54 protein-coding genes and 2 pseudogenes (2 of these 56 running past the window's edge) are annotated in these 56385 nt (G+C 62.4%); 28 read left to right on the top strand and 28 right to left on the bottom strand.

Going from position 1 to position 56385, the window contains the following annotated elements; all coding sequences use genetic code 11:
• The 4 genes from ACSQ20_RS08805 to ACSQ20_RS08790 all read left to right on the top strand — a co-directional run.
• Positions 1 to 194, top strand: partial view of a type VI secretion system Vgr family protein gene (locus ACSQ20_RS08805; RefSeq protein ID WP_436019025.1) — the end only. The gene continues 2134 nt to the left of window position 1, outside the view; only the last 194 of its 2328 coding nucleotides appear in the window; its start codon lies beyond the left edge, outside the window; its stop codon occupies positions 192 to 194.
• Between the two features lie 25 nt (positions 195 to 219).
• Positions 220 to 1605, top strand: a complete 1386-nt coding sequence (locus tag ACSQ20_RS08800) for a DUF4123 domain-containing protein (protein WP_436019023.1) — start codon at positions 220 to 222, stop codon at positions 1603 to 1605.
• A gap of 19 nt (positions 1606 to 1624) precedes the next feature.
• Positions 1625 to 2107, top strand: a complete 483-nt coding sequence (locus tag ACSQ20_RS08795; RefSeq protein ID WP_436019021.1) for a DUF3304 domain-containing protein — start codon at positions 1625 to 1627, stop codon at positions 2105 to 2107.
• Positions 2108 to 2172: 65 nt separating this feature from the next.
• Positions 2173 to 3627, top strand: coding sequence for a T6SS phospholipase effector Tle1-like catalytic domain-containing protein (locus tag ACSQ20_RS08790; protein WP_436019019.1), 1455 nt, complete (start codon positions 2173 to 2175; stop codon positions 3625 to 3627).
• An 80-nt stretch (positions 3628 to 3707) separates the two neighbouring features.
• Here the strand turns inward: ACSQ20_RS08790 and ACSQ20_RS08785 are convergent, their stop codons facing one another.
• Both ACSQ20_RS08785 and ACSQ20_RS08780 read right to left on the bottom strand, forming a co-directional pair.
• The gene (locus ACSQ20_RS08785) at positions 3708 to 4358 is read right to left on the bottom strand and encodes an RBBP9/YdeN family alpha/beta hydrolase (protein WP_436019017.1); all 651 of its coding nucleotides are present in this window, start codon (positions 4356 to 4358) and stop codon (positions 3708 to 3710) included.
• A 133-nt stretch (positions 4359 to 4491) separates the two neighbouring features.
• On the bottom strand, positions 4492 to 5718 hold the full coding sequence (locus ACSQ20_RS08780) for a pyridoxal phosphate-dependent aminotransferase (protein ID WP_436019015.1): 1227 nt from the start codon (positions 5716 to 5718) through the stop codon (positions 4492 to 4494).
• A 269-nt stretch (positions 5719 to 5987) separates the two neighbouring features.
• Here ACSQ20_RS08780 and ACSQ20_RS08775 point away from each other — a divergent pair, with 269 nt between their 5' ends.
• Entirely contained in the window at positions 5988 to 6668 is a 681-nt protein-coding gene (locus ACSQ20_RS08775; protein WP_436019013.1) for a hypothetical protein, read from the top strand.
• Here the strand turns inward: ACSQ20_RS08775 and ACSQ20_RS08770 are convergent.
• The 12 genes and pseudogenes from ACSQ20_RS08770 to ACSQ20_RS08715 all read right to left on the bottom strand — a co-directional run bounded on the left by ACSQ20_RS08770 (position 6661) and on the right by ACSQ20_RS08715 (position 15912).
• Positions 6661 to 7080 (bottom strand): DUF3291 domain-containing protein, encoded by a 420-nt coding sequence (locus ACSQ20_RS08770; protein WP_436019011.1) that lies wholly within the window; start codon positions 7078 to 7080, stop codon positions 6661 to 6663. The genes ACSQ20_RS08775 and ACSQ20_RS08770 overlap by 8 nt on opposite strands.
• Positions 7071 to 8483 (bottom strand): carotenoid oxygenase family protein, encoded by a 1413-nt coding sequence (locus tag ACSQ20_RS08765; RefSeq protein WP_436019009.1) that lies wholly within the window; start codon positions 8481 to 8483, stop codon positions 7071 to 7073. Before ACSQ20_RS08765 ends, ACSQ20_RS08770 begins: the two co-directional genes overlap by 10 nt.
• On the bottom strand, positions 8473 to 9297 hold the full coding sequence (locus ACSQ20_RS08760) for a ferritin-like domain-containing protein (protein WP_436019007.1): 825 nt from the start codon (positions 9295 to 9297) through the stop codon (positions 8473 to 8475). The genes ACSQ20_RS08765 and ACSQ20_RS08760 overlap by 11 nt, the downstream gene beginning before the upstream one ends.
• A gap of 56 nt (positions 9298 to 9353) precedes the next feature.
• Positions 9354 to 9788: a hydroxymyristoyl-ACP dehydratase gene (locus tag ACSQ20_RS08755; RefSeq protein ID WP_436019005.1), complete on the bottom strand. Its 435-nt coding sequence runs from the start codon at positions 9786 to 9788 to the stop codon at positions 9354 to 9356.
• A gap of 142 nt (positions 9789 to 9930) precedes the next feature.
• Positions 9931 to 10449 (bottom strand): annotated as a pseudogene (locus tag ACSQ20_RS08750) (beta-ketoacyl synthase chain length factor); the annotation flags it as partial.
• A 143-nt stretch (positions 10450 to 10592) separates the two neighbouring features.
• Positions 10593 to 11804: a beta-ketoacyl-ACP synthase gene (locus ACSQ20_RS08745; RefSeq protein ID WP_436019003.1), complete on the bottom strand. Its 1212-nt coding sequence runs from the start codon at positions 11802 to 11804 to the stop codon at positions 10593 to 10595.
• A complete protein-coding gene (locus ACSQ20_RS08740; RefSeq protein ID WP_436019001.1) occupies positions 11801 to 12151 on the bottom strand; it encodes a 3-hydroxyacyl-ACP dehydratase FabZ family protein in 351 nt (116 codons plus the stop codon). Before ACSQ20_RS08740 ends, ACSQ20_RS08745 begins: the two co-directional genes overlap by 4 nt.
• The gene (locus tag ACSQ20_RS08735; RefSeq protein WP_436018999.1) at positions 12117 to 12383 is read right to left on the bottom strand and encodes a phosphopantetheine-binding protein; all 267 of its coding nucleotides are present in this window, start codon (positions 12381 to 12383) and stop codon (positions 12117 to 12119) included. The genes ACSQ20_RS08740 and ACSQ20_RS08735 overlap by 35 nt, the downstream gene beginning before the upstream one ends.
• Positions 12384 to 12653: 270 nt before the next feature.
• Entirely contained in the window at positions 12654 to 14111 is a 1458-nt protein-coding gene (locus ACSQ20_RS08730; protein WP_436018997.1) for a phenylacetate--CoA ligase family protein, read from the bottom strand.
• Between the two features lie 198 nt (positions 14112 to 14309).
• Entirely contained in the window at positions 14310 to 14921 is a 612-nt protein-coding gene (locus tag ACSQ20_RS08725) for a LysE family translocator (protein WP_436018995.1), read from the bottom strand.
• Positions 14922 to 14941: 20 nt separating this feature from the next.
• Entirely contained in the window at positions 14942 to 15424 is a 483-nt protein-coding gene (locus ACSQ20_RS08720; RefSeq protein ID WP_436018993.1) for an OsmC family protein, read from the bottom strand.
• A 74-nt stretch (positions 15425 to 15498) separates the two neighbouring features.
• Positions 15499 to 15912 carry a hypothetical protein gene (locus ACSQ20_RS08715; RefSeq protein ID WP_436018991.1) on the bottom strand — a complete coding sequence of 138 codons (414 nt, stop codon included), beginning with the start codon at positions 15910 to 15912 and terminating at the stop codon, positions 15499 to 15501.
• A gap of 201 nt (positions 15913 to 16113) precedes the next feature.
• Between ACSQ20_RS08715 and ACSQ20_RS08710 the strand changes: the two are divergent.
• From ACSQ20_RS08710 to hpnD, 5 genes and pseudogenes are all read left to right on the top strand, one after another.
• Positions 16114 to 16779, top strand: a pseudogene (locus ACSQ20_RS08710) (alpha/beta fold hydrolase); the annotation flags it as partial.
• A gap of 1 nt (position 16780) precedes the next feature.
• Entirely contained in the window at positions 16781 to 17044 is a 264-nt protein-coding gene (locus ACSQ20_RS08705) for an alpha/beta fold hydrolase (RefSeq protein WP_436022997.1), read from the top strand.
• Positions 17041 to 18453 carry a hypothetical protein gene (locus tag ACSQ20_RS08700; RefSeq protein WP_436022995.1) on the top strand — a complete coding sequence of 471 codons (1413 nt, stop codon included), beginning with the start codon at positions 17041 to 17043 and terminating at the stop codon, positions 18451 to 18453. Before ACSQ20_RS08705 ends, ACSQ20_RS08700 begins: the two co-directional genes overlap by 4 nt.
• A complete protein-coding gene (locus tag ACSQ20_RS08695; RefSeq protein WP_436018989.1) occupies positions 18450 to 19280 on the top strand; it encodes an alpha/beta hydrolase in 831 nt (276 codons plus the stop codon). The genes ACSQ20_RS08700 and ACSQ20_RS08695 overlap by 4 nt, the downstream gene beginning before the upstream one ends.
• A gap of 98 nt (positions 19281 to 19378) precedes the next feature.
• On the top strand, positions 19379 to 20239 hold the full coding sequence (gene hpnD / locus ACSQ20_RS08690) for a presqualene diphosphate synthase HpnD (RefSeq protein WP_436018987.1): 861 nt from the start codon (positions 19379 to 19381) through the stop codon (positions 20237 to 20239).
• A 28-nt stretch (positions 20240 to 20267) separates the two neighbouring features.
• Here hpnD and ACSQ20_RS08685 read toward each other — a convergent pair whose 3' ends face one another.
• Positions 20268 to 20612: a hypothetical protein gene (locus tag ACSQ20_RS08685; RefSeq protein ID WP_436018985.1), complete on the bottom strand. Its 345-nt coding sequence runs from the start codon at positions 20610 to 20612 to the stop codon at positions 20268 to 20270.
• A gap of 210 nt (positions 20613 to 20822) precedes the next feature.
• On the opposite strand from ACSQ20_RS08685, the gene ompR reads away from it, so the two are divergent.
• From ompR to ACSQ20_RS08665, 4 genes are all read left to right on the top strand, one after another.
• A complete protein-coding gene (gene ompR, locus ACSQ20_RS08680; RefSeq protein ID WP_436018983.1) occupies positions 20823 to 21557 on the top strand; it encodes an osmolarity response regulator transcription factor OmpR in 735 nt (244 codons plus the stop codon).
• A gap of 41 nt (positions 21558 to 21598) precedes the next feature.
• A complete protein-coding gene (locus tag ACSQ20_RS08675; RefSeq protein WP_436018981.1) occupies positions 21599 to 22945 on the top strand; it encodes an ATP-binding protein in 1347 nt (448 codons plus the stop codon).
• Positions 22946 to 23139: 194 nt separating this feature from the next.
• Positions 23140 to 23688 carry a peroxiredoxin gene (locus tag ACSQ20_RS08670; RefSeq protein WP_436018979.1) on the top strand — a complete coding sequence of 183 codons (549 nt, stop codon included), beginning with the start codon at positions 23140 to 23142 and terminating at the stop codon, positions 23686 to 23688.
• A gap of 76 nt (positions 23689 to 23764) precedes the next feature.
• A complete protein-coding gene (locus tag ACSQ20_RS08665; RefSeq protein WP_436018977.1) occupies positions 23765 to 24292 on the top strand; it encodes a carboxymuconolactone decarboxylase family protein in 528 nt (175 codons plus the stop codon).
• 7 nt (positions 24293 to 24299) lie between these two features.
• On the opposite strand, the gene ispF is transcribed toward ACSQ20_RS08665, so the two are convergent.
• Entirely contained in the window at positions 24300 to 24803 is a 504-nt protein-coding gene (gene ispF, locus ACSQ20_RS08660) for a 2-C-methyl-D-erythritol 2,4-cyclodiphosphate synthase (RefSeq protein WP_436018975.1), read from the bottom strand.
• A gap of 43 nt (positions 24804 to 24846) precedes the next feature.
• Positions 24847 to 25557, bottom strand: a complete 711-nt coding sequence (ispD, locus tag ACSQ20_RS08655; RefSeq protein ID WP_436018973.1) for a 2-C-methyl-D-erythritol 4-phosphate cytidylyltransferase — start codon at positions 25555 to 25557, stop codon at positions 24847 to 24849.
• Positions 25558 to 25719: 162 nt separating this feature from the next.
• Between ispD and mfd the strand changes: the two genes are divergently transcribed.
• The 3 genes from mfd to ACSQ20_RS08640 all read left to right on the top strand — a co-directional run bounded on the left by mfd (position 25720) and on the right by ACSQ20_RS08640 (position 31638).
• The gene (mfd, locus tag ACSQ20_RS08650; protein WP_436018971.1) at positions 25720 to 29199 is read left to right on the top strand and encodes a transcription-repair coupling factor; all 3480 of its coding nucleotides are present in this window, start codon (positions 25720 to 25722) and stop codon (positions 29197 to 29199) included.
• Positions 29200 to 29318: 119 nt separating this feature from the next.
• Positions 29319 to 30584: an acetylornithine deacetylase gene (gene argE, locus ACSQ20_RS08645; RefSeq protein WP_436018969.1), complete on the top strand. Its 1266-nt coding sequence runs from the start codon at positions 29319 to 29321 to the stop codon at positions 30582 to 30584.
• A gap of 40 nt (positions 30585 to 30624) precedes the next feature.
• A complete protein-coding gene (locus tag ACSQ20_RS08640; RefSeq protein ID WP_436018967.1) occupies positions 30625 to 31638 on the top strand; it encodes a threonine/serine dehydratase in 1014 nt (337 codons plus the stop codon).
• A gap of 387 nt (positions 31639 to 32025) precedes the next feature.
• Here ACSQ20_RS08640 and ACSQ20_RS08635 read toward each other — a convergent pair whose 3' ends face one another.
• Positions 32026 to 32337 carry a HigA family addiction module antitoxin gene (locus ACSQ20_RS08635; RefSeq protein ID WP_436018965.1) on the bottom strand — a complete coding sequence of 104 codons (312 nt, stop codon included), beginning with the start codon at positions 32335 to 32337 and terminating at the stop codon, positions 32026 to 32028.
• A gap of 11 nt (positions 32338 to 32348) precedes the next feature.
• Complete coding sequence (locus ACSQ20_RS08630) at positions 32349 to 32627, bottom strand: type II toxin-antitoxin system RelE/ParE family toxin (protein WP_436018963.1); 279 nt, start codon at positions 32625 to 32627, stop codon at positions 32349 to 32351.
• A 586-nt stretch (positions 32628 to 33213) separates the two neighbouring features.
• Here ACSQ20_RS08630 and ACSQ20_RS08625 point away from each other — a divergent pair.
• The 3 genes from ACSQ20_RS08625 to ACSQ20_RS08615 all read left to right on the top strand — a co-directional run bounded on the left by ACSQ20_RS08625 (position 33214) and on the right by ACSQ20_RS08615 (position 35341).
• Positions 33214 to 33795 (top strand): hypothetical protein, encoded by a 582-nt coding sequence (locus ACSQ20_RS08625; RefSeq protein WP_436018961.1) that lies wholly within the window; start codon positions 33214 to 33216, stop codon positions 33793 to 33795.
• 211 nt (positions 33796 to 34006) lie between these two features.
• Positions 34007 to 34339, top strand: a complete 333-nt coding sequence (locus tag ACSQ20_RS08620; RefSeq protein ID WP_436018959.1) for a hypothetical protein — start codon at positions 34007 to 34009, stop codon at positions 34337 to 34339.
• Between the two features lie 60 nt (positions 34340 to 34399).
• The gene (locus tag ACSQ20_RS08615; protein ID WP_436018957.1) at positions 34400 to 35341 is read left to right on the top strand and encodes a hypothetical protein; all 942 of its coding nucleotides are present in this window, start codon (positions 34400 to 34402) and stop codon (positions 35339 to 35341) included.
• A gap of 31 nt (positions 35342 to 35372) precedes the next feature.
• Here ACSQ20_RS08615 and ACSQ20_RS08610 read toward each other — a convergent pair whose 3' ends face one another.
• Entirely contained in the window at positions 35373 to 37859 is a 2487-nt protein-coding gene (locus ACSQ20_RS08610) for a penicillin-binding protein 1A (RefSeq protein WP_436018955.1), read from the bottom strand.
• Positions 37860 to 38282: 423 nt separating this feature from the next.
• Between ACSQ20_RS08610 and ACSQ20_RS08605 the strand changes: the two genes are divergently transcribed.
• From ACSQ20_RS08605 to ACSQ20_RS08590, 4 genes are all read left to right on the top strand, one after another.
• Positions 38283 to 38822, top strand: a complete 540-nt coding sequence (locus tag ACSQ20_RS08605; protein WP_436018953.1) for a hypothetical protein — start codon at positions 38283 to 38285, stop codon at positions 38820 to 38822.
• A 210-nt stretch (positions 38823 to 39032) separates the two neighbouring features.
• Positions 39033 to 39713, top strand: a complete 681-nt coding sequence (locus ACSQ20_RS08600) for a PspA/IM30 family protein (protein ID WP_436018951.1) — start codon at positions 39033 to 39035, stop codon at positions 39711 to 39713.
• A gap of 62 nt (positions 39714 to 39775) precedes the next feature.
• On the top strand, positions 39776 to 40936 hold the full coding sequence (locus ACSQ20_RS08595) for a tetratricopeptide repeat protein (RefSeq protein ID WP_436018949.1): 1161 nt from the start codon (positions 39776 to 39778) through the stop codon (positions 40934 to 40936).
• Positions 40937 to 40941: 5 nt separating this feature from the next.
• On the top strand, positions 40942 to 42465 hold the full coding sequence (locus ACSQ20_RS08590; RefSeq protein WP_436018947.1) for a flavin-containing monooxygenase: 1524 nt from the start codon (positions 40942 to 40944) through the stop codon (positions 42463 to 42465).
• On the opposite strand, the gene ACSQ20_RS08585 is transcribed toward ACSQ20_RS08590, so the two are convergent.
• A complete protein-coding gene (locus ACSQ20_RS08585; protein WP_436018945.1) occupies positions 42407 to 44047 on the bottom strand; it encodes a methyl-accepting chemotaxis protein in 1641 nt (546 codons plus the stop codon). The two genes, ACSQ20_RS08590 and ACSQ20_RS08585, sit on opposite strands and share 59 nt — an antisense overlap.
• Before the next feature lie 428 nt (positions 44048 to 44475).
• Here ACSQ20_RS08585 and ACSQ20_RS08580 point away from each other — a divergent pair, with 428 nt between their 5' ends.
• Both ACSQ20_RS08580 and mscL read left to right on the top strand, forming a co-directional pair.
• The gene (locus ACSQ20_RS08580) at positions 44476 to 45882 is read left to right on the top strand and encodes a methyl-accepting chemotaxis protein (protein ID WP_436018943.1); all 1407 of its coding nucleotides are present in this window, start codon (positions 44476 to 44478) and stop codon (positions 45880 to 45882) included.
• 140 nt (positions 45883 to 46022) lie between these two features.
• Complete coding sequence (gene mscL / locus ACSQ20_RS08575; RefSeq protein WP_436018941.1) at positions 46023 to 46481, top strand: large conductance mechanosensitive channel protein MscL; 459 nt, start codon at positions 46023 to 46025, stop codon at positions 46479 to 46481.
• A 6-nt stretch (positions 46482 to 46487) separates the two neighbouring features.
• Here mscL and ACSQ20_RS08570 read toward each other — a convergent pair whose 3' ends face one another.
• Positions 46488 to 48482, bottom strand: a complete 1995-nt coding sequence (locus tag ACSQ20_RS08570; RefSeq protein WP_436018939.1) for a response regulator — start codon at positions 48480 to 48482, stop codon at positions 46488 to 46490.
• Between the two features lie 45 nt (positions 48483 to 48527).
• Positions 48528 to 50135 carry a sensor histidine kinase gene (locus tag ACSQ20_RS08565; protein ID WP_436018937.1) on the bottom strand — a complete coding sequence of 536 codons (1608 nt, stop codon included), beginning with the start codon at positions 50133 to 50135 and terminating at the stop codon, positions 48528 to 48530.
• Between the two features lie 374 nt (positions 50136 to 50509).
• Between ACSQ20_RS08565 and ACSQ20_RS08560 the strand changes: the two genes are divergently transcribed.
• Positions 50510 to 50992 (top strand): hypothetical protein, encoded by a 483-nt coding sequence (locus ACSQ20_RS08560; protein WP_436018935.1) that lies wholly within the window; start codon positions 50510 to 50512, stop codon positions 50990 to 50992.
• A gap of 14 nt (positions 50993 to 51006) precedes the next feature.
• Here ACSQ20_RS08560 and ACSQ20_RS08555 read toward each other — a convergent pair whose 3' ends face one another.
• Positions 51007 to 51894, bottom strand: a complete 888-nt coding sequence (locus tag ACSQ20_RS08555) for an NAD(P)-dependent oxidoreductase (protein WP_436018933.1) — start codon at positions 51892 to 51894, stop codon at positions 51007 to 51009.
• Between the two features lie 137 nt (positions 51895 to 52031).
• Here ACSQ20_RS08555 and ACSQ20_RS08550 point away from each other — a divergent pair, with 137 nt between their 5' ends.
• Positions 52032 to 52241: a dodecin gene (locus tag ACSQ20_RS08550; RefSeq protein WP_436018931.1), complete on the top strand. Its 210-nt coding sequence runs from the start codon at positions 52032 to 52034 to the stop codon at positions 52239 to 52241.
• Positions 52242 to 52325: 84 nt separating this feature from the next.
• Here ACSQ20_RS08550 and ACSQ20_RS08545 read toward each other — a convergent pair whose 3' ends face one another.
• The 4 genes from ACSQ20_RS08545 to ACSQ20_RS08530 all read right to left on the bottom strand — a co-directional run.
• A complete protein-coding gene (locus tag ACSQ20_RS08545; protein WP_436018929.1) occupies positions 52326 to 53414 on the bottom strand; it encodes a BMP family ABC transporter substrate-binding protein in 1089 nt (362 codons plus the stop codon).
• 29 nt (positions 53415 to 53443) lie between these two features.
• On the bottom strand, positions 53444 to 54373 hold the full coding sequence (locus ACSQ20_RS08540; protein WP_436018927.1) for an ABC transporter permease: 930 nt from the start codon (positions 54371 to 54373) through the stop codon (positions 53444 to 53446).
• A 48-nt stretch (positions 54374 to 54421) separates the two neighbouring features.
• Positions 54422 to 55531: an ABC transporter permease gene (locus ACSQ20_RS08535; RefSeq protein WP_436022993.1), complete on the bottom strand. Its 1110-nt coding sequence runs from the start codon at positions 55529 to 55531 to the stop codon at positions 54422 to 54424.
• A gap of 71 nt (positions 55532 to 55602) precedes the next feature.
• A protein-coding gene (locus ACSQ20_RS08530) for an ABC transporter ATP-binding protein (RefSeq protein WP_436018925.1) crosses the window boundary here: on the bottom strand, positions 55603 to 56385 show its end. It continues 816 nt past the right edge of the window; 783 of the gene's 1599 nt are visible here — the last part of the coding sequence; its start codon lies off the right edge, out of view — the gene reads right to left on this strand; its stop codon occupies positions 55603 to 55605.

Genomic DNA, 56385 nt, shown 5'->3' with positions numbered 1-56385 from the left:
GCGGCTCCTTCTTCCGCATAACCTCCACCGGCATCGAGGACGCGACGCAGGGGCAACGCATATGGCGTGCTGCCGCGTTCCATCGGGCTGGGCCTGCTTGCCTGCCCGCTGATCTGCCGGTGCTGCCGATTCCTGCCGAGACGGAATGCGCGTTGCGCGCGAACCGTTCAGGCGTGCCGTTCGTGCGCATGTAATCACGCAATCATCGGCCGAACTCACATGTCACTCCGACAAAACGAACCCTTGCTGGAGCGCTTTCGCGACCAGTACGCTGCATATAAAGCGGCACATCCACAATTCTGGCTTTACGCAGTGGTCGATTTCGCGGCGATGTCGCGCCGCTGGCAGTCGACCTTGTCCGACATCGTCAAGGCGATGCCCCGCTTCCCGCTTTACGCCAACACTGGGTTGGATGATTTGGCGGACATTGGACCGTTCTTGATTGCGTGTCCCGAACCTGAGGGCGACGAACCGCTGGGCATATACCGGAGCCTCTTGCACCTGACCACGCACGACAGGCGGTTCGTGTCATGGCTATGGAGCGTGCACGAAGTCGAACCACTCGTCGACCATTTGCAGACGCTGCTGCACGCGAGACTCGGTCCGGATAGCGAAGACGCGTGGTTCTTCTTCCACCAGCCGGCCTATCTGCCGGTGCTGCATCGTTTGTTTCCCGAGGACACCCGGCGTTATATGTTCGGGCCGTGCCTCGCTTGGTGGTGCCGCGACGTTCACGGCGAACTCATCGAACTTGCATGCGAGAACCTTCCGTTACCCGCAGCGAGGGAGGCATTGCCGGTGTCCGGCGAGGTGGTGGGAGCCCTTCATCGCGAGAGCGCCCCCGCGCAAGTGTATGCGTGGCTGCACAAAGCCATGCCGGATGTGCTCGACGCTAGTAGCTGTATGAACGAACAGTTTAAGCAACTGGAGCCGCTCGTTCAGCGGGCATTCGCATACGGCATCTCGAACAAGATAGATCTCGGCATCTATACCATGTTCGGCCTCGAATACGGTGCGCAGTATGACGATCACCCCGCACTGCAGGCAGCGCTTGCGCAATTTCGTAGTGGGAGCACGGCGTTGATCGACTCCTATACCGCATTGGGCGGCGACGTATGGAACGAGATCGAGATCACCGCACGGCAACGCGCAGCAGACGCTGCAACCGAGGCGTATCAGGCGACGCTGACGAAACGCGGGTATGCGTTGATAGCAGTAAGGCTCGTCAACGACAACCGCCATAGAAAAACGATCGTGAAATTTGGTCCGAGCGACGAGCGTGGTCTGAGCGAGGTGAAGCTCGGAGGTATCGACGCGGCTGGATTCCGGGCAGTACACATCGATATTGCCAGCGCCCCGGTGCCCATTCCGGGCAAATCGGTGAATGTGAAATGGGTTGGCCCGTCCGGATGCGAGGTTTCAAGCGAGGTGGAGGTATCGGGAGAACTGCCGCGTGCCGAAGGTGAAGGGCTCGCGATCGTGAAGTTCGCGGATGACTTTCGAGTCTACGTCAGCATGCACGCGCGCGATCCCGCAATACGAACGCAGAGGGAAAAAGAGTATGCGTACTTGGGTCTCGAGTTGCCGAGGGAAACGACGCGTTAGCCAAGCGCTCGCCACCGCGTTGCTGTGCGCGACGCTTTTGGGTGGATGCGCGTCGAACGTGCCGCGCGGGTATGTCGATGCTTCCGCGTGGAGTACGAACTATACCGAGGACTACATCTATGACTTTTCGATCCAAACGGTCTCTGGGAAAAGGCTGTTGCTCGGGGGAATTCAGGTGAAGGAGTTTTCGAGGGGCGGCACGGGAAAACGCGAATGTTGTTCGCTAATACCGGGGGTCGGTCAGACGATCAAAGTGGTTTGGCGCATCGGGGGGCGCAACGACGACGAAGCACAGTGGAAAACATACAGCCGGGATGTCGTGGTGACCGGGGAAACGTCAAACGGTCCGGACGCTATGAATTTCCTGATCGTCCGATTCTTTCCCAATCATGAGGTTGGGGCCGAGCTCGTATGGGAGTCTGCCAAACCCGATGACAAGCCAAGTCCGCGGGTCGATCAGCTGTTTTACGGACGGCGCGTGATGCGCCACGTTGGAGAATAACAATGCAGGATTGGATACGCGACAATCCTTCGCCGCTACTCAAAGCGGCAAAAACCTCCACGCTGTTGCACGCCGAAGAGTTCATAACTTGCACGACCTGCGAACAGCGGCCGTGGTTCAGCTTCTTCTTCGACGGAACCGGATGCAATCGCGGCATTGATGGATCGAAACAGAAGTTATCGAATATTGGCCGTCTATATGAAGGGCACGTCGAAGACGGACAATTGATTGTTCCACTTTATTACGCCGGCGTCGGCACAAAGCTTAATGCGAGCGATCCGAGTTGGTGGGCGAAGATCCGTGACAGTGAGGCACTCGGTGGCGGCGCCGGGCTGGGTAGCGACGCGCGATTAGTGAAAGCTGAGGGCGAATTCAACGTTGCATTGCGGCGAAATCACAAAATCAATCGAATCGATATCGCCGTATTCGGTTTCTCGCGCGGCGCAACTTTAGCCCGCGCCTTCGTCAACCGCTTGCTCGCCAAGTGCGAGATGAGAGACGGCGCGCCATACTGGCCCTGCCCGAGCGCAGTCGACGGGGAATCGGCGCGGCTGCACATCCGCTTCCTCGGCGTGTTCGACACCGTGGAGTCAGTCGGCCTGCCGGCCCGCAACCTCTCCGACATGCGTATGCATGTGTCTGAACATGTCGAGCGGTGCGTCCATATCGTCGCTGGCCATGAACTGCGCGCCTGTTTCCCGTTGACACCCGTGCGTGGCAGTACCGGCTTCTATGAGGAAATCGTGCTGCCGGGCGTGCACGCCGACATCGGGGGCGGCTATCGGCCCGATGAACAGGCGCGTTCCGACCTGCTCGCTCGCATCGCATTAAACCGCATGCGCCTCGAGGCTGCGATCAGCGGCGTGCCGTTCACCGCGCCGAAACTGGCCACCAAAGACGTGTTCCAACTCTTCGAGTACGACGACGACATAAAGACGCTATTCGACGAATACGTGAGCGCGGTCGGCACCGGCGGTACGCTGGAACAGCAGTTATTCGAACATATGCGCCTCTATTACGGCTGGCTGAAGACACGCTTTGGCAAGAACCCACGCGACATCTACAAAGGTGTGAGTTCGGCCGACCCCGTCGTCAATGCCGAGCTCGATCGCATCCAGCACATGCACGGTCGCCTGAACGTCGATGCCGACACGATGAACTGGCGCAGCTATCTGACTGAGCTGTGGGAAAACAACCGAAGTGAATACGAGCGCACGATAGAAACAGCCGGTAGCCGGCAGGAAACGAATAAGCCCCTCTCCGAAGAGCAACTGGCTTACTGGGAGGCATGGCTAAATCCTCCGACGCTTTCGCCAAACCTCATCCGCTTTTTCGATCAGTACGTGCATGACTCACGCGCCGGTTTTCTTCGAATCGACAGCAGCGGGTATCTCCGGCCGCGCCTGGTCGTCGACGTGCAGATCTCCTTGGCCCGTGCTGCCCGCCCCGACGCCCTGCCGCTACCCTTACCAGCGGCACGGTCGTCGGCTGCACCGCCGCTTGCATTTTCCGGATCGTGATGGCCGCAGAAAACCAGCGCTACGAAGGACGTTGGCCATTTTTTTCTCGGCCACAGCCGCCTCGAGACCGCAACAACACATCACCCATGTTCCACCAACGCCGCAACGCCCGCCTTAGCGCCGGCAAATTCGCCGCTTTGCACGTGCGGCGCAGCGAACGTTTCATCACGCACCAGATACCGGGGCGCCGCCCAATGCGTGAGCGTATCGACGAGATACTTGGCGCGCGGCCATGGGCCAAAACCCGAGGCCGTATTGATATGGCCAACCGGGCCGAGGTTCATAAATGAGGCGCGCCATTCCTGCGCGAGCGCTTGCGCATCGCGGGCAGCCAGCCAAGGATCGTTTTCGCTGCCGATTACAACCGATGCGACACCGAGCGGACGGCGGTAAAGCACCTGCTCGATTCCGAAGCGCACCGGCGAAGCGGGCGCAACCAACAGCGCGCCGACCACTCCGCGCAGGCCCCGCCCAAGCGCATGCGCCGCAACCAAGCTCCCGAAGCTGTGCGCGGCGAGCACGAACGGGCCGCGCTCATGCGCGAGCTGCCGCTCGAGCGCAGCGCACCACTTCGATAAATCAGCATGCTCCCAATCGGCCTGCTCGATACGTATCGGGCGGACGAACTGCCGTTCGAGCCAGGTTTGCCAATGCGCGGCCCCGCTCCCGTGTAGACCAGGGACCACGACGAGCCGCGGAGGCCAATTGCAGTGATTGATGCGCGACGACATTGCGTTCTCCTCGTCGGGACATCGACAATGGCCCCGGCGAGTTCATTCTGAATCTCGCGCACGATCACGCAAACGAATAAATCGCGCTATCGATCTCAGTAAATCAGCTTTGGAACGCGGCCGGTGCGCAGCGTCATGCAATGCCCTCTTTCCGCCTGTGCCCGTCGAGAAAGCCTCGCAAACGTGCTACGCCCTTATCGATGCGTTCGATATCGCAGGCATAGCACCAGCGGATGAATCCTTCTCCTTCGGGTCCGAACGCACTGCCGGGCGCAAGCCCAAGCCCCGCCTCCCGCACGAGCGTTTTACAAAGCGCAAGGCTCGTTGTCGCCCCCGGCATCGAGAAAAACAGGTACATCGCACCCGGCGGCGCCATCACGTCCACACCGGGCAGTTGTTGAAGCGCTTGAACAAGGTGATCGCGCGACACCCGCAAGTCTTGCACGAGGGCCTGCGTCATACTTTCGCCGCTGTTCAGCGCTACGATGCCGGCATGCTGAACGAACGCGGGTGCGCATGAGGTGTTGTATTCGACGAGCTTGGCCAAATCGTCCATCAGCGCGCGCGGTGCGACGATCCATCCGAGCCGCCATCCGGTCATCAAATACGCCTTCGAAAAGGAATTCACGCAGATGACGCGCTCGTCTCGCGACGCTATATCGAGAAACGAAGGCGCACATCCGTTAGTGCCCTCGTCACCGTAGTAAAGGCGTTCGTATACTTCGTCCGCGATCACCCAAATGCCGTGGCGCCGGCAGTGCTGCAATACCGCTTCCTGCTCGTCGCGCCGCATCACCCAGCCCGTCGGGTTGTTCGGTGAGTTGACGATCAACAGACGTGTATCCGGTGTCAACGCATCTAGCAGGCGGTCAAGGTCGAGCTGCCAACCAGCCGGGCCGTATTCGAGCGATACGGTGTCGACCTGCGCGCCCAGTATTTTCGGTATTTCGACGATGTTCGGCCACAGCGGCGTGAGCGCCACGACCCGGTCTCCCGCGCCGACGACAAGTTGCGAAGCAAGCATCAGCGCATTGACGCCAGCGCTGGTGACAGCAATCTCATTCGCATCGGTGCTGCCGTGCAATGCCGAAACGTGGCACGCGATCGCGGTGCGCAACGGCGCAATACCCAGGTTGTGCGTATAAAACGTGTCGCCCGCGGACAGCGCTTCGCGCGCGGCATCGCGAATAAATTGGAGCGTTGGCCTATCCGATTCGCCAAACCAGAACGGCAATACGTCGGGGTTGCCGAAGCCCGCGTTCGCCACTTCGCGAATCTGCGAAGGACGCAAAGCACGCACGGCGTCGCGTGCATTCGGAACGTGTGCGGCATCGGTGGCGGTACTGGCGAGTGTATTCATCAGCAATAACGAATCAGTTGGTGCGGTTTGGTCGGATATTTAGCACTGCTAAACAACGTCGAGCGGTTGCCTGTGTTGTTCATAAAATGTAGGTTCGCTGGCATACGGTGCATTTCGCTTTCATGATCGTCCGGCGATCTTCCTGTAATACGATTTCCCCTGCGCCCGCTCACGGTAAGTTCGATGAACACTGGGCTCGCCCGGTTCCACGAACTTTCAACCTCGGCGGCGAACATCGAATTATCACGCTAAACAAGAGAGTCATACCGATGGCCATCCTCTTCGATCCTGCACCCGACGCCGCGGGCGAACGCGTTTTGCTCGTCATGCTGCCCGGTGTCAACGACCATGCCGCATCGTTTTTTTCTCATGGCTTGGTGCAAGCGTTGCGTAAGCGGCAACTGCCGATCGACGCGCTCGGTTTCGACGCGGATTTTCCTGTTTATGCGGACGGCAGCCTCTTCGTTGCTCTGCATGCCGAAATCACAAGAGTCACACGCGAGCGCGGCACCACCCGCATCTGGTTCCTCGGCACGTCGCTCGGCGCAATGGGATCGCTGATGTATTGCCGCACCTATCCGGGCAGCGTGGAGGGCGTCGTTTTGCTCGCTCCGTATCTCGGCAGCCGGCGTGTTCTCACTCAAGTCGAACGGGCCGGCGGGCTCGAACGCTGGCAACCCGATACGAGCGCCCCAGGCGACATGGAGTGGCGCGTGCTCGATTGGCTGCGGTGTCATCTGCGCGCCGTGCGTCCGGCACCGCATATTTATCTCGGTTATGGGCGCGGCGACCCATTTGTACTCGGCAGCACCTTACTGGAACCGCTATTGCCGCAAGCCCAGACCGTGGCAATCGACGGCGCTCATGACTGGGCCACCTGGTCCGCGCTATGGGAACGCATCGTCGGGCACGCGCCGTTTTGCATCGATGCAAACAGCGCCGCTATTTGATCTGCAACTCGCGCCACCATCGGCCGTGCGGCATAGTCAACCACGGCACGGCGCCCTGCGCGCAAGGTGGAAAGTGGCGCCCGTCTTCGCTCAAGCGCCGATGGGCCTGCGGCCAAGGCGGCAGCACCGCAACCGGTGCCTGCCAATGCACGACCGAGCTCTGATCGCACCACGCCGTCAAACGACTCATGATTCTTCGATGCAAGCCCGTCTGCACGTACGCCATCATGCTGGCCTCGTCGCGCCAAACCGTACGCGTCCAATAACAATCGTACGTTTCGCTGAACACCGATACGGCCAGATTGCCATGCGAGCCGCGCGCCTGCCATGCCGCACCTAACGTCGCAAGCAATACACGCGGCACTTGCCGCCACGAGCGTACGTGCAAGCGCGTGACTGAAATCACCGGCATGCCCCCTCCTTTCGGTCGAGCGCGTCGCGCGCAACCCATGTGCCGTGAGCTCCATAGGGCACGCGTTGCGGTAGTGCAATCGATGCCACGGGCTCGCCGGCGAACCGCTGCGCATCAATGATGATCAGGCTGCTGCGGTCGGTGCGCGCGTCGTATACGTAACAAAGGACCCAGCCTTCATCCTCGCCTGCCCCTGGCCGCGCGGGCACGAACACAGCCTCGGAGGCGGCAGCATCAGCACCGACGTCGTATCGCATCACCGATCCGCGTTCGAAGTCGTATTTGAAAAGCCCACCGCATGCGCGCCAATCGCAGTCCATCAGGATTTCCGTCGCGTAACCGTATCGATGCGTACGGCCCACGCGCCGCTCGTCGATTCGCGGAAACTCGCCTGGCACGTCAGCAATGCATGTATCACTCACGCGCCCAGTCAAGAGGTCCACGCGCCACTCGTGCAGCGACAGCGATACTTCCTCCGGTGCCGGGCTGTCCGTCATGTAATAAGGACTACTAACGGCCGCGCGAAGCACAACTTCGTTACCGTCATCGAATGCGTTCATCACATGAGGAATAAAGCACGTGTCGATTTCGAACCATCGCACCGGCGCGCCGGTGCGATGCAAATCGAGCACGCCGAGACGCGACCCATACTCCGGTGCCCACCGAAACGGCAGCCCGCCGCCTGGCCGCGGCGGCCGCTCGAACAGCAATGGTTGATCGATGAACACGGCAAAGCGCTGCGTAATGGCGAAATCGTGCATGATGGTCGCGCCTGCGACATCGATCGCCTCGCTGCGTATGATTCGGCCGAACCGGTCGGCACAAAAATAGGTGACATAGGGCCGTCGCGGCCAATAGCCGAAGAAATGAAGGTCGCCGGTGTCGGGGTCGCGTTTGGGATGGGCCGTCATGCTTCTCGCGAGCCCGCCGTCGAAGTCATAGCGCCCGATCGTTTCGAGCTCGGCGCTCAGTTCGTATGGCAGGCCCGTCTCGCCTAATGCCAGCACTCGCCCCGCGTGAGCGATCACGCTGATATTCGCGAGATTGACGGCCGTCCAGCGGCGATCGACCGGTCCGCCCGGCGGCGGCCGTCCGGTGGCACTCGCGAGCGCATCGGTGACGACCCAGCGGTTTCGATACCAGCGCGCGCGGCCGTTCTCGAGCCGCACACCGTGGATCATGCCGCCTTCAAGGAACAGATGACCACTGGGGCCGCTGTGAGCCGGGTGAGCGTTGAAACTATTGCGCAGATAGAGGCCGTCGAGTTCAGGCGGAAGCGCACCGGTGACCGGCAGATCGGTCGCGCTTATTTCCTGGTCGACGGGCGCGAGCACACCGCGCGCAGCATAGCCGCCAATGCCGCTACCTGACACCAAGGCCGGTTCCGCGCGTTCAAACTGCATGAGCCACGCGGCGTGCGGCGCGGTAGCGCTTTTTCATACCGGCATAGACGTCGTAAAACGCGTCGACACCATGAATCTCGAGGTCAAGCATCTTCGAAATACGGCTGACGATGTGTTCGCGATACCGCCGCTCGACCTCATTCATATCCAGACATTTCATCTTGAGCAGCGTGAGAAACACCGGGTGTTGCGTGACGCCGTCGCTGGCCTGCTGCAACAGAAACCACGCGGTGCGCATCGCGATCAGACGATCGCGCTCCGGGTCGTCGGAGCGATCGATCGCCTGCTTGCAGTAAAACTCGAATCCCACCGAATGACGCATCTCGTCGCGCGCGAGGTTCTTGACGATTTCAACAAGAACAGGCTCTTCGACGGTCTTTGCAAACTGGTTATAGGCCGTATTCGCCGCGATTTCAGAGCAGATGTTGGACGTCAGCATTTCGACCCGCGACTCCGTCATCGGCTCGATTTTTCTGCCGCGATGGATGAAATCCTGGTTCATCGGCACGCCGAGCTTTCCAAGCCAGCGGATCAGCGCAAGCGGATGTTTCGTCTCCTCGTAAAACCATACGGACAGCCATTGCGTGAAGTCGACATCGTCGCCAAGCAGTTTCATGAACGACTCGGTCGCCGAAAACGTCGTCAATTCCGCATAAGCAGCGATCTTTACGTCCTCGATCAAATCGGGCGTCACTTTGCTTTCGTCGATTTCGTCCCAAGGTTGATCGCGAAAAATCCAGCGCGCCTTTTCGGACGTTTCGAGTAGCCGGTAGTAGCCTAATTGGTTGCTCAAGTCGTCGAAATGAAAAGCCATCGTTGCTCTCCGTCGTAAAGGGGGGTGAGCCCGGTTGCTTGCCGATTCGTCGTGGATCAGTTTCCAATCGCCAACGTCATCGCACCGCGTGCGACGAGTTCATCGCCGGCGGTGACGACGAACGAGTAGCGCGCAGCCGATGCGTTGCTCACCTCGAGCGCCGCTCGAATTTCCAGAGGACTCCTAACGATTCGATCAAGCGGATGCGGGCTCAATACAATTTTCATGAATGACGCCACATAAACATGGCCCAATGGCATGCCGCCGCGCACCAGGCTCGCATGAACGGCCATGGCCTGTGCAGCGTATTCGAGTGCATGCACGCTCGACACCTCGCCGTTCTGCCGCAATGGGTGCTGAGGCTCGGCGTGCGAGTGCGCCGTACAGGCAATGCTGCGTTCGTCCCATCGTTGCACAGCGTCGAGCAGCCGCATCGCACCCGCGTGCGGAATGCGTCGATAAATTTCGGACGCCTCAAGCTGCGTCGACATGGATCGCCACACTCGATCGATCGCCGCCAACGGCCGCGCCGAGATAAACAGGTTCGGCGCTGCCGAGCGCGATTCGCTGCAATACCGGCAATGCGCGCGCCGCGGCGTTGCCCGTGCGCAGGCGCTCGAGCGCCTCGTTGGCCATGCGCGTGTCGTCGCGCTTGGGCACCCGTTCGAGATGCATGGCAACGCTCCGTTGGCCTACGCGCTCGGGGCTGACCACCATCGCCACCGCAAACGGCGCATAGATCGGCAAGTGGCGGTCGATCAGGGCAGGTGCCGGCTGCTCGTAGCACACGAACAGCACTGGAATACGGTCGGCTTCAGCCGTAGCGATAGCTTCGTGCAAACCGGCGACGAAGGTCGCGTCGCCTGCGCTCAAGCTCGTCGATGCCGCGCGCGCATGCGTGCCGATCGACCAATATCCGGCCGTCGCGTTGTGCACGATGTTGTGAAAGTGCGTCGGCGAAACGGGAATGCCCGCGCGGCCCAGTGCCGTGCACACGCGGTCGGTGATATGGAGGTCGCCCGCGGACGACGCGAACACGGAAGGTAATTCCGACAAGTCGATCGAAGAGCGCTGCGCCAACCGCTCCGTCACGCCAAGCGCGAGACGCGTCGCGGCGGTGGTTCGGCGCCGCTCGTTCGGCGCAAGCGACATCGGCTCGGCCTGCGGCGGGCTGCCCTCTGCTGGCACGGCGCCCGAATAAATCGTACCGTCACGCAGGCTCGGCGCGCCCTCGTCCCAACTCGGCAAGCCGGGGCCCAGCATCTCGAGCGTCTCGACAAAGATCGTCTTGATTGTCATGAGAGAGCCTCGAATACGAGCGCGCAATTATTGCCGCCGAAGCCGAACGAGTTACTGAGCACCCGCCGCACGCGCTGCTCGATGTTCTCGAGTGTGATCGGCGAGCGCAGCTCGGGGTCGGGCTGCGTCGTGTTCAGCGTGCCCGGAATCAAGCTTGCACGCATGGAGAGGAACGACAACACGGCCTCGGTGATACCCGCCGCGCCTTGCGTATGTCCAGTCCAACCTTTCGTTGAGCTGCACGCGCAGGCATCCCCGAATACCGCCGCGATTGCCGCATCTTCCGAGCGATCGTTCGACGGCGTGCCGCTGCCGTGCAAATTGACGTAGTCGATTTCATTCGCCCGAACGCCCGCGCGACGTAACGCCAATTCGATCGCCGCGCGCGCGCCGGTGCCGTCCGGATGCGGGGCCGTCATGTGGTAGGCATCGCTGCTCTCGCCGAAGCCCGTTAGCGCGATGCCGCCACCGCCGCGCCCGGTGCGTTCGAGCAACGCAAAGCCCGCTGCTTCACCGATGCTGATGCCGTCGCGCTCGCTGTCCCACGGCCTGCAAGGCGCGCCGGACAGCAAACCCAGCGAGCGAAAGCCGTAGATAAAACCCTCGTTCGCGCAATCGATGCCGGCGACGACAGCCGCATCACAGAGCCCCGCTGCAATATGGCGGTACGCTGTGGCGAAGACTTTCGCGCTCGACGAGCAAGCCGTCGAAATCGTCGCAGCGGGCCCTTCGATGTCGAGCATGCGGCAGACATACTCCGTTGCCGAATAGAGGTGTGCGGTGTGCGGCACGCGGACGTCGGGCCCGAGATCGCCGGCGAGCGGGTCGTAACGCAGGTAGCACGACTCCAGATGCGCGAGCCCCGATGCAATGGTGCCGACGAAGCACCCCACCCGCTCGGGGCCGTACTGCGCGCGTGCCTCGCTGACTGCTTGTGCGAAGCCATCGCGCGCAAGCGCTCGGCCCAACATGCGATGCGCGCGACAATCGTAAGGGGCGAATTCGTCTGCAAGCGGGGCACCCACCGCATCATCGTCGACGAGCCCGAGCCACGTCGAGCGTGCGCCGGCGCGCAGCGCGATCTCGCGCAAGCCGCCGCGACGTGCGCGCAATGCGGTCAACGTGGCATCGTTGCCGGCGCCGAGCGCGCTCGTCAACGTATAGGCGGTGACATGAAGCGGCACCTGCGGGTTAGAAGCAAGGTTCATGGGGCCGTCACCTCCGCGCGAAACTTACCGGTTGCAACCGATGAGCCGATACTGTTCGCGCACTCGAAAGAAAACCAGCCGTCGCCGTTGCTCGTTATCGCGATATCGAACGTGTCACCGGGATGCAACTCTGCGATGAACTTCACGTGCGCGATATCGGTGATCGAGGCGACGGGCACGTATTGTCCTAATGCGGCACGCACGCGATCGAGCAAAACGACGGCCGGTACGACCGGATGGCCGGGGAAATGCCCGGGCATCGCCGCATGCGCGAGCGGGACTGAATCGCGGCTCACGCATGTCAGCGCGGCGTCAATGCGCTTGGGTAACGCGATGCTGTTCGACATAGTGGCCGAGTGCTCTTAGTGAACCGAAAATCTCGTGATTCTTCTGGTCACCCGGCGTGAGCGTGATCTGGTAGGTGGACGACAACAGCAGGCCCAACTCCAATGCGTCGATGGAGTCCAGGCCGAGTCCGTCGCCGAAGATTGGCGCGTCGGGATCGATGCTGCCCGGATCGATGTCGAGATCAAGCCCTTCCGTAATGAGCTTGGCCAGCTCGCTTTCGATTTCGCCCATAGCACTTTCCCCTCCCTCAATGGTTACTGAAACGCAGCTTCGTTGACTGAAGGGTAGTGCGGCTCACGCGCTATCGCGTCGCATAGATTCGTAAAGACGCTTCTTTCGGTGAACCGTTCTGAAATGGCCGCAACGCCTTATGCAGTGGGGAGTCGAGCGCCATCGAGATGCGGCTGAATCGTAAGATACGACTACGGAATCGAACAGTTCTGTCTGATGGGATGAGAGCGAGTCGCCGTGCTGCGGGCATTGCGCTGCACCCGCTAAGCATCAATTTGGATTTGCCGATAAGCGCACATGCCTGACCAGCTTGCCACCAGGCGTACGTTGCAAGGCAGCACACGCGCTCAAGACGACCTTCGGCTGCGCCACGCCGAGCGACGCCAAGCGAAGTGAAATGGCGTCCGCCACCGCTTCGCAATCGACCGGCGCGCCTTGAAGGAACGAAATGTTCGCCCCCCGCTCTGTCTGCACGGCCTGGTAATCGAGCACGCCGGGTTCGCTGAACAAGACCGATGTGAAAACTTTTGGGTGCACCACAATCGACCGCCCCGCCGCCCCCGAATAGACGAAGAGCTCATCGTGCCTGCCTGCCAAGTCCGCCACTCGGCGATGCGCCGAGCCGCAAGGGCATGGTCCCGCGAGCAGCGTCGGCTGATCGGAAAGCTCGTAGCGAATCAGCGGCATTGCCTTGTTGAACAAGTTCGTCACGTAGATTTTCGCGGCCGTCTGCCCAGGGGCGATGGGCTCGCCAGCCTGATCGACGAGCTCGACGATCAAGGTGTCGTCGCTCAGATGCAGCCACGGACCGGCCCCGCACGACATCGCCAGCCCGCTCGTTTCGCTGGTCGCCCACCAGTTCTGTACCGAAATACCGGCAAATGCCCGTTGCAGTGCGGCGCGCGTTGGCGCGAGCAGGGGCTCGCCGATCCCGATCGCAAGGCGGGGTGCGATCGCCAGGCGGCCCGCTTCGGCTTCGCACGCAAGCAGTCGCAGCATCGACGGGTAGCCTTGCAACACAATCGGCTGCACCTCGTTGAGCCCCGTCACGATGGCGTCGATCGGCATCGTGACCGGAAACTGATGGAACCGAAATTTCGGTGTTCTGAATGTTTCGGTCATCGCAAATGTCATATGGGTGACATGCGACGCAGCGACATGAGCAATAACGAAGCCTGCCGTTGCCGCTGCGGGCGAAAGCCCACCTGCGGCCGCATAGGCAAGCGCATAGCGGTGCACTGTGGCATAGCACTCGAGCCAGCCCTGCCAATCGTAGACGAATACACCCCGCTGTCCGGAGGTGCCGCTCGTCGCTACGACGTGAAACTCGTCGAGCAGATAGCTGCTGCCTTGACCCAACGCACGCAGATGATCGTTTGCGAGGGCAAGCGTGATGCGCGGCTCGGTCACGATGCTATCGAAGTTCGACATCACATCGTTCTTGCACATCGTCGGCAGCGAACGCAGTGTGTCTTCGGTCACCTGCGAGGGATCGATGCCCGCGAGGCGGCTGGCGTGCCATGGAGACCGGGATAGCGCGTGCGCAATGAGCAATTGCAAGCGAGCCTCGCGCTCCCGCTTCAACGCGTCGGCAGACCACCGCAAACGTTCGAACGCCGTGCCGATCGCTGAGCTCGCCTGTGCAGCATGACGTGTTCGCAGTACTTCGTCACGTTCGCTTGCCGAACCGCGCTGCCCGCCTTCGATATTCGCCTCGTTGCCGGTCATCCCGCCCCCCTGTCTTTCACGCCGCAAATGCGCTTGCTTTATCGCATACCAATATTTGATGCAAGCGCATGCACGCGAAATCGTCGCTCACGAAGCGAATGTTTTCGCGTCAGGGATAATTCGGACAACTAACTAAATTCGACGAAAAAACGAAAAGGCTGTTCACGCATCGGCAGCAACTGCCGAGTCTCGCTGCGTTCAACGCGAAGCAATCACGGCGGCCGCGCCCGCCATCACCGATGCGCTGATGCGATTCGATATTTTCACGGCGCGACGGCTCGTCAACAAGGCGCGCGCTCGCGCTGCAACCAGCGCCCAGACACAATCGACGGTCATCAATACAACGAGCATCGTCAACGTCAACTCGAGCCACGCAACGGTGCGGACATGTGAGAGGTCCACGATTGTCGGCAGCAACGCGAGATAAAACAGCATGACCTTCGGATTGCCGAGCGTCACGGTCATGCCAGCCATGAACATGCGCCACGGCGATTGCGAGGCCGGCAGTTCGCCCTCGCGCACGTGCGTCGGAGCGAACCACATTCTCCAGGCGAGAAAAAGCAAATAGGCGACGCCCACGAACTTGAGCACGAGGAAGACCATTGCAAACGTGCGCGCGACCACGGCCAGCCCCGCCACAGCGCAACTCAGCCAGAGCGCCTCGCCGAGCCACATCGCGGCGAGAAACGGCAACACGTCACGAAAGCCGTTCGTCAGCACGCGCGCAACCAGCGCCGCGATGCTCGGCCCTGGCGAGCCTGCGGCGACCACGAGCGCCAGCGCAAAAACAAGCAAGCCCGAAAATGCCACCAGATGTCTCCTTTTTGTCGTCAGCAATTGGCTTGGCGCACGCTCGGCTCGACGGCTACTTCGAACGCCACCGATTTGGCGATAAAACACATGTTGTGCGCCGTCTCGTGAAGCGCGAGCGCACGTTGTAATTCATGAGCGTCGTGCCGCGCATCAAGCACGACGTCCGGTGTGAGCGTCACGTTGGAAAACGCACCCGAGCCATCAGGCTCCAGCGTCAGCACGCCCATTGCGGCATCACGGTAGTGCGTCACGACAATGCCATTCGCCGAACATAGATGCAAATACCAGAGCATATGGCAAGCGCTCAGACTCGCCACGAGCAGGTCTTCGGGATTGTGCCGAGACGCGTCGCCGCGATAGGCCGGATCGCTCGATCCCTCGATTAACGGTTTGCCGGCCACGCTGATTACGTGCTCGCGCCCATAGGCGGTATAGCTTCGCGTGCCCGCGCCGTGGTTGCCGGTCCAATCGACCGTGACCGCGTATTGATGTGAATTCATTCGTCGGCTCCCGTCGACCTTGGATAAACGTTAGGCGAACCTTGAGCGGCCCCTAAATGAACATTCCGCGCAGCTTAACCAACATTGCGCTCGAGTGCAGCACGCTCCGCTTCCCAAGCCTCGGATACGGCCCGGCCTTTTTCGTAGTCGTCGACGACGAGAACGAGGCGATGGTCGTGATCGCTATACATCGCTTCGATATTCACCCCGGCGCACGCCATGTTTCGCGCGATCTTGCCAAGCTGGCCGGGCACGTCCTGCTTGAGCCGCTGCACAAGTACGTCGCTGACGGCGCGCACGACGATGCCCGCACGCGTCAAGGCGTCCTTCGCCGCCGCGCCGTCTTCAAACAGAAAATGCGCGACGCCGCGACCGCCAACGGCCCAGACACCGCCGCCTTCGACGCTCACGCCTGCTTCGCCCAGTACTTCTCCCATACGCGCGAGCGTGCCCGGTTCGTGATCGAGTTCGATCGCCAGATCTTTCATTTACTTCTCCATGTTGTGTCTTCGTTGATCGTGGCCAAACTATAACGGTGATATAGCGCTCGATAGTTCAGGGCAATCCGAAATGTCGACGCATCGGCGCCGCGTGCCCGGCGAGCAGGCCCGTTCATTGCGCGGGTCAATTCAACGGCACCGAGCATCGGGCACGGCGCTGTTATTCGCCCACCGATTGAGAGGCCAAGCATGTGGGATCGCGCGCTCGTATTGGCGGCCATAGCGCTCGCTTGCGTGCTCATCGTTTTCTGTACATTTGCGTGGCGCGGGCTCAAGCGTGTGCCTGCCATCACCGAAGCAAGCCGGCGCGCCGGCATCGCCGGGTTTTCGGTTCAGGCCGGACCCTTCGCGATATTTTGCCGCCTGCATCCCGGTCCAACGCACGCCGCCACGTCGCTCCCGATCGTGCTGGTGCATGGGCTCGTGATATCGAGCCGATACATGGAGCCGCTGGCATGCGCGCTCGGCCGCGAGTATCGTGTTTTTGCGCCGGATCTGCCTGGTTTCGGCGAAAGCGCGGGCGGCCGAGGCCGAGATTCGCCGCGCTGCGCGCTATCGATCGCCGAATTGGCCGAGGCCTTATATCTGTGGATGGGGGCCTGTCGTCTCGAGCCGGCGATTTTCATCGGCAATTCGTTCGGCTGCCAAGTGCTGGCCGAATTCGCCATCCGTTTTCCCGCGGCGGTTGATCGCCTGGTCATGCAAGGACCGACCACCGACCCGCGCGCCCGTTCCGTGCCGCAACAACTGTGGCGGGCGTTCATCAACGGCCGGCGCGAGCAAGTGCGCTCGCCTGCCGCCGTCGGGCGGATCGATTACGCCAAAGCCGGCCTTGCGCGCGGTCGCGACGATTCGCATGGCGATTGCAGACCGCATCGAAGATCGCTTGCCGCGCGTTGCAGCGCCCACGCTCGTCGTTGCCGGCACGCGCGACGCACTCGTCAGTGTGCGTTGGGCCGAGCAAGCCGCTCGTTTGCTGCCGCGCGGCGCGCTGATGCTGATGACCGGCGCCACGCATACGCTCAATTTCGTCTATCCGCACAGTCTGGCATTCGCTATCGCGCCGTTTCTGCCGCATGCGATGCAACGCACGGCGGACGATGTCGGAGGCGTCCAATGACCCTGCCCCCTCGCGGCATCGCCCGCTTCGATTCCGCGGCCGCCATGGTGCAGGCGCTTGCCGCTTCGTTACGCGAAGAGCCGGTGCGCAGCCTGAGTCACTCGCCGATGCTCGACGTGCTGATGCCCGCGATCAACCTGCTGCCCGCCAACGCACGCGAGTGGATCTACACGACCGGCGGCATGAGCGAAGGCATTACCAGCGAGCAAGCCCGCCGACTCAACATCGAAGGCATCGCCGAATCGATCGTCGGCCGCTACGCCGACGCGCCGTATCCAGCCGTATTCGTCGGCTCATCGAATGGCGCGCTGACGCATCTTGCCGCGGCAATGCGCGTGCCGTGGTTGCCGCAAACGTTCCTGTGCCCCACACGCGCGCCGCTGCGCGACCCGGACGACGCCCGGCGCGGATTCGAGGAAGGCCGTCGCGTAACGGCGGCATTGCTTGAAGCCGACGCGCGCGTTGCCGTTCACCAGATGCACGACCCGAATCAAGACCGGCTGATGCTCCGAGCGATGCGCTACTTCCGGCTCAAGTACCGTGAACTGCCGCTTGCCTACCGAGAGTTCTTGCTGCGCAATCTTGGGCCTGGCTCGACGATCTATCTAGTCGAATGCACGCGCTCGTGGCCGGTCACGCGCACGAGCGAGCGCTCGGTATTCCAATTCGGCGCAACCGGCGGCGCGACCGAAGACGAGTACTTGTACGGCGGCCCGCGCGTGCGCGACCATCTGCATCGTTACGGCAGTGCGCGGCCTCGTTGGGATCCGCCTGAGCCGAACGACACCGCGCCCGAGGCCGAGTGGGGCTTCGACGCTGCATTGCGCAAGGATATCTTCGCCATCGGAGCGCGCATGAATTGGCGCGTCGTCGAAATTCGCTTTTGCGAGCCCGAATCGCTGAGCTTTGTCGCGGCCGCCATCTATCGCGATTGGTACGGCGAAGCGGGCATCGTGCCGACCCGGCTCGTCGTCGATTCATTTATATTGATGGATCCGCTGATGACGATGCGTTTGCGGGCGCTGCCATTTTGGCTGCTCTTTTGTGTAACGCCTTCGGCTGACGCGCTCGCGCAGTTTCTGGCCAACGCGCCGCCCTTCGACGAGATCGATTTGATGTTGTTCTCACATGACACACAAGGCATCGGGCTCGCGCCGATTGCCCGATGGCGCGCCCTGCTCGGTTCGGCCTCGCTAGCCGGACGTTTGCTCGGCGTCGATGCACGACGTTATCCGCGCGATTTCGCGGCGTTCGTGCGCTTTCACCGTGCGCTAAGCCAACTGCGGCCGCTTTTCTCACCACCGCCTGCGCTCGGTCCAGCCTGCTTCGAAGCGCTGCTGCGCGCGCACGGGCCGAGCTTTGGCGTGCAATGTCTGGAGCGTACGGCAAGCCCGTGCGATCTCGCATGAGACGGCCGGTGCGCATTGCACTGCTGGCGACTGCCGGCCTCGCTGTGCTCGGATATGGCTCGGCGGTTGCGACGCTGATGTGGCTGCAAGGCCGGCTCATCTATCCGCTCGAGCGCATTCGCGACCTTGCGCCCAACCCTGCCGCAGACCACCTCGATCGCATCACCTTGTCGAGCGCCGACGGCCTGCCGCTCGTCGTTCGATACCATGCCTGCCCACGGCCCGAAGGACAGACGGTGGTGCTCTTTCACGGCAACGGGGAAGACCTCACGCAGCGCGTGCATGTCGCTCATGATTTGATCGCAGCGGGTCACGGCGTGGTGCTGGCCGAATACCGCGGCTATGGCGGCAACCCCGGCAAGCCGCATGAGGCCGGCCTCTATGCCGATGGCCGCGCGGTGCTCGAATTCGCCTTTCGTCAAACGTCGCGCGTCGTGCTGCACGGCTATTCACTGGGCTCCGGTGTCGCCGTGCAACTCGCCACCGAGTTTCCCATTGCGGCCCTCGTCCTCGAAGCGCCGTTCACCTGTATGGCCGATGTCGCCTGCACGCGTTTTCCGTATGTGCCCGTACGCTGGCTGCTACGCGACAGGTACGACAACCTCTCGAAGATCGGCGCCGTGCGCGCCCCGGTGTTGATCTACGGCGGCCGCGCCGATGGCGTCATTCCCGCGCGTCAGTTCGCGCAGCTTTTCGCCGCCGTGCGTGCACCGCGCCGGCTTGTAATAATCGACGAAGCCAATCATGTCGATGTCTGGACCAAGGGCGGCTCGACGCACGTTCTCGCTTTTCTCGACGCGCTCGATATGCATTTATCCACGGCTTGAACTCGCACGCGCTTGGCCGTTTCAGACGCCGAGCCGGGATGCGGTAGTATCCGCACTCCACGATTTGCCTTGCCGCCGGCCTTCACGGTTTTTCAGACGTGCCACACGAATCCAGCCCAGCTCACCACCACTTCGACGAATACTGCGCGCTCAAAGCGGCGCCGCCGGGCTCGAGCGCTTATTACGCGCTGCGCCAGGCGCCGCTCGCACGACAACCACTGTTGAGCGCGCTCTTCGCGCTGCGCCAGGAACTCGAACAAACAGTGCGGCAAACGAGCGATCCGACCATCGGCAGAACCAAGCTCGCCTGGTGGCAGCAGGAACTCGCTTCGCTCGCAGCGGGGCGGCCGTCGCACCCGGTCTCACTTGCACTGGCCGCGCACCACATCGACATCGCGCGGGAATCGCCGCTGCTCGAAGCACTGGTGACGGGCTTCGAAATGGACCTCAACCAGGCGCGCTATCTTGATTTCGCCAACTTGCGCGCGTATCTCGACAAGGTCGGCGGCGCGTTTGCCGGCGGCGTGGCGCGCATTACGGCGCGCGAGCCCGAGCGGGCCGACGAATGGGCCGCGCCACTGGGCAATGCGCTGATGCTCGCCCAACTCGTGCAGGACGTCGGTAACGACGCACGCCACGGACGCATCTATATTCCGATCGACGAGTTACAGCGATATGGCGTCACCGCGGCCGATCTGATCAACCGCCGGTACAGCCCGGCCTTTTCCGAACTGATGCGCTTTCAGACCGACCGCGCACGAGAGGGTATCGAAGCCGCGCTTGCGGGCATGCCTGCCGCGGAGCGCAAGACGCAGCGCACGCTCAGGGCGCAGTCGGCGATGGCGATGGCACTGCTCGACGAAATCGAGCGCGACGACTATCAGGTATTGCATCAGCGCATTGCGTTGACGCCGATTCGAAAACTGTGGATTGCCTGGCGCGCGGCCCGCGCACGCTAAAAGCTTCAATCGATATGCGATACCGCGCTCAGCGCTTGTAAAGCTCGCGCACGGCGTCTTCGATATGCTGGCGCAGCAGCCGCCGTTCTTCCGGAGTCAGGTGGCCATCGCGCTGCTGGCCTTCGAATTCGAGCATCGGGCTTGCGCGGACGGCGGTGGCCGAAGCGGCGCTCGCGCCGCGTTGCCGCTGCCCGTGCAGCGCATTGCGGCGGGACGGATGCGCGTCGGACTCGCTGCGCCGCTGCGGCTGCGCCTGGGCTTCGAGCGAGCCGGCGACACCGACGAGCGCGCCGGCAATCGCAATCGCGAGGACACGCGCCCGCGTGCGCGGCCACGCTCCCACCGTCATCTTGTTCCCTTCGTCATACGGCAACGGCTACCTCGGATTACGTGTACTGACGCCCAACGCACTGTTGGGCGGATAGAAAAATGTTATCGGATGAAGTATCCACCGAAGAGCCGCTACGAGTGAAGAAGTTTATGTGCGCGCCGTTTACGCGACCCCTCAGTTGGGGGTAAATTTTGTAACCGACTGTAACCTCCGAATTGGTACTTTCCCGTCCCTCTTTGCAATCGCGCTAAGATGCCGCCCATGGAAACGAAAAACCCCTCCAAGATTCTTGTCGTCGACGACGACCCCCGCTTGCGCGATCTGCTGCGCCGTTATCTGGGCGAGCAAGGCTTCAATGTGTACGTTGCGGAGAATGCGCCCGCGATGAACAAACTCTGGGTGCGCGAGCGCTTCGATCTGCTGGTGCTCGACCTGATGCTGCCCGGCGAGGATGGCCTGTCCATCTGTCGCCGCCTGCGCGGCAGCAACGACCGCACGCCGATCATCATGCTGACCGCGAAGGGCGAAGATGTCGACCGCATCGTCGGTCTCGAAATGGGCGCCGACGACTATCTGCCCAAGCCGTTCAACCCGCGCGAGCTCGTGGCGCGAATCCACGCGGTACTGCGACGCCAATCGCCGTCGGAATTGCCGGGTGCGCCGTCCGAGACCGCCGAGTTGTTCGAGTTTGGCGACTTCGCGCTGAATCTCGCCACGCGTACGCTGACGAAGGCCGGCCAGGAAATTCCGCTGACCACGGGGGAATTCTCCGTGCTGAAGGTGTTCGCCCGCCATCCGCGTCAACCACTGTCGCGCGAGAAGCTGATGGAGCTCGCCCGCGGCCGCGAATATGAAGTGTTCGATCGAAGTCTCGATGTGCAGATCTCGCGCTTGCGCAAGCTCATCGAAGTCGACCCGAGCAGTCCGCGCTTCATTCAGACCGTCTGGGGCCTTGGCTACGTGTTCATCCCCGACGGCTCCGCGTGACAGACAACTCGCCGCCGCTTCTCGTTTTATTCCGATAGTCCATGCGGATCGGTCGGCGTCTTTTCACGCATATCTTCGGGGGCCTCTTCTGGCGTACGTTCCTGCTCATCGCGTTGCTGATCGCGGTGAGCCTGGCGGCGTGGTTTCAGAGCTTTCGTGTGATCGAGCGGGAGCCGCGCGCGCAGCGCGTCGCGTTGCAACTGGTGGCGATCGTCAAGCTCACGCGCACGGCGTTGCTCTATTCCGATCCGGACTTGCGGCGCGCGCTTTTGCAAGACCTCGAAAGCAATGAAGGCGTGCGCGTCTACCCACGCGAAACAACCGATAAATTCACGCTGCAACCGGACGAATCGCTGAACCGGCTCATCGAACACGACATTCGCGGCCGGCTTGGCGACGATACCGTCATCGCGCAGTCGGTCAACGATATTCCAGGCGTCTGGATCAGCTTCAAGATCGACGAGGACGACTACTGGGTCGCGCTCGATCGTGATCAACTGGACAACGTCACCGGCTTGCAGTGGGCCGGCTGGGGCATCTTTGCGCTTGCACTGTCGCTGTTCGGCGCGGCGTTCATCACGAGTCTCGTCAACCGACCGTTCGCGCGGCTGGCGGCCGCCGCGCGCAAGGTCGGCTCGGGTCATGCGCCCGAGCCGCTGCCCGAGCGCGGTCTGGGCGTGGCGGCCGATACCAATCGCAGCTTCAACCAGATGGTGCGCGATCTCGAGCAGTTGGAGGCCGACCGTGCGCTGATGCTCGCCGGCATCTCGCATGACTTGCGCACCCCGCTTGCGCGACTGCGGCTCGAAACGGAGATGAGCCCGTCCGATCAAACGACCAAAGACGCGATGATCGACGACATCGAGCAAATGGACATGATCATCGGCCGCTTTCTCGACTATGCGCGGCCGGTTCAGCGCACGTCCGAATCGGTCGATTTGTCGCAGATCGTCGGAGAAATGGCTGCCCGGATGGCCAGCGAAGACGGCGTGCGGCTCATTACGCGGCTGGCCCCGTCGGCAATCATCGAAGCCGATGCCACCGATGTGCGGCGCGTGGTCGGCAATTTGCTCGAGAACGCCAAGAAGTACGGTCTGAGCGAGGCGGACGGCATTCCGCACATCATGCTCGAAACCCGCGTGTCGCACGCGCGTGTCGAGTTGTCGGTGCTCGATGAAGGGCCCGGCATTCCCGAAGATCAGCTCGGACTTGTCACGCGCCCCTTTTATCGCGTCGATTCGGCCCGCAGCCAAGCCAACGGCACCGGGCTCGGGATGGCGATCGTGCTGCGGCTCGTGAGCCGGCATCGCGGCACACTGCGGCTGCGCAACCGCACGCCGGCGCCGGGCTTCGAAGTGTCGATCGAGTTTCCGCTCGCGAGCGGCTGAACAAGCAAGGCTCGGCTCGCTTCGCCACCAGAAATCGCACATTGCACAACGCCAAAGGCTATTTGCGTCGTTAGTTAAAAACTATTGCACTTAAAACGTAATAGCGATATATTGATGAACGTGCAACGTACGCTTCACGGCGCGCGGGTAGTTTTAATGAGAGCATTTTTTTCAACCGAAACAGGAGTCACTGCATGAAAACTGTTGGCGATAAACTCGAGGCGTTCACCGTCACCGCCGCCAAGCCGGGCTTCAACAATCACGAAGAAAATGGCCAATCGGCGTTCGAAGAGATCACCGAACAATCGTTCCCGGGCAAGTGGAAGATCATCTATTTCTACCCGAAGGATTTCACTTTCGTGTGCCCGACCGAGATCGTTGAGTTCGCCAAGCTGCAAAAGGACTTCGACGAACGCGACGCCGTGCTGCTCGGCGGCAGCGTCGACAACGAATTCGTGAAGCTGGCCTGGCGCCGCGAACACAAGGACCTCAATCGCCTGAACCACTACGCGTTCGGCGACGTCAAGGGCGAGCTGATCGACCAGCTCGGCGTGCGCGACAAGGAAGCCGGCGTCGCGCTGCGCGCAACGTTCATCGTCGATCCGGACAACACGATCCAACACGTCTCGGTCAACAACTTGAACGTGGGCCGCAGCCCGCAAGAAATCGTGCGTATTCTCGACGGCCTGCAAACGGACGAACTCTGCCCGTGCAACCGCTCGGTCGGCGGCGCCACGCTGTAAGCGCGCTTTAGGCATCAAGCCCGCTACGCTTATCGGCCAGCGGGCTTTTTTATCGAATCATCGATAGGAGTTATCAATGGAATTCTTGTCCGCGATTAAAGAACGCATTCCCGACTACGCCAAGGACATCCGGCTGAATCTGGACGGCACCATTGCGCGCTCGTCGCTCGAAGGCACCGACGCGGTGGGCGTCGCGCTCGCGGCGGCGTTCGCGGCGAAATGCTCGACCATTGTCGATGCCATCCGGTCGTCCGGTGCGTTGCCGCCCGAGGAGCTCAACGGCGCGCTCACGGCCGCGGCCATGATGGGCATGAACAACGTCTGGTATCCGTACGTCGAAATGGCCGGCGACGCGGATCTCAAATCGCAGCGGCCCGAGTTGCGTATGACCGCCTATGCCACGCATGGCGGCGTCGACAAACGTCGCTTCGAAATGTATGCGCTCGCCGCTTCGATTGTTGGCAAGTGCCACTTCTGTGTCAGTTCGCACTTCGCGCTTTTGAAAAACGAGCAAGGCATGTCCGCTCAGCAATTGCGCGACGTCGGCCGCATCGCTGCCGTTGTGCATGCCGCCGCACAAGTGCTTGCCATCGAAGGCAAGTAACGCAGCATTACGCGCTCGTGGCGGCGTCAGGCGCTGGGCCACGCAGCAGTACGGCGGCTTGTGCCTCGATGCCGTCGCCGCGGCCCAGATAACCGAGCTTCTCGTTGGTCTTCGCCTTCACGTTGACACGTGTAAGCGGCAAAGCGAGGTCTTCGGCGATGTTGGCGCGCATTGCATCGATATGCGGCGCGAGCTTCGGCGCCTGTGCGATCACGGTACTGTCGACGTTCTGTATGACGAATCCCGCCTGCGCGAGCCGCGCCGCGCATTCACGCAGCAAGACCCGGCTGTTGGCGCCCGCAAAGCGGGCGTCCGTGTCGGGGAAATGACGTCCGATGTCGCCGAGCGCGGCCGCGCCGAACAGCGCATCGGTGATCGCATGCAACAGCACGTCCGCATCCGAATGGCCGAGCAATCCGCGGTCATACGGCACCGTCACGCCGCCAATCACGAGCGGTCGGCCCGGCACCAGCGCATGCACGTCGTAGCCCTGTCCAATTCTGTAGTCCATCCGTGATTCCGATTTTTGAGAGTAAAGAGGTGCGGGGGGGCGCCTAGGCAGCAGGCGGTGGCCGGAGGATCGCTTCGGCGAGGTCGAAATCTTCGGGGTACGTGACCTTGAAGTTGCGCAAACTGCCCTGCACGAGGCGCGGCGCATGGCCAAGCCATTCGATCGCGCTCGCTTCATCCGTCAGATCGTGGCCATCGCGCTGGGCGCGCTCGATTGCCTCGCGCAGCATGCCAATGCGGAACATCTGCGGCGTTTGCGCTTGCCATAGGCCGTCGCGCGACTCGGTCCGAGCGATATGTTCGCCGCTCTCGATATCGACACGCTTGAGCGTATCCGCGACAGGTAGCGCGATAATGCCGCCCACCGGGTCATCCTTGAGCGTGGCGACGAGCGTGCGGATCAACGGCGGTGTGATGCCCGGGCGCGCGGCGTCGTGCACCAGCACCCAATCGTCGGGCGCCGCGCCGAATTCGGCAAGCGCCGCCAGCCCATTCATGACGGACGCCTGCCGCGATGCCCCACCGCAGCGCCGCACGGCGAAGCGCAGCCCTGCGAAACGACGGGCGTCGAAGTAGATGTCATCGGGCGAGAGTACGACGAGCGTCTGCGCGAACTCGCTGCACGCGTCGAAAGCCGCCAGCGTGAAGTGCAGCAAAGGCCGGCCGGCAACCGTTCGGTACTGCTTCGGCATCGGCGCGCCGGAGCGGCTGCCGGTACCGGCGCAAGGGATCAAAGCAAAGAGACGATGTGTCACGGAGCGGGCCGCGGAGCAAAATAAAGGACGGATTTTATAATAGGTGGCTCGCACGAGGCGGCCCGAACACGGGCCGCCTCGCGTATAAGTGCTCCACGGCCCGCGCAGCGCCCGTTTTTTGCTCGCGTGCCGCCCATTGCAACGGTTTGTTTTCCTTTCGTCATGCCCCAAAACGCCGCCTCGTCTGTTTCATCGCTTTTGCCATTCCCGCTCGTCAAACCGGGGCAGCGCTATGCGTTCGACGGCACGCACGGCTCGTCCGATGCGCTGCTCATTGCCCGGTACCTGGGCGCGGCAGGCGCTGCCGTACCGCTTTTGGCGGTCATTTGCGCCAGCGCCGTAGACGCGCAGCGGCTTTCCCAGGAAATCGCCTGGTTCGCCCCGAACGCACGCGTGCGCCTGCTGCCCGATTGGGAAACGCTGCCCTACGACACCTTTTCGCCCCACCAGGACCTCGTGTCGGAACGGCTCGCGACGCTGCACGATCTGGGCGAGGGGCGCTGCGACGTGTTGCTCGTGCCGGCCACCACCGCGCTTTACCGGATGCCGCCCGCCTCGTTTCTGGCCGCCTACACATTCTCGTTCGGGCAAGGCGAGCGGCTCGACGAAACCAAGCTCAAAGCGCAGCTCACGTTGGCGGGCTACGAGCATGTCAGCCAAGTCGTGCGGCCCGGCGAATACTGCGTACGCGGCTCGCTGATCGACCTTTACCCGATGGGCTCGCCGTTGCCGTATCGGATCGATCTCTTCGACGATCAAGTCGATTCGATTCGCGCGTTCGACCCGGATACGCAGCGCAGCCTTTACCCGGTACGCGACGTCCGCCTGCTGCCGGGCCGCGAATTTCCGTTCGACGAAGCGGCGCGCACGGCGTTTCGCAGCCGTTGGCGCGAAGTATTCGAAGGCGACCCGAGCCGCTCGTCGGTCTATAAGGACATCGGCAACGGCGTGCCTTCGGCGGGCATCGAGTATTACCTGCCGCTGTTCTTCGACGCAACGGCCACGCTCTTTCATTACCTGCCGGCCAATGCACAGCTCGCGTTCGTGGGCGATCTGGACGGCGCGATCCGGCGGTTCACGAACGACACCAAGCAACGCTACGCATTTCTCTCGCATGATCGCGAGCGCCCTATTCTCGAGCCGCAACGACTTTTTCTGAGCGACGACGATTTCTATACGCTCGCCAAGCCGTTCGCCCGCCTCGTGCTGACGACCAACGATAGCGGCGGTTGGGCCACGCCGCTGCCGCCGTTGGCGGTGGACCGTCATGCCGACGACCCCCTCACCGCGCTGCGCGCCTATCTGAGCACGAGCGGACGCCGCGTGCTCGTCGCCGCCGAGTCAGCGGGACGGCGCGAAACGATCAATCAGTTGCTAGCTGATAACGGTCTGCAAGCGTTACTAAGCGACAGCTTCGAGCAATGGCTCGAAAGCGACGCGTCATTCGCGCTCGGCGTCTCGCCGCTTGCCAGCGGCTTTTCGCTACCGGCCGAAGGCTGGTCGATCGTTACCGAGACCGAACTTTACGGCGGGCTGGCGCGTCGTGCGGGACGCCGTCGGCAGGAGCAGGCAAGCAACGTCGATTCGATGGTGCGCGACCTGTCGGAGCTCAAAGTCGGCGACCCTGTCGTGCATGCGCAGCACGGCATCGGCCGCTATATGGGGCTCGTGACCATGGATCTCGGCGAAGGCGAAACCGAGTTCCTGCATCTCGAATACGCCGGCGACAGCAAGCTTTACGTGCCCGTTGCGCAATTGCACGTGATCTCTCGGTACAGCGGCGCGGACCCCGAAAGCGCACCGCTCCATGCGCTCGGTTCGGGCCAATGGGAGAAGGCCAAGCGACGCGCTGCGCAGCAGATTCGCGATACGGCTGCGGAGTTGCTCAATCTCTATGCGCGCCGCGCCGCGCGCGAGGGTCATGCTTTCAAGCTGGAGCCGCGCGATTACGCCACGTTTGCCGAGAGCTTCGGCTTCGAAGAGACGCCCGACCAGGCGAGCGCGATTGCATCCGTTATCGGCGACATGACGGCAGGCCGGCCGATGGACCGGCTCGTGTGCGGCGATGTCGGCTTCGGCAAGACCGAAGTGGCCTTGCGCGCCGCGTTCATCGCGGTGATGGCGGGCAAGCAGGTGGCCCTGCTCGCGCCTACCACGCTGCTCGCCGAGCAGCATACGCAGACGTTCTCGGACCGCTTCGCCGAGTGGCCGGTTCGCATCGCCGAGTTGTCGCGCTTCAAGTCGGCCAAGGAAGTGAGTGCTGCAGTCTCGCAAATCAACGATGGTTCGATCGACATCGTGATCGGCACGCACAAGCTGCTGTCGGCCGACGTGCGGTTCAAGCGGCTCGGGCTCGTCATCATCGACGAAGAGCATCGCTTCGGTGTACGACAAAAGGAAGCGCTCAAGGCGCTGCGCGCGGAAGTCGATGTGCTCACGCTGACGGCCACGCCGATTCCCCGCACGCTCGGCATGGCGCTCGAAGGCTTGCGCGATTTTTCGGTCATCGCCACTGCTCCGCAAAAGCGGCTGGCCATCAAGACATTCGTGCGCCGCGAGGAAGACGGCGTGATCCGCGAGGCCATGCTGCGCGAACTCAAGCGCGGCGGCCAAGTGTACTTTTTGCACAACGAGGTCGAAACGATCGAAAACCGCCGAGCGATGCTCGAAGCGCTCGTACCCGAAGCGCGCATCGCCGTCGCGCACGGGCAGATGCACGAGCGCGAACTCGAACGCGTGATGCGCGAGTTCGTCGCCCAGCGTGCCAACGTATTGCTTTGCACGACGATTATCGAAACCGGTATCGACGTGCCGAGTTCGAACACCATCTTGATCCATCGCGCCGACAAGTTCGGGCTCGCGCAGTTGCATCAACTACGTGGGCGCGTCGGCCGCTCGCATCACCAGGCCTACGCCTACTTGCTCGTGCACGATCCGCAGGGGCTGACGAAGCAGGCACAGCGGCGCCTGGAGGCCATCCAGCAGATGGAGGAACTCGGCTCGGGCTTTTATCTGGCGATGCACGATCTCGAAATTCGCGGCACAGGCGAAGTGCTCGGCGACAAGCAATCGGGCGAAATCCACGAAATCGGCTTTCAGCTCTACTCGGAAATGCTGAACGACGCGGTGAAAGCCTTAAAGAACGGTCAGGAGCCCGATCTGACCGCCCCGCTCGCCGCGACGACGGAAATCAATCTGCACACACCGGCCATTTTGCCGGCCGACTACTGCGGCGATGTTCAGGAACGGCTATCGATCTACAAGCGGCTTGCGAACTGCGAGTTGAATGACGCCATCGACGACATCCAGGAAGAATTGATCGACCGCTTCGGCAAGCTGCCGCCCCAAGCGCATGCGCTGGTCGAGACGCATCGGCTGCGGCTCGCCGCCAAGCCGCTCGGGATATCGAAGATCGATGCGGGGGAAACGGCAATCAGCATGCAGTTCGTGCCCAATCCGCCTGTGGACGGTATGCGCATCATCGAACTCGTTCATAAGAACAAGCACATCAAGCTGGCCGGCCAGGACAAGCTTCGAATCGAAACGCGCAGCCCCGATTTCGCCGTGCGCGTCGCAACAGTCAAGGAAACGCTGCGCGGGTTGGCGGCGCCTGCGCGCCCGCCCGTCGCCGCCGCGCGATAGTCGGGCGCGGTATGCGCGGCTGCGTTGCAAATACCGCAACGCAGCACGAAAGCGCAATATTTGGGTACAAGATCGGTTTTTCTGTATGATCGAAACCACTCTCGAGCTGGAGCCATGTCATGCCGCAAGACGCTGAAACGGCGCGCCAATCCCCTCGTTCCATCACAGACCCGCCGGCCTCGGCTCCCTCTGTAGCGGCATCGCTCCCGTTGAGCCTCGAATGGGTCGAGCGGCTCGTTTCGATGAACACCACGAGCCGTCTTCCCAACATCGACCTCATCGACATGGTGCGCGAGGCACTGGTGGCACGCGGCGTTACGTCGATTCTCACGCGCGACGAGCGCGGCGAACGGGGGCAATGGGCAAATCTGTTCGCCACGATCCCTGCACATAATGGCGCGACGCACGGCGGCGTGGTGCTCTCGGGCCATACCGATGTCGTGCCGGTGGATGGGCAGCAATGGGACAGCGACCCATTCCGGCCCGAAGTGCGCGATGGCCGGCTTTATGGGCGCGGCACCTGCGACATGAAGGGGTTCATCGGCGCGGCGCTCGCGCTCGTGCCCGCGATGCAAGCGGTCAAGCTTGCCAAGCCCATTCACCTCGCCTTCTCATTCGATGAGGAAATCGGTTGTGCGGGTGCGCCGCTGATGATCGCAGACCTGCAAAAACGCGGTATCAAGCCGGACGGCTGCATCGTCGGCGAGCCGACCAGCATGCGTCCCATCGTGGCCCACAAGGGCATCAACGCATACCGCTGCTGTGTGCGAGGCCACGCGGCGCATTCATCCCTGACGCCCAAGGGCCTCAACGCGATCGAATATGCGGCCCGGCTCATCTGCCATATCCGAGACGTGGCCGACGAAATGCGGCGCGACGGGCCGTTCGATACGTTTTACGACGTGCCGTTCACCACAGCACAGACGAGCACGATCGAAGGCGGCAATGCGATCAACACCGTGCCCGCCGAATGCCGCTTCGCGTTCGAATTCCGCAACTTGCCGACGCTTGACCCGGCCACCGTTTTCACGCGCATCGAACGCTATGCAAACGAAACGCTGTTGCCGCAAATGCGCCGCGAGCATCCGAATGCCGCCATCGAATTCACGCCGATCGCGGCGGCGCCCGGGCTCGATGCTGCCGAACAAGCCGCCATCACCGAACTCGTACGCGCACTGACGGGGGACGCCAGCACCCGCAAGGTTGCCTATGGCACCGAGGCTGGGCTCTTCGCCCTGGCGGGCGTGCCAAGCGTGGTCTGCGGCCCTGGCGATATCGAGCAGGCGCACAAACCCAACGAGTATGTCGAGCTTTCGCAACTTGTTGCTTGCGAAGACTTCCTGCGCAAGTTCATCCGCAGCATGACCGTCGACGCGCACGCCTGATGAACGCCTCTCACACTCGCTTATCCTGACGGTTTCGCTCATGTCCACCGCTTCGCCGCAGCATACCGACCATACTATCGACGCAGAGCCCATTCCGACGCTGGACGCCATCGCCTCTCAACACTTTGCGCTGGCGCCTTGGGTCACCCGTACGCCGGTATTCGAGCGGCACGATTTCCCGTCGCTCGAAGGCACGGGCATCAACTTCAAATTCGAGCTGTTGCAGGCGAGCGGAAGTTTCAAGGTGCGCGGCGCGTTCACGAATCTGCTGGCGCTCGATGCATCGCAGCGCAGTATCGGCGTCACCTGTGTATCGGGCGGCAATCATGCGGCGGCCGTCGCCTATGCCGCGATGCGGTTGGGTACGAGCGCCAAAGTCGTGATGTTCCGCACAGCGAGCCCCGCGCGCGTGGCGCTATGTCAGCAGTACCGCGCGGAAGTCGTCATGGCCGATACGCCGGCCGAAGCGTTCGAACTCGTCCGTCGCATCGAAGCGGAAGAAGGACGGTTCTTCGTGCACCCGTTCAACGGTTATCGAACCGTGCTCGGCACCGCTACGCTCGGCTACGAATGGGCCACGCAGACGCCGGATCTCGATGCCGTCATCATTCCAATCGGCGGCGGCGGCCTGGCCGCAGGCGTGTCGACCGCGTTGCGTCTCGCGAATCCGCGCGTGCATGTGTTTGGGGTCGAGCCGGAAGGTGCCGATGCGATGTCGCGCAGCTTCGCGGCCAATCACACGGTGAAGATGGGCGCGATGCATACCATCGCCGACTCGCTGATGGCGCCGCACACGGAGCAATACAGCTACGAGCTTTGCCGACGGCACGTCGATCGCATCGTGACGGTGTCCGACGACGCGCTGCGCGCGGCGATGCGCGAGCTCTTCACGCAGTTGAAGCTCGCCGTCGAACCCGCATGTGCGGCGGCAACTGCGGCACTGCTTGGGCCGTTGCGCGACACGTTGCAGGGCAAGCGCGTCGGCGTGCTGTTGTGCGGAACGAATACGGACCCGGCGACGCTCGCCGCGAACCTTGCACCACCACAGGGTTGAGCGCTTCCATTTGCTGATCCGACGTTATCCCCAGCTTCTGTTGAAGAACCTGTTGAAAACCTTCGGGTAAGCGCGCTAGGCGCCTGAGGCAATTGGCTTTTTGCGGAACGGCGCGAAACGCGTCAATCATGCGACTCCCATCTGCGGAGAGCGGAGGCATACGACTCTTCCATGTCCCTGGTTGAACTGCATATTGCGACAGCCGACCGAGCAGCCTCTCGCTCGGTGCAACAGTCGTATATCGACCGCCTTTGATCCACGACTTGGTTTTGAGCCGTCTCATCCAACTCGAACCACTCACTGTTGCGAATGCGCTCTACTACGTCTTCCTTGTTCATTCGGCCTACTGCGCTCCGTCCTTTTGCGGTTGCTACGCCTCATCGATCGTCAATGGCTACGCTCGGCCGGGGCATGCTCGACGTGAAGCCCGCCACTCTTCTGGCGCGCTTGCCAGAGGTCATAGGCGGTCTGTCCGGCAAGCCAGACGTCGGCGCGGCCGCCGCGCTCGACGCCGAGCCATGCCTCGATGCGCAGCGCCATCTCTGGCGAAATCGCGGCGTGCTCGTTGAGCACGCGCGAGAGCGCGGAGCGCGTAACGCCGAGCTGCTGAGCGGCCTGCGTGACCGTCAGACCGAGCGCCGGCAGCACGTCCTCGCGCAGCGTGGCGCCGGGATGCGGCGGATTGAACATATGGCTCATGAAGACAACTCCTAGTGATAGTCCTGGTAGTCGACGAGCACGGCATTGGCGCCTTCGAAGCGAAACGTCATCCGCCAGTTGCCGTTGACCCATACCGAAAAATGCCCGTCCAGGTCGCCCTGCAGCGGATGCAACTTCCAGCCCGGCACATTCATGTCGTCAGGCCCGGCCGCATCGTCGAGTTGCCGCAACTGGCGGGCAAGCCGCCCGGCGTGGTGTGGTTGAATGCCGGCTTTGCTGCTCTTCTCGAAGAAGTCGCGCAGACCTTTGTGCAGAAACGATTTGATCATGGCCGATTGTATTCCGTAACGTTACACAATACAAGTGCGGCTGCAGGCGTTCCCGACCGGAGGCCGACGTCACTCCTCGGACGGGCGGTCCGCGCGCTAGCCAGTGCTCGGCGTCCTTGCGTGCGGTGTACGGGTGCAGGATCGCCCGTCCGGCGTCAGCCGGTCAAAGCGCAGAACGCCCTCGTGCAGATACCGCACATTGGGTTCGTCGAAGCGGACCTACATCATCTGGTTGACGGCGTCCCATTTGGATAGCCCGGGGTGGCCCGATGTGTCGGCCTCCTTGATCGCGGCGAGTTCGGCGCGACCGATAGGTTGTGGGTCCCCATGTTCGGCTGCGGCCACCAATCTTCGCCTACGGTAATACCTCGCCGCACGATGGGCACACTAAAGGTCCATCATCCCTCTCGGAGGACTTCCCTATGTCAACACGCATTGGCTCGGATTCCACCGGCCCCGCAGATCTCCCCGTCAATAGGGACAGTGGAGGCGAGGCTTCGTCGGTATCGCCTACCCGTCAGCCTTCGGTTCCGGGTCTTCCGCCGCCGAGGGGGAAGCTTCTAGTCCTAGCCTGAGGCCGCAGAACGTGAGTCCTGAAAATGGCGGCGTACGCCAATCCGCCCAAGGCCCGATCCGACACGGAACAAACCCGGCAGGCTTAGGTGGGAGCGACCGAACAAACGACACCTCCCTTTCCACCCCGGATGAAATACGACAGGCGACTGTCGCCAGCCGGCACGAACTCAATGCCGTCAAAAATCTCGGAGACGATGCCGGATTGCGAAAACTCACCGTCGAGGGAGATTTTACGGATGATGACCTTAGGGGTCTGCCACACTCGCTGCAAGAGCTGGATCTGAGCAAAGCACGCGGAATCACCGACTTGGGGCTCGTGCATTTGAGCCGGCTGCCTCTGGCTTCGCTTACCATCGGAGACGGTAACGAGACTGGCGACGTCGGTGCGGGGGTGCTGGCCGGACACCCGACACTCACCTCGCTCTACGTGGGCAACAGCGTTATGAGTGACGCGGGCAAGCGGGCTCTGGCCGTCAACACAGAGCTCACCGCACATATTGAACAAACCGACGAGCAAGCGTTTTATGAAGCTACGAGATCGCCTTCCGGCGGACAGTATCTTGTCGGGTGGGGAATGCCGGGAGAAAATTGAGCCGATGGTGATGGATACGCTGGGCGTTCGGCTGCCCGAATACTTTTTCGGAAAGCGTCATACCTCGCCCTCTCCGACCGGAGACACTCGCCAATAGTGGCTGCCTGCGTGCTGTTTATCCGCGTCTGCGGCTCTTATTCCTTTATCTCGGGCGCAATCATGGCACTCCTATCACCAGTCGTCGAACGTCGTCATTGGCGACCATGGCGGCTTGACCGACCACCAAGTCGTCAGACAAGACTGGCAACTGCGCGTAGTGCCGGGCACGCTGATCAACGGAGTGCCAGCCGAAACGGATGGGCGGGCGCGGCCGGCGGGACCGGGGGACGAGCGGCTAAAACTGCCTGCCCGGCTGCGTCCGCTGCCACCGCGCGACATTCACGGTCGCGTGACAGGCTGGGCCGTCAGGGCCACGCTCGGCAATAGGTTGGAAATCGAGCACGATTGGCGATTGCGTGCGCAAGGCTTGCACGGGAAAACCGAGGCAGGCGGCGTCCCCGGCACAGACGTCTTCGCGCTCAGGCGGACAAGGCACATGTTCTAGCTTGGGAGTACGCCATTGTCAAGGCCGTTGTCAGGACACGCGCCGATGGACATGATCCCCATGGCTCTGCCACCGGACACCGACGCGGATGCACCGTCAGACGGCCGAATAGACGTCCTCGCTCACTTCCCCGTCCATCAGCCCTATGTGCTCCACTCGAACCCTTCCTCAGTGGAATATGCACACGTCTACACCCGTCCTTCGCCTGACGCGGCCTGGACAGCGCGCTTCGCGGGCCAGCGCGATACGCGGCTATGGGAACACAATCGGTCTACATGGAACGGCGACGATACGAGCTATCTGGGCCGTGTAGTCGAGGCGGACATCGGCAAGCACCTCACGCTCTTGAAGCGCCTGGGCCATCCCGGCGAACAGCAAGTGCCGATTAGCGAACAAACGCTGCTGATCTTCGGCGACGGCCATCAGATCGCCGACCGTTCAGCGCCCGAAGGTATTCGAACCATGCCCGTGCCCGAGCGAACCGTCCTTGGCCATGTCGTGCCGGCCGGCCATCGGGCCGAAGGCAATCTGGCTGAAGTAGCCACACTCGGCACGTATTACGGCCTAGTCAGTTCAATGGGGCCCGGTGACGACAGCCGCGCGCAACTCGCCGTCGCTCCCGGCTTCCAGGTATCAGACGACAAAGCGCCGATGGTGCCTGCCGCTATCACGGGCACCCGCGTCAGCGGCCACATCGACGACCTCCAATTCAACGCGCCGGGCGCACACGGCAAAGTCGATCCGTTCGATCCGCGGCAAAGCTTCGCCATCGGCGACGCGTCCTTTGTAGCGGCCGACCATCCCGACGTCGCCATCCTGATGGTCAAGCCCGGCCACAGCATCCGTCTTTCCGAAATGCTGAGCGAGCTACGTGCGGCCGGGCTGAATTATCCGCGCATCACGGTCGTCTCCGGACGCGACGCGCCGGGAGCGGCGAATTCGCCAGCGCATGATCTCAGCCTCAACGCCGCGATCGAGCCGGGGGATGAGTTCCGTCTCTAAGCGACGTAAGGGAGCGACGTAAACGGCCCCCTCAGGGTCGATTGTCCCCGAACAGATTGAGGATCTGCTTGCGCTCCTGCGACGACACGTCAGGCGGCGCGGCCGGCGCCGCTCGCGCTGACAGCCCCGCGGGACCGATGCTTCCGAGCGCGTCGCTTGCGCCGGTCGAGCCGGCCAGCGCGGTACCCGAATCCGTACCGATGCTCGCGATAAAGCCGTTGCCCGGCGTCATATCGGCGTAGTAGAGCTCGCCGTTGACGGCCGTCACGCTGTCCGGCATCGGCATTTGCACCTGTGGCACACCGTGCAACGCGTGGCCCATGTAGTCGATCCAGATCGGCAACGCCAACTGCGCGCCGAACTCACGGCTGCCGAGGCTCTTCGGCTGATCGTAGCCCATCCAGGCCACCGCCACGAGCGTCGGCTGATAACCGGCAAACCAGCCGTCCTTGGCCTCGTTCGTCGTACCGGTTTTGCCCGAGAGATCGGAACGATGCAAAACGTTGGTGCCGGCGCCCGTGCCTGCTGTCGCCACCGAGTGCAACAGGCTGTTCATGATGTAGGCATTGGCTGCGCTGATGGTACGCGGCGCATCGCGCCCGGCGACGATCGGCTGTGCTTTCGAAATAGCTTGTCCGTGTGCATCGTCGACTTCGGCAATCAAGTAGGGGTTGACGCGATACCCACCGTTCGCGAATACGGCGTAGGCACCGGCCGACTGCAGCGGTGTGACGAGGCCCGCGCCCAGCGCGAGCGGCAAATACGGCGGCGTCTTGTCGGCATCGAAACCAAAGCGCTGCGTCACGTAATCCTGCGCGTACTTGGTGCCGATATACGAAAGAATCCGGATCGACACGAGGTTCTTCGATTTTTCCAGCGCCACGCGCATCGGCATCGGGCCATCGGGCTGGTCGTCGTCCTTCGGCTCCCAGGCATCGCCGCCCGGCGTGCTCGGCGGAAAATAGAGCGGCGCGTCGTTGATGATCGTTGCCGGGCCCAGGCCCTTTTCGAGCGAAGCCGAATAGATGAACGGCTTGAAGCTCGAACCAGGTTGACGCCAAGCCTGCGTTACATGGTTGAACTTGTTCTTATTGAAATCGAACCCGCCAACGAGCGCGCGAATGCCGCCGTCCTGGGGCGACAACGAGACCAGCGCGCCCTCCACTTGCGGGAGCTGCGTGACCTGCCAACCGCCCTTCGCCCCCGGCATCAGGCGCACAATCGAGCCCGGCTTGATACGCTGGGCCTGCGTCGCGCGAGGGCTCAGCGCCGACGCCACGAAACGCAAGCCGTCGCCGCTGAGGTTCGCCGTGCTGCCATCGACAAACTGAACCGTCAACTGCTTCGGACTCGCCGCGGTCACCACGCCGGCGACGAGTTCGCCGTCGTCGGGATGATCGGCGAGCGCGTCGTCGATGGCCTCGTCACGTTCGTCGCGGTCGGCCGGCAACTCGACGAAGCCTTCCGGCCCGCGATAGCCATGGCGGCGCTCGTAATCCATGACGCCTTTGCGCACCGAGCGGTACGCGGCATCCTGATCGGCCGAATCGATCGTCGTCACGACCGACAAGCCCCGCGTATAAGTTTCGTCCTTGTACTGCGCGTACATCATTTGCCGCACCATTTCGGCGACGTACTCGGCGTGCACGCTGTATTCGTTGCCGGAAGCTTTCGTGTGAATCTCTTCCTTGCCCGCCTGATCGTACTGCGCTTGCGTGATGTAACGCAGATCAAGCATGCGTTTGAGTATGTACTCTTGACGAATCTTGGCGCGCTTCGGATTGACGACGGGGTTATAAGCGGACGGCGCCTTGGGCAGCCCCGCGAGCATCGCCGCCTGCGCGAGTGTGATGTCCTTGAGGTCCTTGCCGAAATAGACGCGCGCTGCCGCCGCGAACCCGTACGCACGCTCGCCCAGATAAATCTGATTCATGTAGAGCTCAAGGATCTGATCCTTCGACAACGCGCGTTCGATCTTGTAGGCGAGCATCATTTCATAGAGCTTGCGCGTGTAGGTCTTCTCGCTCGAAAGGAAGAAGTTGCGCGCGACTTGCATCGTGATCGTACTCGCGCCTTGCGACGCGCCGCCGTGCAGAATATCCGCTGTACCCGCACGCAAGATGCCGAGGAAATCGACCCCACCGTGCTCGTAAAACCGGTAGTCCTCAATCGCGAGCACCGCCTTTTTCATCACATCGGGAATGTCGGCAAAACGCACCAACGAACGCCGCTCTTCGCCGAATTCGCCGATCAGCACGTGGTCGGCCGTATAAACGCGCAACGGCACCTTCGGCCGATAGTCGGTCAGGACTTCGAGTGAAGGCAACTGCGGCCCCATAACGACGAGCGCATAGCCCACGATGAGCGCGCCCACGACAACGAGCGTCGCCGCGAGCCCCGCGAAAGTCAGGGCGAGACGTGCGCCGAATGAACCTTGCTGGTGTTCGGGACTGTGTCGAAGAGGGTGTCGGCCATCGGCCGCGGGCTCGGAGGATGCGGGTCGTTTGATGATAGGCATGACGGCAGGGTCGGCTCGACGCCGTTTCCCGTTTCGCCCGTTTTGCACTCGCCCGCATCAGACTTTCTCGGGCGGCGCTCGGACTCGTAATTATGGAGATACTGAGGGCCGGAATCGGCCGGCCCCAGCGGGCAACAGGACATTCTAATGAATTCGCCCGGCGCTCCAAGCTATTTTTTTGTAAGAATTCCCGACGTTGGGTGCCGCACGGCCAAACGGCAGTTATCAACAGAAAATGTTGAAAGGCCTGTGGACAAGCCCGCAACAAGCGAGGCAAGTCCTTGATCTGGCGCCGATTATGCTGCGCGACACGTTTCGTGTCAGTGCACGGCGTTCTATCATGGCGCCAGTGCGCCTATTTGACGTCGCGGCGCGTTACCCGCAGGTCGCCAGCGAGCCTCTTTTTCGTCAGCGGAGCCGGTCATGAACTCGAATCGCGAACGCATCGTTGTCTTCGTCTCCGCGGCCCAGAAGCGGGCGCTTGCAACCCGGGCCCAAAGTATGGGCATCAGCGTAAGCGAGCTCGTGCGGCGTGCGGTGCTGGCCTTCGACGAAACTGCTGGCGATGTGCGAGCGGCGCAGATCATCGATAGTTGGCGCACTCCGCACGCGCCGGATGCGCTCGACGAAACGCTGCGCCGAATCGCGCGCGTAGCGGCCGCGGCAGACGCCTCCGAGCGCATCGAAAGCACCGCCCGAGTAACGCCGGCGGCTGTCGAGGCTGAGTGCGAGCCGCCCGGTGATTCGCTTAGCGTCGCCGCGGCGGTCGCACGTGCACTGGCGCAAACGCCGCCGCCCGATGCTTGCGACGAGCCGCAAGCCGTCCTGGATGCCGAGACGGTTGCGCGGGTCATCGCCCATGGCGCGAGCGCGAGCGGTGCCGACGCGGCACACCCGCGCGGCCCGCGGCGTCGGTGCAAAACCGCCGATACTGTCGACACCGACGACACGCCCCCGGTTTAAGCCAGCGTTAACGATCCGTTGTTGTAATATCCGCCGGCAGCACAGTGTGTCGCCTGCCGGCGACGTGCGCACATATTGCAAAACGAGAGGCGCGGCCTCATATGCGCCGAAGCGGCATGCGCCGCCGCCCACCAATGCGGCGTAGAGTATTGGATGGTCTGAACGCCACAACGTCACTCGTTCGGCGCCGAGTCAACTTAGGAGGAATTCATGTCGCTATTCGACACCATTTCGCGGACGGTCAAAGGGCTCTTGAACGACGCAGCCGACTCCGTACAAGACCCGTCGCGCGATGCGCGGCAAATCGTACGCGAACTCGACGAGAGCATCGGCAAGGCCGAGAACGCGCTGATCGAAATCGAGGCTCAGGTCGCGATGCAGCAAAGCAAGCGCGACGCGGCCGCGGAAAAAGCGCGCAAGTACGAAGATGGCGCCAAACGCGCGCTGCAATCGGGTGACGAAGGCCTGGCGCGCGAGGCGCTGGCTGCGCAGGCGAATGCCGAAACCGAACGCGACGCGCTCGCTCGCGAACTGGCTACGCTCGAGCCGTCGGTCGACCAACTGAAAACGCAGATCGCCGATATGCGCCAGCGCCGCAACGATCTGAACGCGCGCTCGAGCATCTTGCAGGCGAAGCAGCAAATTTCGCAGGCCAAGGATGTTGCCGCCACCGCGCTTGGCGGCATCGGCGGAAAGAATTTGTCCGAGGATTTCCGCAAACTCGAAGACAAGGTGCAGCTGTCCAACGCACGTTCCGACGCGCGATTGAACTCGGCGGACGCATCGAGCGGCAAAGCACTCGAGGACAAACTGGCTGCGCTGGACCAGGGCCCTTCGGTCGAAGACCGCCTGGCGGCCCTCAAGAAGCAGTTGAATACCCCGGCGCAATAAGTGCAATCACGCGCGGCACCGGCATTGGCATGGAGACGGGCGGAGCACGCCCGGTTCAGTTTATGAAAAGACTTCTCGCAGCCGTGAGTGTAACGCTCGCGCTGACGGCCAGCCTCGCGTTCGCCGTGCCGAGCGCGCAGCAGGTCGAGCGGGCGATGACGCAAGGCAACTGGCAGCAAGCCGATGCCGAGCTCACGCAGGTGCTCTCAGCGCATCCCAATAACGCGCACGCGCACTATCTTTACGGACAGGTGCTCGCTCACGAAGGCCGCTATGCCGACGGCCTCGCGCAGGTTGAGCAAGCCAAGGCGCTCGACCCGCAACTACGCTTTACCGACTCGGCCCGCTTCGCGCAGACCGAAGCGCGCATACGCGCGGCAGCCAATCGAGCGAATGCGGCAACCACGCCGGCCGCGCCTTCGCAACATGCGGTGAACCCGTTCGTCGAAAGTCAGGCGGCACCACCAGCCAACGCGCATCACGGGCCATCGATCGCGATGTGGATCGGCATTATCGTGTTGATCGCCAGCATCGCACTCGTGCTGCGTTGGACGCTGCGCCGCGCACGTTCGAATGACGACGGGCGTGCCGATGAAGACAGGCGCACGCAGCTCAAGCGTGCAACGGAACTACTCAACGCCACGCGGTCGCTCAAGCTCGATGCGCGGCTTTCCACGCTGCCCGGGCACGAAACGCTCGCAAGCGACATCGAAGCCCTCGAAACGCAGTTGCGCGAACTCGTGCAAGCGTTGTCGGGCGGTCAAAATCCTGTTCCCGGCTACCGGCTCGACGAACTCGATCGCCAGCTCGCGAGTCTCAAAGCACGTGCGGAAGGCCGGCCCGATCCGAACCTCTCCGCCTCGGCCGACGCCGCATCGCCTTATGCTCGGGAGGCCGAACGCCTGCAGCAGCAAGCGCCGCAGGCGCCTGCTCAACAGCAGCCGACTGTCGTCGTGCAACAAGGCGGCGGTTTCGGAGGCGGCATGGGCGGGCTGCTGACAGGCGTGTTGCTTGGCGAAGCGCTCTCTTCGCATGGGCGTGATCGCGTGATCGAGCGCGATGTCTATGTCGACGACGATGAAGCGCGGCGCCGTGCGGCAGCTGGTGGCCAGGATGTCGACGTGGGTCAGGGCTCGAACGACTGGAACGATGGCAGCAGCGGCGGCGACGGCGGCGTGGACTTCGGCAGCAACGACTCGGGCGGCAACTGGGACGACAGCTAAGCTTCATGCCTTCGTTGTTTGAGTCCACTTCGAATACGTCGAATACCTGGAATACGCCGCCTCGCATCGCAATCATCGGCAGCGGCTTTGCCGGCATCGGCATGGCCATCCGCTTGAAGCGCATGGGTTTATCGACGTTCACCGTATATGAAGCGGCGGCCGAACCCGGCGGCACGTGGCGAGACAACACCTATCCCGGCGCAGCGTGCGACGTGCCCTCGCCTCTCTACTGTTTTTCGTTCGAACCGAACCCGTCGTGGTCTCGGACGTTCGCGCCGCAGCACGAAATCCTCGCATACCTGAAGCGGTGTGCCGACAAGTACGACATCGCACCGTTCATCCGTTTCAACACGCGTGTTGAAGCGGCGCGTTTCGATGATTCCACACAACGTTGGCGCCTCGCGCTCGTGTACGGCGCCACCGGCATACGGGAGGAAGTAGAAGCGGATATCGTCATTGCGGCGAATGGCCCATTGTCGCGGCCGGCGCTGCCCGATATTCCGGGTATCGAGCGCTTCGAGGGCAAGCAATTTCACTCGGCGGCGTGGGATCACGATCACATACTTGACGGCAGATCGGTGGCCGTCATCGGCACTGGCGCGAGCGCCATACAATTCGTGCCGCAGATCCAGCCGCGCGTCACGCACCTCGCCGTGTTTCAGCGGACGCCGCCGTGGATCTTGCCACGGCGTGACCGCACCATTACTGCGCGCATGCAGCGGCTCATGGGTATCGTGCCGCTGGCGCAGCGTCTGATGCGATACGTGCTTTATTGGCAGCACGAAGCGCGCGCGCTCGGCTTCGTGCTCAACCCGGCGCTGATGCGCGGCCCGACAGCATTCGCTCGCAGCTATCTCGAGCGACGGATCGTCGACCCCGAGTTGCGAAAGCAGCTGACACCCGAGTATCGGCTTGGCTGCAAGCGCGTCTTACTGTCGAGCGATTACTACCCCGCGCTGTCGCAACCCAACGTAGCCCTGATTACGACAACGATCCGCGAGATCGTTGCTGCCGGTATCGTGACTGAAGCTGGCAGACTTCATCGTGTCGATACGATCATCTACGGCACCGGTTTCGCACTCAGCGATGCGGGTGCGCCGTTCACGGTCATCGGCAGGAACGGCGCAGACCTCGATGAAATCTGGCGTCGCGAAGGGCCGCAGGCGTATTTGGGTACGAGCATCGCCGGCTTTCCGAATTTCTTCATGATCATCGGGCCGAACACCGGCCTCGCACACAGCTCGATGATCTATATGATCGAATCGCACATCGCCTACATCGCCGATTGCTTGCGCGTGCTCGCGCGGCGCGGCGTCCGCACGATGGAGGTCACGGACGACGCGCACCGTACTTACAACGCGCAAGTGCAGCGTGATTTGCAACGCACGGTGTGGCAAACCGGCTGCCGCAGTTGGTATCTCTCGAAGCGCGGCAGGAACACCGCACTGTGGCCCGGCTTCACGTTTGCATTCAGACGGCTGACGCGACGCGTGAAATCAAGCCACTACCGCTTCGGGAACCAGAACTAACAGCGTTTGGGCGCGCCGCCGTCTCATGCGCGTCTGCCTGCAGGCGAAATGCCGCGACTGCCGCATCGAGACTAGCCGCCTGCTCTTCGAGCGACGCAGCCGCAGCGGCGGCTTCCTCGACCAGCGCGGCATTTTGCTGCGTCACGGTGTCCATCTGCATGACCGCGCGGCCGATCTGCTCGATGCCATTCGATTGTTCTTCGGAGGCGGTGCTGATTTTGCCGATGATGGCCGTCACGCTACCCACGGAACGCACGACTTCCGCCATCGTGGCGCCGGCCCGTGCCACAAGTGTCGTGCCCGTGCCGACTTTTTCAGCCGACTCGGCGATCAGCGCCTTGATCTCCTTGGCGGCGCTCGCGCTGCGTTGGGCCAGCGAGCGCACCTCGCCCGCCACCACCGCGAAACCGCGCCCCTGCTCGCCGGCCCGTGCCGCTTCGACCGCGGCGTTCAGCGCGAGAATATTCGTCTGAAAGGCGATACCTTCGATCACGCCGCTGATGTCGCCAATCTGATTCGAGCTCGTGGCGATGTCCTCCATCGTGCGCACGACATCATCGACGACTTCGCCGCCGCGCGCTGCTGTGCGCGACGCTTCATCGGCCAGCTCATTGGCTTCGCGCGCATGTTCGGCGTTTTGTTTGACCGTGGCGGTCAGCTCTTCCATATTCGAGGCTGTTTGCTGCAGCGAAGCGGCCTGCTGCTCCGTGCGCTGCGAGAGATCGGCGTTGCCAGACGCAATTTCCCGGGCACCATGCGTGATGGCCTCGGAGCCGCTGCGCACTCGGCCCACCGTTGCGACAAGCGCCGCCTGCATCTGTTTAAGCGCCGCAAAAAGGCGTCCCATTTCATTGTTGCGCGAGGCGTCGATCGCCCCTGTCAAATCGCCGGCCGCGATCCGCTCGAAATGGCGAATGGCGCTATCGATGGGGCGCACCACTGCCGCCACAATCCCCGTGCGCGCCAGCATACCAACGACCAGCGCCACCAGGGCCATCATCGCGGCCGCTAGCGCAAGCGTGCGAAACTCCTGCTGCGCGTGATCATAACGTTCGCGCTGATGTTGCATCTGCAAAGCTTCGAGCGCGCCAATCGCGGCGTCATAGCGCGCATAAAGCTGATTTGCAGTGCGTCCTTGCGTGTTGCGAAACGCGTTGAAATCGTTGTCCTGCAGCGCCTTGAATTCGGGCTCCACACCCGCATCGATCAACGCCTTGCGCGCTGTGCTGACGGCATCGGCCAGCTTGTTCTCCTCCGTGTCGCGCGGCTTGCGCAGATATTCAGCCCATTCGCCGTCGCTTTCTTTCAGCACGGCGTGGGCCTTCGGCAGCATGTCGTCCGAAGCCTCGCCCATCGCAAACAACGTTTCGTAGCTGCTGAGCGCGAGCCGCACTTGCAGCATGCGTTCCGAACTCGTTTTGAGGTGGGTGAGCGCCGCCGTATCGGTCGCATACATCTGGCGCAGCGCGTCGTTGCTTCGATTGAGGCCAAGCATGGCAACGCTCATCGTTGCAATCAACGCAAGCGTGTATCCCGCGATCGTGAGCGTCAGCCCGCCGCGTATAGTCAAGCGATTCAGCATGGTGTTGACATGCGCGTGGCGAATAACACGCGCACGGTGTCTCCCGTTGAGAATGTGATGCGCGCACGGACGGCTCTCTGACGGAGCCCTGACTGCCGCTGAACACTGTACTAGCACTGACCCGGCCTGCTGCGAGCGGTCTTATCGGGCGCGTTGTGCGTGCGAAACCGCAGACAATTTAAGTACTCCGCAACCCACATGCAATGGCGGAAAGTCACTAGCTGCGAAGCCCTCAAGCTGCGCCCAGATGTGCCGTAAACACACAGGTCGACTCTGCGCATCGTTCCGATCTCGGTGCGAGGCCGATTGAGCGCGTAAGCGCCTTGTAAGCGAACTTCGATAGAGCTGCGTACAAAGGACCGGCGAAAAACCGTGCCGATAATGAACGATGACCGCGAGCGGCTCGCCTGCTTGCGAGGAGACCTGTCATGATGCGCTTCGTCAAGCGCCAGCCACGAGCCGCGCGTTCGCTCGTCAGCGATATCGCCGAGCACGCGGGCAAGCTCGGCATCGAAATTTGCGATGTGTCAGGCCAGGTCGAAGAAGTCGCGAACCGCGTTGCCGAGCAGGCAAATGTCTGCCGCCGGCTGCGCGAGTCGGCGTCCCTCACCATGACCGGCAACCATCGTATCGCGCAAGCCGCCCGCCAGGTGCGCGTGGTCAGCGCCGAAGCGTCACAGGCCGTCGATGAATCGCGGCACACGCTCGACGCATCGCTTGCCGATATTCGCGGGCTCGTCGAAGGCGTGACCGGCATAGCCGCGCAAATCGATGCGTTGCGCGATGCGCTCGATCACGTGAGCAGCGTGTCCGAAGAAATTTCGTTGATCGCGCGGCAAACTCACCTGCTGGCCATCAATGCGGCGATCGAAGCGGCGCGCGCAGGCGAATCGGGCAAAAGCTTTGCGGTGGTCGCGGCCGAGGTCAAAAACCTCTCGAGCAAAACGGCCCAAGCCACCTCGCAAATCGAAGCAACGCTCGCGCGCCTGACGGCGCAAACCGAGCAACTGATCGCCGATGGCACCGAAAATACAGCGCGCGCTCAGCGCGTAAGCGATGGCACACATGCCATCGGCGAGATCGTTGAATCGACCGGCCGCGCCGTGACCCAATTGCACGGCGAGGCAGAGGAGATTGCCTCGCTCACGAGCGAAATCGAAACGCAGTGCCACTCGCTCGAGGAAGAAGTGGGCGCTATGGCGAACGGAGTCGAACAGTCGAGTCAGAATTTTCTGCGAGCAAAAGACCGGCTGTCGAGCCTGCTCGGCGTCTCCGAGACGTTGATCGAATTAACAGCGGCCACCGGTGTCGATACGCCCGACACGCGCTTCATCGACGCCGCCCGGCAGACCGCCGCGGCCATCGGCAAAAAATTTGAACAGGCGATTGCACGTGGCGACATTCGGCTCGAGGATCTCTTCGACGCGAACTACGTCCCGATTGCAGGCACCGATCCACAGCAGTTCATGACGCGCTTCACGCAGTTCACAGACCGCGTGCTGCCCACGTTGCAAGAGCCGTTGCTCGGGCTCGACCCGCGCGTGGCGTTTTGCGCCGCGGTCGATGTACGCGGCTACCTTCCCACGCACAACCTGAAGTTCTCCGAGCCGCAACGGCCGGGCGACCCGGTCTGGAATGCCGCGCATTGCCGTAATCGTCGAATCTTCAACGATCGGACCGGGCTCGCCGCAGCCTCGCATAGCAAGCCGTTCCTGCTTCAGACCTACCGCCGCGACATGGGCGGCGGCAACTTCGCGATGATGAAGGATGCGAGCGCCCCGATCTTCGTCGCCGGCAGGCATTGGGGCGGACTGCGCCTTGCCTACCAGATTTGAGTGGCCAGCCCTCTTCCTCCCGTAGCGCGCTAAAAAATTCGAGTGTGTGAACGCCATCCATTCGCTATCATGGGCGCGGGCGCGGGCGCGGGCGCCTATAGCCCTGCGCACCGTTTGCCGTCTATACGGAGGGAATAAACATGAGCATCTTGAAGGAGTTCAAGGAGTTTGCCGTCAAGGGCAACGCGATGGATCTCGCCATTGGCGTCATTATCGGCGGTGCCTTTTCGACTATCGTCAATTCGATCGTCAAGGACCTTGTGATGCCGGTGGCCGGCACGGCGAGCGGCGGCCTCGATTTTTCGAATAAATTCATTCGTCTTGGCGATATCCCGCCGTCATTCAAGGGCAACCCCGATTCCTTCAAGGACCTGCAAACAGCCGGCGTTGCCGTATTCGGCTACGGCTCGTTCATCACCGTGCTGATCAACTTTCTGATCCTTGCATTCATCGTGTTCATGATGGTCAAGGGCATCAATGCACTGCGCCGACTCGAGCGCAAGCCGGAAGAGGAGCAGCCGGCCGAGCCGCCGCCGACGCCCGAAGATATTGTTTTGCTGCGGGAAATTCGCGATTCGCTGAAGCGCGAACCACGCTGAGCGCACTCAGCGCATTGTGGTGCGGGCGTTTTCGCCGCCCGCCTTGCCGGCGGCCGCCTGCTGAATCAGCTCTTCGAGCTGAATGAAATTGACCGGCTTCGTCAGATGCGAGGTGAAACCGGCGGCCAGACAGCGCCGCACGTCGTCATCGGTGCCAAAGCCCGTCAGTGCCACCGCGGGCACTTGCGAACGTTGACGGAACGCGCCGATGAAGTCGATGCCGGTGCCGTCCGGCAAGCCGATATCGCTGACAACCAAATCAAACGACGACGTCTGGGTCACCGCCAACGCCCCCGCCACCGACGACGCGACGGTTACCTCGTGCCCCAGCCCACGCATCAGTTGCGCCATGACCTCGGCCGTATCCATGTGGTCTTCGACGAGCAGGATCGCGAGTCGCTGATCGGCATTGGCGGCCAAGGCCGGTGCGGCCATCGGCTCGCGCGCGGGCGCCTCAACGGTCGGTAATGCGATCACAAATGTGGCCCCGCAGTGCGGCCCCGGGCTTTGCGCGCTGACGGTCCCACCATGGGCGTCCGTCAACGCCTTCGTAATTGCAAGCCCCAGGCCCAGCCCGCCGAACTGCTGCGTCATGCGTTGGCTGCCTTGCTCGAACGCGTTAAAGAGCCTGTCGATTTGATCGGGTGCAATGCCAATGCCGGTATCTTCGATCGAGATTTCGATCTGCATGCGCGCATCGCGCGTTCGCACGTAGATTTGGCCGCCATCCGGCGTGAACTTGGCGGCATTGCGCACCAGGTTCCACAGCATTTGCTGCAGCCTTGCGCGGTCCGCCAGCACGAAATGATTGCCGGCGAGCTTCTCGACATGAACGTCTTGCTGCTTGACCTGAATCTCGCTGCGAAAAAGCTCGAGCACGCTGTCGATCACTTCATGCACGTCGACCGTCTCGAGCGCCAAGCGCAGCTTACCGTTGGCCACACGCGTCAAGTCGAGCAAATCGTCGATGAGCCGAGCCTCGAGTTCGATGTTGCGGCGGATCATTTTGATGCTCGTCTGGGCCGCATCGGGCAACCCCGGCATGATTTCGAGCACCCGCGTTCCGGCGAGCACCGGTGTCAGCGGCGTGCGCAATTCATGCGAGAGCATCGCTAAAAAGCGGTCCTTCGCGCGGTTTGCCTCCTCCGCCGTTTGACGGGCGCTTTGCTCGGCCGCGAGCAGCCGCTCGCGTTCCTCGATGGCCTCGCGTTGCGACTGAATATCCGTGCAGCTCGCAAACCACTTGCTGATGCCGCCGTTCGCATCCCGCACCGGCGCGATACGCATGTCAAACCAACGGTAGCCGCCATCGTGGCCACGAATGCGCAGCTCGTGGCGGTAATCGGCATCGTCGCCGCGCACCGCGTCGAGCCACTTGCGGCGCAGCACCTCGCGGTCGCTCGGGTGCACCGCGTCGAGCCAGCCGAGACCATGGGACACCGTCTCGTCAAAGCCCGTATAGGCATACCATTGCTTCGAGAAAAAATCGCACTCGCCCTGGGCGTTACTCGTGAAAACGAGGTGCGGCAATGCTTCCGACAAGCTTCGGTAGTGCGTCGCCCGGTCTCGCAATAGCAACGCTTCAGCCGACGCGCGCTGCAGACGAATCTGCGTCAATACGCGCTCGACCGCTTCGGGCAGGTAATCGAGATAGCCTTCGGATTTCGGCACGACGTCCGATACACCTGAGCGTAATGCGTCGATCACGCGGGACTCGTCGGTGAACCCCGTTACGAGGATGGCGGGCAACGCGACGCCCTCACGCCGCAACCGGCGGAAAAAATCGAGCCCTGTCTCAGCGCTTTCGAGTTGGTAATCAAGCACGAGCAGATCGGGGCGATCGCGCTCGATGCTTTCGCGCGCCGCGGCTACAGACGCACTCGAGAATACGATACACCCGGCCCGCAAGAGCGACTTGCGCGCAAGCCGCAAGATGCCTTCGTCGTCATCGACGACGAGCACGCGGGCGGGCTCCGGTCGAGGCGCAGCGTCATCGGTCATGCTCGGTTTCAACCTTTCAGTAGTCCTATCGTTGCTTGGCACAGATTACGGCACGCGCAATGGTTGTTCAGGCAATGTCACAAAAAACGTCGAACCGACGCCTTCCATCGATTCGACCCATACCCGGCCGCCATGGCGCTCGGTCACGCGACGCACGAGCGCGAGGCCGATGCCGTCACCCTTGGCACGATCGCCATGCAGCCGTTGAAAGGCGCTGAACATTTTGGACATGTAGGCGTCCGGAATGCCAAGGCCATTGTCTCTCACATAGTAGGTCCGCATGCGCGTGGCGCGGCCGTCGGGCTCGGGCGCCGATGGCTCCAGCGCACCGATTTCGATGCGCCCGGGGCGGCTCGGGTCCAGATAGTTGACGGCATTGCCGATCAGATTACCGAAAATCTGCTCGATTCCGGTTGGATCGCCCCATACGGGCGGCAGCTCGCCGACCGAAATGGCCACGCCGCGCTCGCTGATTTGCTGATGCAGCGCTTCGACCACACGCGCCACCGTCCGGGAGACGCTCACGCGCTGCCACTGGTATTCGAGGCGGCCGGCGCGCGAAATGCGCAGCAACGCGTCGATGATCGATGCCGAACGCGCTACCGCCGTGCGCAGAAAATGCAGCGCCTCGTTCAAATTGCCATCGAGGACATGCGAGATGCGCACACGCTCGGGCTCGGGCAGCCGTGCGTCGTCAAGCATGGTGCGCAATTCGTCACACGACACTTGCAGCTCGCGCGAAAAACCTTGCAGATTGACAAGCGGCGAGCGCAGATCGTGCGACACGCTATAAATGAACATGTCGTTGTCCTGCTTTTGCTGGCGCAGGTTGTCGTTGACCTTTGTCAACTCTTGGGCCCGCATTTCAAGCGCGGCTTGCAGTGCAGTCTGCTCGCGTTCGGCGTCGCTTAGGCGTTCGCTCGTTCGGTGCAGCACGACATCGAGTTCGGCCAGCTCGTCGTTGCCCGCGAGCGGCGCGCCGAGCGTCTGCGAGCGGCCGAGCCGCTCGGCGTTGACGGTCAACGTGGCAAGTCGCCGGCCGATGTTGCCCGCGAAACCGAGCGCCGCTATCGCCCAAATCAGCATGGAACCCGCAATGGCGGCGATCAGCGCATGCCGCTGCCCGTCGCGCGTGGCGGCCAGCTGTGCGCTGCGTTCGGTGTCGAGCCGCGACTCGGCGGCGATGAACGCATCGAGTTCGTCGCGAAAGACGCGGATAGATTGCGGCAGCGGCTCTTCTTCGAACGATGTCAATTGCACGCGCTGGCCGTCGCGCAACGCGCCATAGAGCACATCGGTCTGTGCCCGATAGGCATTCATGGCCTCGCGCATGCGGCGCACACGCTCGACTTGGAGCGGGTCGTCAGCAACGAAACGTTCGAGTTGCGTTAAACGATCGTCGAGATCGACCCAGACCGCATGGCGGTCGATAAACGAAGCGTCGCCTGCGATGAGCCCCGCGCGTACACGCGACGCTGCGCGCAGCAACGGGTCGACGATGATCGAGGCCTCATAAAGCACCTGTTTGCTATGCGCGGCCCATTGTGCAGCTTGCCTGGTTTGCTGCTGCGTCACCGACAGCATCCCGAGCAGGGCCAGCTCGACGACGCTCGGCACCGCGATCAGCAGCAGCCCTTTCGTGAACAGTTTCATGTGTCCTTGGCGACCCTCTTGCATACGGAGTCGCGCGCCGCCTCGTCGACTCGCGGCACGGCCCTTGCGCCGCACCGACGTGGAGGGCGTGAAACCGACCCATTATCCTTGCACTCCGGAGATATTTCAACGCATTGAAATGATGTGCCGGCGCACGTAATTCGCCATTTTTTCTGAGTTCGATGAGCACGCGGGCGGTACTCGGGCCTATTATTGGCATAGATGGCTGGCGAGCGCCAAGACGCGCAACGCAGCGCACGCACGCCACTGCATACAGAGCTCGAGGTTCGAAAAGACATGTGCCATCGTGATGACGTCGTGTCCGTATGCTATAAAAGATCGACGTGCGGCGCGCGAGAGCCGGGAGTGGTCGCATGAGGACGCTGTCTTTCTTGCAATTATTTTTCAGGCGAATGTTTATGTCCTTCCCGAGAAAGCGCCGGCGCGCCAGCGCGCAGAGCGAGGAGTCTTTTCTTGCCGTATTGCGGCAATTCAAGCCGTTCGGCCAACTCGATACGAAAATCGCCCGGGCCCGGGCACAGGACGAGCCGGTGCTTTATGCCCATGCGCTACCCGGGCTCGACGTTCTGCTTTGCAGCGTACGCGGCGCGCAGCCGCCCTACCCGGCGGTCGACGAACTGCACCGGCGGTGCATCGAATCAATCGCCAACGCACTCGAACAACCGCTCGACGGCCTCGAAAACGGCGGCTACTGGTATGAAGCGAACGGTTTCGGCTTTCTCGTCTTTGCGAGCCGCGCGCGCGCACGCATCCTTCCCGAATTCGGCGCGGCCATGACGGTCAGAGGCTCGCGCCGTCAGAGCGCCGGCGACGCCACACCGCGTTCGCTGCGTTAGCGCGTGCGGGCGCGCTATGCACCGCGTTGGCGCACAACGTCGATAAACGCGGCCAAATCCGCATTGGCCAAGCCCATCGCCACGCCGAGCCGCAACACCTGCTGCACGGCGCTCGCCACCGGCATCACCGCGCCGACCTCGCGCGCCGCGTCCGCCAGGGCTTCGATATCTTTTTGAAAGGTTTTGAAAGCACCGATCGGCGCGTGCCCTGTCTCGGTCATGCGTGGCACGAACGTCCGTAGCAAGACCGAATCTGCCCAGCCGCCGGCCAGTGCTTCAGGCAAGCGCGCTGCGTCGATGCCGCAGCGCTCGGCGAGCCCGACCGCCTCTGCGATCGCGGCCACCGTGGCGCAGACGATCGCCTGGTTGCAAAGCTTCGTGGTCTGGCCCGCCCCCGCCTCGCCCATGCGCGTCACGCGGGCCGCATAGGCGCCGATGACAGGCGCCAGCGCCTCGAATGCTTCCAGCGCACCGCCCGCCATGACCGCCAGGGTGCCCGCTTGCGCACCGGGCACCCCGCCGGAGACGGGGGCGTCGACCCACTCCACCCCGAACCGGGCAGCGCGTGCGGCATACTCGCGCGTTGCCGCGGGCGCGATGGTCGAGTGATCGACGATATAGCGAACGCGGCCAGCGCCTGAATCGGCATGGTCGTCGCCGAGCACGCCCCCAAGGCCGAATATCACCTCCTCGACCGCGGACGCATTCGATACGCAAACAAATACGGCCTCGACGTATGCCGTCAACTCGCGGCGCGTCTCGACGACGTGCCCCCCATCGGCGCTGAGCGCCTCGGCCTTCGCGTGCGTGCGGCTCCAGACTCGCACGCGATGGCCCGCGCGCAACAAGTGCCGCACCATCGGCGCGCCCATTAAACCCGGCCCGCAAAATCCGATTTCCATGCTTGGTCCTTGCCTCCGTGCATTGCCGCTCTCGGGACGCCTCCTGCGCACACTCAGTGCGGCGCACTAAACGGCCGGCGTCGACGCCATGCGTTGCCTATACTTTTTTCTTCTCTTGCGAACGACCGGAGCACCTCATGAACGACCACGTCTACAAACAGATCGAACTGACCGGATCGTCGACCAAATCGAGCGACGATGCCATCCGTTGTGCCCTTGAGCGCGCGTCGCACACATTGCGCAATCTGGACTGGTTCCAGGTCACCGAAATACGCGGACACATGAAAGACGGCAACATCGCGCACTGGCAGGTATCGCTCAAGGTCGGTATGCGTCTCGAAGATTAACGCGAAAACGCGACTGCCCACGTAATAAAGGGCTATGCGATTCCGCGCTCAGCCCTTTATTTCCGCTTTGCCGCTTCTATCTGCTTATTTGGGCAGCGTGCCGTCGACACCTTCCACATACCAATTGAGCCGCTGCAGCTCGGCATCGGTCAGCGCCTTACCCGCGGCAACTTTGACCGCACCCGTCTGATCCTTGATCGGGCCCGTGAAGACGTCCCACTGGCCACTTGCGATTTGCGCTCGCTTGGCTTCGACCGCTTTCTGGCCTTCAGGCGCGATAGCCGCCGCATTCAGGTCTTCCAGGTTGACCGCCTTCTGCGGAATGCCCCACCAGACAGGGTCGTTCTTCCACTTACCATCGAGAACCTGCTGCAACACCGCCGTGTAATAGACGCCCCAATGGCCGACCACGGAGCCGAGATGCGCGCTCGGTCCGAATTTTTTCATATCGGAATCCCAGCCGAATGCGTGCACTTTCTTGGCTTCGGCTGTGGCAAGCGTAGCGCTCGAGTCGGTGTTTTGCAGCAAGACATCGGCACCCTGGCCGATCAACGTTTCGGCCGCCTGCTTTTCCTTGCCGGGATCGAACCAGCTATTGATCCAGATCACCTTCGTATGGACTTTGGGGTTCACCGAACGTGCGCCCAGTGTGTAGGCATTGATGTTGCGCACGACCTCCGGAATGGGCACCGATGCAACGAAGCCGAGCGTGTTCGTCTTCGTCACGTACCCCGCGATCACGCCGGCGAGATAGGCGCCCTGGTACATCCGGACATCATAGGTGCCGAAATTCGGCGCCTTCTTGAAACCGGTCGCGTGCAAAAACACCGTATCGGGAAAGTCCTTGGCAACCTTCAGTTCGAAATCCTGATAACCAAAGCTCGTGCCGATGATGACCTTGTTACCCTTGCTCGCGAGATCGCGAAACACGCGTTCGGAATCGGCAGACTCGGGCACGTTTTCGACACGCGTCACCTTGATCTTGCTGCCTTCCTTGGCTTCCACCTCCTTCGATCCTTGGTCGTGCGCATAAGTCCAGCCGGCGTCGCCGGGGTTGCCGATGTAGACGAACGCAACGCCCGGCGCACCCGCTGCTTGCACGCTCGCCCCGAATGCGAAGGCAAGCGCAAGCGCGGCCGAGCCGGCAAGCGTGGTCAACATTTTTCTTTTCATCGAGCTTCTCCAGGTGATTAAACGATTCTTCAACTTGCCGCAAAAAACGGCTTGCCGAGCGATGCGGGGGCATTCAATTTGATCGTGTTCGGATTGCGCGAAATGACCGCAAGCACCACGATCGTCGCAAGATACGGCAGCATGGCGAGAAATTGCGTCGGCACCGGCACGCCCGCCGCCTGCGCGTAGAACTGCAGCCCCGTCACCGCGCCGAACAGCAGCGCGCCGATCAACAGGCGGCCGGGCCGCCAGGTCGCAAAAACGACGAGCGCGAGCGCAATCCAGCCACGCCCCGAGGTCAGTTGCTCTTGCCAGAGCTGCAGATAGACGATCGAGTAGTACCCGCCCGCGAGCCCGGCCATGCCGCCGCCAAAAAGCGCCGCGACGTAGCGCACGCCGACTACCGAAAAGCCGACCGAATGCGCGACCTGCGGCGACTCGCCAACCGAGCGCAACACCAGCCCAGCACGCGTGCGATAGAGAAACCAGGCCACGACGCCGAACATCGCGAAAGCCAGGTAGCCAAGCGGCGTCAGCGAAAAAAATGCGACACCGAACACGGGTATCTCCGCGAGCCCGGGGATACGCCATGCATCGATCGTCGCGCGCACGCCGGCCGACGTATACGGTTTGCCGATATAGGCCGAAAGTCCGATGCCGAAAATCGTCAGCGATAAACCTGTCGCGACCTGGTTGGCCAACATCGTCAGCGTGAGAAAGCCGAACAACAAGGCCATGGCGACCCCGGCCGCGACCGCTGCGGCCACGCCCAGCCACGGGTTGCCGGTGGCTGCGGTGACGGCGTAACCGCTCACCGCACCCATCAGCATCATGCCTTCGACGCCCAAATTCAGCACGCCCGACTTTTCGGCCACGAGCTCGCCGAGGCCCGCGTACATGAGCGGGATGGCGGCGACGACCGCGCTCGAGGCAAGTGTGCCGGCTTGTTCGATATTCATCGTATTCGTATTCGTATTCGTATTGGTGTTGGTGCTTGAGTTTGCGTGCTAAGGGTGTATGACAGAGACGGGCGCCACCCGTCGTACGCGATAGTTCACAAAGAGGTCGGCGCCGAGCAGGGAAAAGAGCAGCAGCCCTTGAAACACGCCGCTTAGCGCTTGCGGCAACTGCAGCGAGGTTTGTACCGCCTCGCCGCCGAGATAGAGCAACGCCATCAACAGACTCGCGAGGACGATGCCGACCGGGTGCAGACGCCCGACGAAGACGACGATGATCGCCGTAAAACCGTAGCCGGGCGACCAACTCGCCTGCAACTGCCCGATCGGGCCGGCGATTTCGCCCATGCCGGCCAAGCCGGCGAACGCCCCGCTCAGCAAGAGCGACGTCCAGATGGTCCGCTTATCGGAGAAACCGGCATAGCGGGCGGCTAGCGGCGCCAGTCCGCCCACGTTCATGCGAAACCCCGCAAAGCTCTTGCGCATGAACACCCACACGAGCGGAATAGCCGCGAGCGTCACGAAGATCGACGCGTTGAGCCGCGTGCCTCGGAGAAATTTCCAATGCCAATCACCACCGAAGGTGGGATAAAGCGCGTCGCCCGAAAACATCTCCGAGATCGGGAAGTTCATACCCTGAGGGTCGCGCCACGGGCCGCTCACGAGATAGATGAGCAGTTGCGTCGCGACATAGGTCAACATCAGGCTCGTCAGAATTTCGTTCGTGTTGAAGCGGCTCTTGAGCCACGCTGGAATCGCTGCCCATACCATGCCGCCAATCACGCCCGCGGCCATCATCAGCGGCAGGATCCACCCGCCGCTGGCCTGATCGAAATGAATCGCCACACCGCCGGCCGCCATGCCGCCCGCCAGCATCTGCCCTTCAGCACCGATATTCCAGACGTTGGCGCGATAGCCGAGCGCAAGCCCCAATCCAATCAGGCAGAGCGGAGACGCCTTCAGCAGCAACTCCGACCAGCCGTTGACGTTCGATAACGGCTCGATGAAAAAGGCACGCATCGCCGCGATGGGGTCGCGCCCGACCAGCCCGAAAATCAGAAAACCGATGGCCAACGTCAACACGGCCGCAATGAGCGGCGCGGCGAGCCGCATGGCATTGGATGGAGTCGTCCGCGCTTCGAGTCGTAAGGGAAAATGCATCGTTCGGAATGGAATGTCGTTGGTTTTGGTTTCGGTTTTGGTTTCGGTTTTGGTTGCAGCGCTGGCAGCGCTCATGCGTGCGCGGGCTGCGCCGTGGGCGGCGCGCCACTGCGGTCGCCAAAGAGCCCCGCCATCCAGCGGCCAATTTCTTCGGCATTCGTTTCGTCCGTCTTGCGCGCAGGCGAGAGCCGTCCACCCGCCAGCACGGCAATGCGGTCGCAAATGTCGAAGAGTTCGTCGAGCTCTTCCGAGATCACCAGCACGGCCACGCCCTTCGCCGATAAGTCGAGCAGTTGCTGACGAATGAACGCCGATGCGCCCACGTCGACGCCCCAGGTCGGCTGCGATACGACGAGCACCTTTGGCGACTGCAGGATTTCCCGCCCGACGATGTACTTCTGCAAGTTGCCGCCCGACAGCGATTGCGCGAGCGCGTCAGGACCGCCGCAGCGCACATCGAACATCTCGATCGCGCGTGCAGCAAAGGCGCGCATCGCGCAGGCGCCGATCCAGCCATGCCGCACCATGCCGCCCTGGCGATGCGCCGTCAACAGAGCGTTTTCGGCCAGCGACATCGCCGGCACCGCACCGCGGCCGAGGCGCTCCTCGGGCACGAACGCGAAGCCGAGATTGCGCCGCGCCGCAGCCGACAGACGCGCCGCGGGCTTGCCGCAAAGCGTCACGGCGTCCGGCGCGACGTCGGCCGTGCGCTCGCCCGAAAGCGCCGCCAGCAGCTCGGCCTGGCCGTTACCCGACACGCCCGCTATGCCGAAGATCTCGCCTGCGTGAACATCGAAGGAGACATCGACCAGCGAGGTGCCAAACGGGTCGACGCTCGCCACCGACAACTGCTT

The sequence above is a fragment of the Trinickia sp. LjRoot230 genome (genome assembly GCF_964253315.1).
In the GTDB taxonomy this organism is placed as follows: Bacteria; Pseudomonadota; Gammaproteobacteria; order Burkholderiales; family Burkholderiaceae; genus Trinickia.
This window is presented reverse-complemented; position numbering and strand designations above follow the sequence as displayed.

What these genes read in the sequence shown, in the direction of transcription:
- ACSQ20_RS08785 (WP_436019017.1), bottom strand. Translation starts at nt 4,358, where the DNA reads ATGTCGTCGCGCATCAATCACTGCAATTGGCCTCCGCGGCTCGTCGTG.
- ACSQ20_RS08540 (WP_436018927.1), bottom strand. Translation starts at nt 54,373, where the DNA reads ATGAATATCGAACAAGCCGGCACACTTGCCTCGAGCGCGGTCGTCGCC.
- ACSQ20_RS08780 (WP_436019015.1), bottom strand. Translation starts at nt 5,718, where the DNA reads ATGAATACACTCGCCAGTACCGCCACCGATGCCGCACACGTTCCGAAT.
- ACSQ20_RS08705 (WP_436022997.1), top strand. Translation starts at nt 16,781, where the DNA reads ATGGCGATTGCAGACCGCATCGAAGATCGCTTGCCGCGCGTTGCAGCG.
- ACSQ20_RS08640 (WP_436018967.1), top strand. Translation starts at nt 30,625, where the DNA reads ATGTCCACCGCTTCGCCGCAGCATACCGACCATACTATCGACGCAGAG.
- argE (WP_436018969.1), top strand. Translation starts at nt 29,319, where the DNA reads ATGCCGCAAGACGCTGAAACGGCGCGCCAATCCCCTCGTTCCATCACA.
- ACSQ20_RS08590 (WP_436018947.1), top strand. Translation starts at nt 40,942, where the DNA reads ATGCCTTCGTTGTTTGAGTCCACTTCGAATACGTCGAATACCTGGAAT.
- ACSQ20_RS08570 (WP_436018939.1), bottom strand. Translation starts at nt 48,482, where the DNA reads ATGACCGATGACGCTGCGCCTCGACCGGAGCCCGCCCGCGTGCTCGTC.
- ACSQ20_RS08760 (WP_436019007.1), bottom strand. Translation starts at nt 9,297, where the DNA reads ATGGCTTTTCATTTCGACGACTTGAGCAACCAATTAGGCTACTACCGG.
- ACSQ20_RS08670 (WP_436018979.1), top strand. Translation starts at nt 23,140, where the DNA reads ATGAAAACTGTTGGCGATAAACTCGAGGCGTTCACCGTCACCGCCGCC.
- ACSQ20_RS08775 (WP_436019013.1), top strand. Translation starts at nt 5,988, where the DNA reads ATGGCCATCCTCTTCGATCCTGCACCCGACGCCGCGGGCGAACGCGTT.
- ACSQ20_RS08730 (WP_436018997.1), bottom strand. Translation starts at nt 14,111, where the DNA reads ATGACCGGCAACGAGGCGAATATCGAAGGCGGGCAGCGCGGTTCGGCA.
- ACSQ20_RS08675 (WP_436018981.1), top strand. Translation starts at nt 21,599, where the DNA reads ATGCGGATCGGTCGGCGTCTTTTCACGCATATCTTCGGGGGCCTCTTC.
- ACSQ20_RS08550 (WP_436018931.1), top strand. Translation starts at nt 52,032, where the DNA reads ATGAACGACCACGTCTACAAACAGATCGAACTGACCGGATCGTCGACC.
- ACSQ20_RS08565 (WP_436018937.1), bottom strand. Translation starts at nt 50,135, where the DNA reads ATGAAACTGTTCACGAAAGGGCTGCTGCTGATCGCGGTGCCGAGCGTC.
- ACSQ20_RS08630 (WP_436018963.1), bottom strand. Translation starts at nt 32,627, where the DNA reads ATGATCAAATCGTTTCTGCACAAAGGTCTGCGCGACTTCTTCGAGAAG.
- ACSQ20_RS08580 (WP_436018943.1), top strand. Translation starts at nt 44,476, where the DNA reads ATGATGCGCTTCGTCAAGCGCCAGCCACGAGCCGCGCGTTCGCTCGTC.
- mscL (WP_436018941.1), top strand. Translation starts at nt 46,023, where the DNA reads ATGAGCATCTTGAAGGAGTTCAAGGAGTTTGCCGTCAAGGGCAACGCG.
- ispF (WP_436018975.1), bottom strand. Translation starts at nt 24,803, where the DNA reads ATGGACTACAGAATTGGACAGGGCTACGACGTGCATGCGCTGGTGCCG.
- ACSQ20_RS08720 (WP_436018993.1), bottom strand. Translation starts at nt 15,424, where the DNA reads ATGAATTCACATCAATACGCGGTCACGGTCGATTGGACCGGCAACCAC.
- ACSQ20_RS08700 (WP_436022995.1), top strand. Translation starts at nt 17,041, where the DNA reads ATGACCCTGCCCCCTCGCGGCATCGCCCGCTTCGATTCCGCGGCCGCC.
- mfd (WP_436018971.1), top strand. Translation starts at nt 25,720, where the DNA reads ATGCCCCAAAACGCCGCCTCGTCTGTTTCATCGCTTTTGCCATTCCCG.
- ACSQ20_RS08715 (WP_436018991.1), bottom strand. Translation starts at nt 15,912, where the DNA reads ATGAAAGATCTGGCGATCGAACTCGATCACGAACCGGGCACGCTCGCG.
- ACSQ20_RS08600 (WP_436018951.1), top strand. Translation starts at nt 39,033, where the DNA reads ATGTCGCTATTCGACACCATTTCGCGGACGGTCAAAGGGCTCTTGAAC.
- ACSQ20_RS08665 (WP_436018977.1), top strand. Translation starts at nt 23,765, where the DNA reads ATGGAATTCTTGTCCGCGATTAAAGAACGCATTCCCGACTACGCCAAG.
- ACSQ20_RS08765 (WP_436019009.1), bottom strand. Translation starts at nt 8,483, where the DNA reads ATGCAGTTTGAACGCGCGGAACCGGCCTTGGTGTCAGGTAGCGGCATT.
- ompR (WP_436018983.1), top strand. Translation starts at nt 20,823, where the DNA reads ATGCCGCCCATGGAAACGAAAAACCCCTCCAAGATTCTTGTCGTCGAC.
- ACSQ20_RS08605 (WP_436018953.1), top strand. Translation starts at nt 38,283, where the DNA reads ATGAACTCGAATCGCGAACGCATCGTTGTCTTCGTCTCCGCGGCCCAG.
- ACSQ20_RS08535 (WP_436022993.1), bottom strand. Translation starts at nt 55,531, where the DNA reads ATGCATTTTCCCTTACGACTCGAAGCGCGGACGACTCCATCCAATGCC.
- ACSQ20_RS08755 (WP_436019005.1), bottom strand. Translation starts at nt 9,788, where the DNA reads ATGTCGACGCAGCTTGAGGCGTCCGAAATTTATCGACGCATTCCGCAC.
- ACSQ20_RS08585 (WP_436018945.1), bottom strand. Translation starts at nt 44,047, where the DNA reads ATGCTGAATCGCTTGACTATACGCGGCGGGCTGACGCTCACGATCGCG.
- ACSQ20_RS08745 (WP_436019003.1), bottom strand. Translation starts at nt 11,804, where the DNA reads ATGAACCTTGCTTCTAACCCGCAGGTGCCGCTTCATGTCACCGCCTAT.
- ACSQ20_RS08740 (WP_436019001.1), bottom strand. Translation starts at nt 12,151, where the DNA reads ATGTCGAACAGCATCGCGTTACCCAAGCGCATTGACGCCGCGCTGACA.
- ACSQ20_RS08800 (WP_436019023.1), top strand. Translation starts at nt 220, where the DNA reads ATGTCACTCCGACAAAACGAACCCTTGCTGGAGCGCTTTCGCGACCAG.
- ACSQ20_RS08545 (WP_436018929.1), bottom strand. Translation starts at nt 53,414, where the DNA reads ATGAAAAGAAAAATGTTGACCACGCTTGCCGGCTCGGCCGCGCTTGCG.
- ACSQ20_RS08595 (WP_436018949.1), top strand. Translation starts at nt 39,776, where the DNA reads ATGAAAAGACTTCTCGCAGCCGTGAGTGTAACGCTCGCGCTGACGGCC.
- ACSQ20_RS08770 (WP_436019011.1), bottom strand. Translation starts at nt 7,080, where the DNA reads ATGCCGGTGATTTCAGTCACGCGCTTGCACGTACGCTCGTGGCGGCAA.
- ACSQ20_RS08695 (WP_436018989.1), top strand. Translation starts at nt 18,450, where the DNA reads ATGAGACGGCCGGTGCGCATTGCACTGCTGGCGACTGCCGGCCTCGCT.
- ACSQ20_RS08610 (WP_436018955.1), bottom strand. Translation starts at nt 37,859, where the DNA reads ATGCCTATCATCAAACGACCCGCATCCTCCGAGCCCGCGGCCGATGGC.
- ACSQ20_RS08635 (WP_436018965.1), bottom strand. Translation starts at nt 32,337, where the DNA reads ATGAGCCATATGTTCAATCCGCCGCATCCCGGCGCCACGCTGCGCGAG.
- ACSQ20_RS08735 (WP_436018999.1), bottom strand. Translation starts at nt 12,383, where the DNA reads ATGGGCGAAATCGAAAGCGAGCTGGCCAAGCTCATTACGGAAGGGCTT.
- ACSQ20_RS08555 (WP_436018933.1), bottom strand. Translation starts at nt 51,894, where the DNA reads ATGGAAATCGGATTTTGCGGGCCGGGTTTAATGGGCGCGCCGATGGTG.
- ACSQ20_RS08615 (WP_436018957.1), top strand. Translation starts at nt 34,400, where the DNA reads ATGGCTCTGCCACCGGACACCGACGCGGATGCACCGTCAGACGGCCGA.
- ACSQ20_RS08560 (WP_436018935.1), top strand. Translation starts at nt 50,510, where the DNA reads ATGAGGACGCTGTCTTTCTTGCAATTATTTTTCAGGCGAATGTTTATG.